Here is a 55,576-nt window from a genome sequence, read left to right on the forward strand (position 1 = left end):
CCGTCCGGCAGAAAGGTTGACAAGGGCCGCTGATGCCCGGGGTCCAGGCCGGATGTGAGGCGGGCGCGAGGACCACGTGGGCCCTCGATCCGGCGCGCCCGCCCGTGGAGTCGGTCAGCCGCCGCAGAGCGCCTGACGGGTGAGCCTGTGCAGTTCCTCGGCCTCCTCGCGGGAGTCGCCGATGGTGGTGAAGCCCAGCTTCCCGTGCTCGGGGATGGCGCCGAGCAGGTGCAGCACGTTCCCCGTACGGCGGCGCCGGTCGAAGCCGAGCCCCAGCCGTTCGACCATCCGCACCACCTGGCCGGGCGTGTAGCCGCGCAGGCAGCCCGCCGAGCAGTTGTCGGTGGCGGTGTAGTACTTCGGCTGGTTCCCGCACATCAGTAACCCCGTGGCGGGGTCGTAGACGGCGTCTGTGGTGAGCAGCGCCGCGCCGAACGGGTGGGTGGTGCCGCCGATGCGCAGGTTCACCTCGCACAGCAGCGCCGCGTAGCCCGCGTCGGTCTTCATCGCGAAGAAGTCCATGCCGAACAGGCCGACCACGCCCCGCTCCGCCAGCAGTTTGGCGATCTTCGTGGCGGAGGCACTGACCTCCTGGCGGTACTCGGACCTGGCGGGGAAGGTGCAGCCCTGGTAGACCGGGCCGTCGAGCACCTGGTCGTGGGTGGCGACCACGTCGTAGTGGCCGCCGGGGGTGATCCTGGCCAGCGCGCTGGGGTAGTAGAGCGGCCGGTGCTCGATGAACTCCTCGACCACGCCGCCCCGCTCGGCGAGCTTGGCGGCGAAGCCCGCCCAGGTCTCGTCCGCGCCGGCGGAGAACTCGGTGCGCGTCCAATCGTCCTTGGGCACGATCGCGTTTCCGAGGCCCGAGTAGCCGTCGTTCAGCTTGACCATGACGCGCTCGCCGGGCAGCGACAGCACGGCGTCCTCGATCTGCGCCATCGTGTACAGGTCGCCGAAACCGCGCGCCATCGGCACGCCCGCCTCCGTGCCGACCTCGCGAGCCCCGCTCTTCGAGCCGTAGTGGGCCAGCGACATGGCCGGTCCGTAGATGGGGACGTTGAGTGACGCGGCGAGCTGCTCCTCCAGATCGCTCATGACGAACGGCACCAGCCACGCGTCGTCCCCGATGACGCTCCGTACCCGGTCGATCACCTCGGGTCGGTCGAGCAGGGTCCTGGTCAGCGGCTGGCTGTCCGGGTCGTTCACCGTGATCAGGTGCAGCCGCCTGGCCGCGTCGTCCGGATCGGGAAGGAAGCTGAAGTAGTAGTCGACGATCTCCTGATCGATCGGCATCGAGGAGAGGTAGACCACCGAGATCCCCGGCGCGCGCAGGGTCAGCAGGAGGAAGAGCAGGCGCTCCTCGTAACACCTTGCTGCCTTGATGCGGCGGAGCTCATCCTGCGGCAGGGAGAGCGAGGGCACGACCACCAGGGTCCCCTCGCTCGGCTCGAAGATGCTCAAGCGTGCATGCTTCCCCCCGAACGGGATATTAGTGATCATATAGCGAGTGAAACACGCATTCTTCTCATTGGCATGCATCGCAGCAGTGTGATCACCAGGACATAAGGTGACAGGATTTGGGACGGCGTCAACGTTTGGCAGTGGCCACAACGGGTGACAATTTACTGATCCGATGTGACTATTTCCGGACCAGGTGAGCCCTCACCCAACGTGACGACCTGCGGTTACGGGCATGCCTCAGCCCAACTTTTGGTGTAGTTGTCCGCGAGAAGGTCGGCAGGGGAGATAAAGTCGATGGCATCGCCATCGGGCTTACGGCCAATCCCGCTCATCGCTCGGGTGTGTGGCATTTGCTTCACCGGGCAGCTTCCCCGACCGGGCGGCTGAATCGCGTGATCGCTGGAGGAAACGGCGTATTGAGCCGTGCGACGGCGCTGTCGCACGTGACGGGACGGTGACTAATGCGGGGACGTGAGCTGCGGGGGGAACTCGACGCGTTCCTGGCGGAGCACGAGCAGGATCTGGTGGCCTTCCGCCGCGACCTGCACATGCACCCAGAGCTCGCCTTCGCCGAGTACCGCACGACCCAGAAGATCGTCGACCGGCTCGCCGCCGCGGGTCTCAACCCGTCCGTGCTGCCGCGAGGCACCGGTCTGATCTGCGAGGTCGGCAGCGGTGACGGGCCCACGATCGCGCTCCGCGCCGACATCGACGCGCTCGCTCTTCCCGACGAGAAGGACGTGTCGTACCGGTCGACCGTCCAGGGCGTCTGCCACGCCTGCGGGCACGACGTCCACACCACGATCCTGCTCGGCACCTCGCTCTTCCTCGCCCGCCAGGCCGCCGAAGGCCTGCTGCCCGGGCGGGTGCGCCTGCTGTTCCAGCCCGCCGAGGAACTGCCGGGCGGCGCGCTCGAAGTCATGGCCCACGGCGGCATCAGCGGTGTCGACCGCATCTTCGGCCTCCACTGCGACCCGCGCGTCGACGTCGGCCAGGTCGGTCTCAAGGCCGGTCCCATCACCTCCGCCTGCGACAAGCTCGCCATCCGCGTCAGCGGCCCTGGCGGCCACACCGCCAGGCCCCACCTGACCGCCGACCTCGTCTTCGCCCTCGCCAAGATCCTCACCGAGCTGCCGGCCGCGCTCTCCCGCAGGGTCGACCCCCGCTCGTCACTCTCGCTGGTGTGGGGCCGCGTCGAGGCGGGCTCCGCCGCCAACGCCATCCCCGACGACGGCATCGCCGAGGGCACCGTCCGCTGCCTCGACGAGTCGGCCTGGCACGCCGCGCCCGACCTGATCAAGGCGCTGCTGGAGTCGGTCGCGGGCGCGTACGGCGTCGAGGCCACCATGGACTACACGCGAGGCGTCCCGCCGGTCGTCAACGACGAGGAGAGCGTCCAGATGCTGGCCGAGGCGGCCGAGCGGGCTCTCGGAACCGGCGCGGTCGTTCCCACGCAGCAGTCGCTGGGCGGTGAGGACTTCGCCTGGTACCTCGAGTCGATCCCCGGCGCGTTCGCCAGGCTCGGCACGCGCTCGCCCGGCGGGCTCGAGTACGACATCCACCAGGGCACCTTCGACGTCGACGAGAGCGCGATCGGGAGCGGGGTGCGCTTCATGGCGGCGACCGCGTTGACCGCCCTGTGGGAGGGACACCGTCCTGGACAGGTGGCCGAGCAGACGGTCGTCGAGCTCATCTGACGGGCTCGGGGCCCGGGTCGCGTGCCGGAGGGCACTGGATGGCCCGTTCGCCGACGTAGAGTTCCCTGCCGACGGTGTCTGCTCCGACGCTGTCCTGCACCGGCGACGGCGGGTGGTCCGCCCGTGCACCGGTACGGCGAGCGGCCGGGAGCCGCTCGCCGTACAGGGAAGGCCGCTCGGCTAGGAGAGGCGGCCGAAGACGACCGGCAGCTCCAGCGACGAGGCCCCGGGTGAGAGCTCCACCTTCGTTCCCGCCGGGTACCGCAGCGTGAAGTCGTAGTCCGTCGACGTCAGCACGAGCCCGATCTTGTGCCCCTTCTTGAACAGGTAGTCCTGCGGCTGGAAGTCCCAGCGGAAGGTGTAGGCCTTGCCTGCGCGGATCGGGTCCGTCCTGTCGGCGCGGTGCCGGTTCCGGACGTCCAGCCATCCCCGCGAGACGATCTTGTATGGTGCCTCGACCGTTCCGTGCCGGTAGATGGACGTGCATCCGGTCTCGCCAGGCACCGCCTCTCCGTAGCAGTACTGCTGCCCGGTGTTCACCAGCCGCCCGTTGGCTCTGGCGTCGGTGCCGTAGTCGACCAGCAGCGCGGTCAGGTACGGCGAGGCCCCGTCCCTGAACGACGCCCGCACCGAGACCTTGGGCGTGCCGGAGATCCTGACGTCGGTCGACAGGGGGCCGGTCAGGTAGGCGAGCCTGTTGGGGTCCGCGGCGGGCGCCGACTCGACGAGTTGCTCCGCGGTGCGGGTGTTCTGGTCGACGTAGGACTCACGGCCTGACAGTGGCCGGGGGAGCAGGCCCAGCCTGGCGGAGGAGCCCAGCCAGAGCCGTACGGGAAGCGCGCCGGGCAGCGGCCAGGCGGCGTGCTGGTTCCACTGCCCAGGCCCGATCTCCACATCGGCCTGCGGCTCACGCATGATGCCCGTGTCGATCCCGTAGAGCCAGTGGTCGAACCACAGGTGGAGCTGTCGCAGCCACTCGACGGTCCTGACGTTGAAGGGGTCGGCGTGCGCGCCCTGGTGCAGCCAGATCTTACGGGGGACGTGCCGTTCGGCCAGCGCCTGCCACCACTGCGCGGCCTGCTTGGTCTTGACGTTCCAGTCGTTGAGCCCGTGGACGAGGAAGACGCTGGCCTTGACCTTGTCGACGTTGACGAGGAAGTCGCGCGCGGCCCAGAAGTCGCTGTAGTCGCCGGTGATGCGGTCCTGGGCGGCGGTGAACTCGTCCATCACGGGCGCGCAGATCTCCTTGCCGGCCCTGGTCAGTACGGCTTTCGCCATGACGTCGGCGTCCTCGCCCTGGTAGCCGCCCGGCGCGAGGACGCCGCCGTTGGCGCGGTAGTAGTCGTACCAGGAGGAGATGGCGGCGATGGGCACGATCGTCTTGAGCCCCTCGACGCCGGTGGCGGCCACCTGGTTGGGCAGCGTGCCGTTGTAGGAGACGCCGATCATGCCGACGTTGCCCGTGGACCACGAGGCGGTGACGGGGTTGCCCGCGGCGTCGAAGCCCTTGGCCCTGCCGTTCAGCCAGTCGATGACGGCCTTGGGGCCCGCGGTCTCCTGGGCGTCGCCCGTGGTGGGGCAGCCGGTGGAGCGGCCGCTGCCGAGGCTCTCGACTCTGGCCACGGCGTAGCCGCGGGGGACGAAGTAGTTGTCGTAGTAGCCGGGGAAGGTCTCGACCGCGGCCTTGGTCTCGGCGGCACGGATGCCGGGGAGCGGGTTGCCGTTCTCGTCGACGTCGACCTTGTGGTTGGGGACACTGCCGTCGATGCCCGCGTAGTAGGGGCTCGACTCCATGATGATCGGGACCTTGAGTCCGGTGTCGGTTTCCTTCGGCCGCAGGAAGTCGGCCGCTACTCTGTCGTTCTGGCCGTCGCGGTCGCTGTCGACGCCCGCGACTTCGACGAAGACGGTCTGCTTGATGGCGTCGGCCCTGGAGTAGATGGGCTGGGTCGGTCCTGTCTCGGATAAGGCGGGGTTCGCGCCCGCCGCCGCGATCAGCACGGCGGCCAGCGGGACCGCGATCGTCCTCCGGATGCGCATGGGGGGTGCTCCAGGTGGTATGTGAAATTTCTAGCCATCCAACGAAATCTCCGGCTTGACGGCAAGATCTTGACTTACGGCAAAGTTGGGTAAAGACCGCTTGGTGGGTCCGATGCCCGCTCATAAGCTGCAGGTCAGGCGCCCCGAACCCGCTCTCAGGTCACAGACGCGCTTGATGTCGATAACGGAGCGGTTGCGGACCTGTGTGCTGGTTTGGAGTGTCATGGCCGAACAACTATCTTCCGTGCAGGGTTGCCGTGCGTTTCTTCGCGCGTGCGATGAAAGTTGGACGGCGGGGAAATGGAAGGAGTCGCCTTGCTCAGCAAGCGATTCGGCAGGATTGCGGTCGGCACCGTCGCTGGTGCCATGCTCATGGCGGCCGCGGCATGTGGTGGGGGCGGCAGCACCGGCGCGACCAGCTCCGCCGCTCCGAGCGCGGGTGCGGCCAGCGAGCCGGCGAAGGCCAGCGGCCTGAAGGTCGGCCTCGCCTTCGACGTCGGCGGTCGCGGTGACAAGTCCTTCAACGACGCCGCGTACGCGGGCCTCGAGCAGGCCCAGAAGGAGCTCGGCGCGGAGATCAAGGAGCTCAGCCCGGCCGCTGACGGCTCCAACCGCGGTGAGCTGCTGCGCCAGCTGGCCGAGGCGGGCTACAACCCGATCATCGGCGTCGGCTTCGCCTACGGCGAGGACATCAAGAAGGCGGCTCAGGAGTACACGGACATCGAGTTCGCGGTCGTCGACTCCGCCTCCAACGCCCCCAACGTGACGGGTCTGCTGTTCGCCGAGGAGCAGGGCTCCTACCTGGCGGGCGTGGCCGCGGCGCTGAAGAGCAAGGCGAACCACGTCGGCTTCGTGGGCGGCGTCGAGAACGACCTGATCAAGAAGTTCGAGGCGGGCTTCGCCGCCGGTGTCAAGGCCACCAAGCCCGACACCAAGCTCGACGTGAAGTACCTCACCCCTGACGGTGACTTCAGCGGCTTCAAGGCCCCGGACAAGGGCAAGATCGCCGCCGAGAAGATGTACCAGGACGGCGCGGACATCGTCTACCACGCCGCCGGCGACTCGGGCACCGGCGTCTTCCAGGCCGCCGCGGCGGCCAAGAAGCTGGCCATCGGCGTCGACTCCGACCAGCGCCAGACCGTCAAGGACACCGCGCTGCAGCCGGTCATCATGACCTCGATGATCAAGCGCGTCGACGTCGGCGTGTTCCAGTTCATCAAGGCGTTCCAGGGCGGCGCCAAGGGCGGCAAGAACGACACCTACGACCTCAAGGTCGATGGCGTGGGTCTGTCCACCACCGGTGGCGAGATCGACGACATCAAGGAGCAGATCGACGCCGCGAAGAAGAAGATCGTGGACGGCGAAATCACCGTTCCGAGCAAGCCGTAATCTGGATAGGAACCCACGAGGCCAAGGCCCGGGCATGCCCCGGGCCTTCGCTCTATCCCGGCTCTCCAGGAGACCGTATGAGCTCGGACACCCTCGCCCCGGCGAAACCCGCCGTCGAGCTGGAGGGCATCACCAAGCGTTTTCCCGGCGTCGTCGCCAACCATGACATCCGCATCACCATCGAGGCGGGCACCGTCCACGCCATCTGTGGTGAGAACGGCGCTGGCAAGTCGACCCTGATGAAGATCCTTTACGGCATGCAGAAGCCGGACGAGGGCCAGATCAGGGTGAACGGCCAGGACGTCAGCTTCCGTACCCCGAGCGACGCGATCTCGGCCGGCATCGGCATGGTCCACCAGCACTTCATGCTGGCCGACAACCTGACGGTCCTGGAGAACATCGTCCTCGGCGCGGAGCCGAAGAAGGGCGGCCGCCTGGACGTGGCCGGCGCCCGCCATCGCATCAGGCAGCTGGCCGAGGCCCACGGCCTGCGCGTCGACCCCGACCGCCTCGTCGAGGACCTCGGCGTCGGCGACCGCCAGCGCGTGGAGATCCTCAAGGTCCTCTACCGCGGCGCGCGCATCCTCATCCTCGACGAGCCCACCGCGGTCCTCGTGCCGCAGGAGGTCGAGGAACTCTTCGACAATCTGCGTGAACTGAAGGCCGACGGTCTCACCGTCATCTTCATCTCGCACAAGCTCGACGAGGTGCTCAGCATCGCCGACGAGATCACCGTGATCCGTCGCGGCACCACCGTCGCGAGCCTGCCGCGCAGCCAGGTCACCAGTGCCCGCCAGCTCGCCGAGCTGATGGTCGGCAGCGAGCTGCCGACCCCCGAGACCCGCGAGTCCACGGTCACCGACACCGTCGAGCTCGCGATCTCCAACCTGACGATGGAGGCCGACGGCTTCCGCCCGCTGCCCAAGGGGATGTCCGTCCAGGAGTTCACGCGCGGCAGCAGGCTGCTGCTCAACGACGTGTCCTTCGAGATCCGCAGGGGCGAGATCGTCGGCATCGCGGGCGTCGAGGGCAACGGCCAGTCCGAGCTCATCGAGGCGATCATGGGCATGCGCGAGGCGCACGGCCAGATCACGCTGGGTGTCGAGGACATCAGCGAGTGGACCACGCTCAAGCGTCGCGAGGCGGGCATCGGCTACATCCCCGAGGACCGCCACCGCCAGGGTCTGCTGCTGGAGGCCACGCTCTGGGAGAACAGGGTCCTCGGTCACCAGACCAGGAAGCCCGCCCGCAAGGGCATCTGGATCGACAGGAAGGCCTCCAAGGCCGACACCGAGCGCATCGTCAAGGAGTACGACGTGCGCACACCCAGCGTCGACACCCTGGCGCTGGCCCTGTCGGGCGGCAACCAGCAGAAGCTGATCGTCGGCAGGGAGATGAGCGGCGAGCCCTCGTTCCTCATCGCCGCGCACCCGACCAGAGGCGTGGACGTCGGCGCCCAGGCCTCCATCTGGGACCACCTGCGCAACGCCAGGGCCGCGGGGCTGGCCGTGCTGCTCATCTCGGCCGACCTCGACGAGCTGATCGGCCTGTCCGACACCCTGTACGTGATCTACCGGGGCAGGCTGGTGGCCAAGCTCGACCCGGCACACGTGACGCCCGAGCAGCTCGGCGGCTACATGACAGGCGCCATCACCGAGGAAGGGTCATGATGCCCGCAGGGCTCAATCGCGTGCTTCTGACGGTGGGCGGCGCCGTCGTCGCCATCGTCCTGGCCATGATGATCTCCAGCGTGGCCATCCTCGCCGCAGGAGCGGACCCGCTGTCCGCGTTCGGCGCGTTCTTCGACTTCGGCGAGACGCCCAACAGCATGGTCAACGGCATCGCGACCGTGATCAACAGGGCTGTCCCGCTGTTCATCGCCGGTCTCGCGGTGGCCGTGGGCTTCCGGATGAACCTCTTCAACATCGGCGTCGAGGGGCAGTACCGCATCGCGGCCATCTGCGCCGCCTACGTGGGCGCGACCTTCTCGGCGCCCGCGCCGATCCAGATCGCCGTCATCATCGTCGTCGCCGCGGCAGTCGGCGGCCTCTACGCGCTGATCCCCGCCCTGATGAAGGTCGGCAGAGGCGTCAACGAGGTCATCTCGACCATCATGCTCAACTACATCGCGATCAACCTGGCCGCCTTCCTGCTGCGCGGGCCCTTCCAGGGGCCCCGGCCGGAGGGCCAGCTGACCGTGCAGACCGCCGACATCCCGCAGTCGGGCTGGTTCCCGAATTTCAACTTCCTGTTCACGATGTTCGGGCTGCCCGCCCCGCGCGGCGCGGGTCTTTGGGGCTTCCTCGGCGTGGCGGTCGTGCTCGGCATCCTGCTGTGGGTGGTGCTCGAGCGCACCCGCTTCGGCTTCGACGTCAAGGCCAGCGGCCTCAACTCCATCGCCGCGCTCGCCTCCGGCGTCAAGCCCAAGAAGATGATCATCTCGGCGATGGTGCTCTCGGGCGCCATCGCGGGGCTCATCGGGCTGCCGGAGATCCTCGGGCGCACCCACAACTACGGCACCAGCTTCACGGCCGGGCTCGGCTTCCTCGGCATCGCCGTCGCGCTGCTCGGCCGTAACAAGCCGGTCGGCATCGCGATCGCGGCCCTGCTGTTCGGCTTCCTCGACAGGGCGCAGGGGCCGCTGCAGTTCGCGGACGTGCCGCCCTCGGTCATCATGATCATGCAGGGCACGATCGTGCTGCTGGTGGTCATCGCCAACGAGGTCACCAGCCGGATGGCGCTCCGCCAGGAGGAACGGCGGGCCGCACGAGAGCTCGCCACGACTAACCGCGTAGAGGTGGCCGCATGAGCGCCGTCGAGGCACGCAAGGTCAGGAAGTACCACCTCACGCTGATCGGCGTCGCGGTGCTCATCCTGCTGCTCTCCCTGGTGAGGGTGATCACCGGCAAGGTCGACATCACCTCGTCCGGCACCTTCCAGGCGGCGCTGGTGCTGGCCGTACCCATCGGACTGGCCGGTCTGGGCGGACTGTGGGCGGAGCGGGCCGGCGTGGTCAACATCGGCCTCGAAGGCATGATGGTGCTCGGCACCTGGTTCGCCGGATGGGCGGGCTACCAGTGGGGCTGGCCCGCCGCCCTCGTCGCCGGGCTCGTGGCGGGCGCGGTCGGCGGCCTGATTCACGCGATCGCCACCGTCGGCTTCGGCGTCGACCACATCATCAGCGGCGTCGCGATCAACCTGCTCGGTCCCGGCATCACCAGGTTCCTGTCCGAGGTCCTGTACTCCGAGGGCACCGCCGCCGCCGAGGCGGGAGCCGGCATCACCACCTCACCCGCGCTGTCCTCCAGCCCGCCCGAGGTGAGCCTGCCGCTGTTCTCCTCGGGGCCCGACCTGCTCGGCACGCTGGAGAACACGCACTGGTTCCTCATCTCCGACATCGCCGGCATCCTGCGCGGGCTCACCCACGACGTGGGCCTCCTGGTCATCGTGGCCGTCGCGCTGATCCCGCTGACCTACTTCGTGCTCTGGCACACGGCGTTCGGCCTCCGGCTGCGCTCGGCGGGTGAGAACCCGTGGGCGGCCGAGTCGCTCGGCGTGAACGTCTACCTCACCAAGTACATCGCCACCGTCACCTCGGGCGCGCTGGCCGGACTCGGCGGCGTGTTCCTGGTCTTCTTCACCACCAAGTACGTCGAGGGCCAGACAGGAGGCCGCGGCTTCATCGGCCTCGCCGCCATGATCTTCGGCAACTGGCGACCCGGCGGGCTCGCGGCGGGCGCGTCGCTGTTCGGCTACGCCGACGGCCTGCAACTGCGCAGCTCGGCCGCCGTGACCGGCTTCTTCCTGTTCGGCGCGATCCTGCTGCTCATCTACGTGGGCAACAGGATCAGGCAGCTGCTGTCGTCGCGGCGTGAGACGCCCGCCGCGGCTGTCGCGGGCGCCAAGGAGTACACCGTCATGGCGTTCGCCGCGGGCGGCGTGGTCGTGCTGATGTGGCTGTGGATGACCGTGGACCGCCTGCCGAACGAGTTCGTCTACATCACCCCGCACGTCCTGACGCTGCTTGTGCTCCTGGTCGCCTCCCAGCACCTGCGGATGCCCAAGGCCGACGGCGTGCGCTACCGCCGCGGGGAGCAGCATTGAGCATCGACTGGGACGCGCTGAGGGACGAGGCCACGCAGGCGATGCAGAACGCCTACGCGCCCTACTCCAAGTTCCCCGTGGGCGCCGCGGCCCTGGTGGACGACGGTCGCGTCGTCACCGGTTGCAACGTGGAGAACGCCTCCTACGGCCTCGGCCTGTGCGCCGAGTGCGGCCTCGTCTCGGCGCTGCACGCGAGCGGCGGCGGCCGGCTGGTCGCCTTCACCTGCGTGGACGGCCACGGCGAGCTGCTCATGCCGTGCGGGCGCTGCCGCCAGCTCCTCTTCGAGTTCGGCGGCGAGGAGTTGCTGGTCGAGACGCCGGACGGCGCCAAGCGGATGGCCGACATCCTGCCGCATGCCTTCGGGCCCGACGACCTGTCCAGGGGGGCGTGATCATGGATGTCATCGACGTCATCGTCACCAAGCGCGGCCGCGGCGCGCTCACGACCGCGCAGATCGACTGGGTGATCGACGCCTACACCCGCGGTGACGTCGCCGACGAGCAGATGTCCGCCCTGGCCATGGCGATCCTGCTCAACGGCATGGACCGGCGCGAGATCGCCGACTGGACCCAGGCGATGATCCGCACCGGCGAACGCATGGACTGGTCGATGCTCGACCGGCCGACCGCGGACAAGCACTCCACCGGAGGCGTCGGCGACAAGATCACCCTGCCGCTCGCGCCGCTCGTGGCGGCGTGCGGCGCCTACGTCCCGCAGCTGTCGGGCCGCGGCCTCGGCCACACCGGCGGCACCCTGGACAAGCTGGAGTCCATTCCGGGCTGGCGGGCGTCGCTGTCCAACGAGGAGATGCTCTCCGTGCTGCGCGAGGCGGGAGCGGTCGTCTGCGCGGCGGGCTCCGGCCTCGCCCCCGCCGACAAGAAGCTGTACGCCCTGCGCGACGTGACGGGGACCGTCGAGTCGATCCCGCTGATCGCCTCGTCGATCATGTCGAAGAAGATCGCCGAGGGGACCGGGTCGCTGGTCCTCGACGTCAAGGTCGGCTCGGGCGCGTTCATGAAGGACGTCGACTCGGCCCGCGAGCTCGCCGCCACCATGGTGTCCCTCGGCGCCGACGCCGGCGTCCGCACGGTCGCGCTGCTCACCGCGATGGACCGGCCGCTGGGGCTGGCCGTGGGCAACGCGCTGGAGGTGGCCGAGTCGGTCGAGGTCCTCGCGGGAGGCGGCCCCTCGGACGTGGTGGAGCTGACCGTACGGCTGGCCACGGAGATGCTGGAGGCGGCCGGCGTGTCGGGCAAGGACCCTGTGCAGGCGTTGAAGGACGGCTCGGCGATGGACGCGTGGCGCCGCATGATCACCGCGCAGGGCGGGGACCCCGACGGGGTGCTGCCCAGGGCGGCGGAGACGATGACCGTGTCGTGTCCCGCCTCCGGCGTGCTGACGCGCCTGGACGCCTACGGGGTCGGGCTGGCCGCCTGGCGTCTGGGGGCGGGCAGGGCGCGCAAGGAGGACCCCGTGTCGTTCGGGGCGGGCATCACCCTGCACGCCAAGCCGGGGGACCTGGTGAGGCAGGGGCAGCCGCTGCTGACCCTGCACACCGACGAGACGGCGCGGTTCTCCCGGGCGCTGGAGGCGCTGGAGGGCGCCTACGAGGTGGGACCCACCTCGAACCAGGACCTGCTCCCGCTGGTGATCGACCGCATCACCGCCTGACCCGCCCGCGGCGGGACGCCCCGCAGGGGCGCGGTCCCTCCGCGCGCGTGGTCGCCCCCCGCGGATGGTCAGGCCTGACGCGTGGTCGCCCCCCCGCGGATGGTCACGCCTGACGCGTGGTCCCGCCTCCGGCGCGCGGGTCCGCAGGGTCAGAGCAGCCGCATCTGGTCGCCGACGTGGACCCGGCCGGGCCGTACGACCTCGGCGTACGCGCCCACGCACGGCCTGGGTCCCATTCCCGGCAGCGGCTCGACCCTGTTGTGCGCGGCGGGCACCTTGAGGGCCGAGGTGTCCCGCGGCAGCGTCCCGTGTTCGAGCGTGGGGATCGCGCACCGCGGCGTCGGCAGGGTCACCCGCAGCACGACCTCGTCGCCGAGGGCCACCTCGCGGCCGAGCCAGCCGTTCTCCACGTACCCTTCGCCTGCCGTACGGATGACGAGGTTGGGCCGGTAGCGGATGGCGTCGGCGGGTGCGCCCGAAGGGCCCGCGGCGCCGACGGCGTCGAGCGTGGAGGTGGCGAGCAGGTGGACGGGCGCGTAGTCGAAGAACGTGCCGGGCGCTCCGCCACCCAGCCTGCCCTGCTCGATGCCCACCTCGGCGGTGACGCCCGACGCCAGCACCTCCTCGGGGACGGCCCGGTCGAGGGTGGCGCCCTCGGGCGGGGTGCCGGTGAGCGTCACCCGCCGCCCGACGGCGAGCGACAGCACCTCGTCGATGTCGGGGTCGTCGGTGTGCACGGTCTTGCCGTTGGGCAGCGTGATGCGCGCGCGGCCGCCGTCCGTGGCGGCCGAGAGGGTGAGCAGGGAACGCCACAGGCGGGGGTTCTTGGGGCTGGCGACCTTGCCCGTCTCGCTGTCGAGCAGGGCCAGGCGCCGGTCCCCCTCGAGGCCGCGCGTGCTCAGGTCCGCATGGGCGACGTCCTCGCCCAGCAGGCCTTTGACGGGGTGTCGCCGCATCCGTTCGACTGTGCCGAGTTCCATGATCACACATCCTCTCGTTCGTCATGACCATAATGGAGCTACGGACATGACTGAAGGGCGAGCCCCAGGGGACTCGCCCTTCTCGTCGGCGTCAGCGGAAGCTGTCGGCGTTCTCCGCGGCCCACTGCGCGAACGTGCGCGGGGCGCGGCCCGTGACGTCGAACACCACGGAGTTGACGATGTTGGCCTCCACGGGCACGTTGCCGAAGACGTCGAGCAGGAAGTCGATCATCTCCTGCGGCGTGCCCTCCGCGGCCATCCGCTCCTTGGCCTGCTCGGGCGTGAGCTCGACGAACGGGATCTCCCTGCCGAGCGCCTCCCCGATGAGGCGGACCTTGTCGCGCGTGGTCAGCCGCTCGGGTCCGGTGAGGCCGTAGATCTTGCCGCCGTGCCCGTCCTCCACCAGCGCGGTGGCCGCGACGGCCGCGATGTCGGCCTCGTGCACCAGGGCCGTGGTCGCGTCGCCGAACGGCTCGTGCACCGCGCCCTCGGTGCGTACGGCGTCGGCCCACTTCAGCGAGTTGGACATGAACTCCGTGGGGCGGATGTACGTCCACGGCAGGCCGCCTGCCCTGAGCGCGGGCTCGAGCGTGCTCTCGTCCCAGCCGCCGAGGACGGTCACCCTGCGCACACCCGCCTTGCGGGCCAGGTCGACGATCTCCTGACCGTTCGGCAGCGGCGCGTAGTCGTCCCCGCCGAAGTTGATCAGGTGGACCGCCGTCACGCCGTCGAACGCCGCCTGCAGGGTGTCGGTGACGCTCAGATCGCCCGCCACGACCTCCACGCCCTCGGGGAAGGAGGCCCTGCCCGGGTCGCGGGTCAGGGCGCGCACGGAGTGGCCCGCCTCGGCGAGCTGGCTGACGATGTGGCGGCCGACGGTGCCGGTGGCTCCGGTCACGAGGATGGTCATCGTGTGCTCCCTCAATGCTGGACTGCGGTGTCAGGAGCAACATTAGGAACCATTGCGGAAGGATTGATTCCGCAATGGTTCGCGAATCAGGCCGGGGCGAAGACGTCGGTCAGGACCGCCCGGTGGGTGGGCAGCGCGGCCGCGTGCCGGGCGCGCCCCTCGTCGGTGATGCAGACGTACACCCCTCGCCGGTCCATGTCGCAGGTGCCGCGGCTGACGAGCCCGGCCTTCTCCAGGCGGGCGACGACCCGTGAGAGGGCGCTCTGGCTCAGGTGCACCTCGTCGGCGAGCTCCTGCACGCGGAACTTCCTGCAGTCGTTGGAGACGATGCGATCGAGCACCTCGAACTCGCTGGCGCCCAGATCGTGCTTCTCGCCGAGCGCGCGCTCCAGCGCGCACAGGGTTTTCGCGTGTTTGGCCAGCACGTCGTGCCAGGCCCTGACCACGGCCTCCTCGTCCATGACGCGGAGAATACCATCAGGTAAACATCCATGCAACCGCATTAAATTCGGTTGCATTAAATGCAGATGCATGTAGTCTCTGTCTCCATGTCCTCCACTTCTGCTCGTACTGCTGGATGGGGCGCGCTCGCCGTGCTCTGCGCTGTGATCTTCCTTGACGCACTTGACGTGTCGATGGTCGGCGTCGCGCTGCCGGCCATCCAAGCCGATCTCGGGCTCTCTCCTTCTTCTCTGCAGTGGGTGGTCAGCGGCTACGTGCTGGGATACGGCGGTCTTCTTCTGCTCGGGGGCAGGACCGCCGACCTGCTCGGGCGGCGCAGGGTGTTCCTGGCCGCTCTGGGCGTCTTCGCGGTGGCCTCCTTGCTCGGTGGCATCGTCGACGACGGAACGCTGTTGATCGCCGCCCGCTTCATCAAGGGCATGAGCGCGGCGTTCACCGCCCCGGCCGCGTTGTCGATCATCACGACCACCTTTCCCGAGGGGCCGGAGCGCAACAGGGCGCTGAGCGTCTTCACCGCCTCCGGGGCCAGCGGCTTCTCGCTCGGCCTCGTGCTGTCCGGTCTGCTCACCGAGCTCGACTGGCGTGCGACCTTCCTCATGCCGGTGCCGGTCGCGGTCATCGCGCTGGTCGCCGCGGTCAAGGTGCTGCCCAAGGGGAACGAGGACCGGGCCGAGGGCGGCTACGACCTGATCGGCGCGTTCCTGATCACCGCGTCGATGCTGCTGCTGGTGTTCACGGTCGTCCAGGCGCCCGAGGCGGGCTGGCTGTCGGTGCGCACGCTGGGCTCGCTCGTCGTGTCGTTCGCCCTGCTGGGCCTGTTCGTCTTCGCCGAGCTGAGGGTCAAGCACCCGCTGGTACGGCTCGGCCTGCTCCGCTCGGCCCCGATCGTCAGGGCCAACCTGGGCCTGGTCATCCTGTTCGGCTCCTACGTGGGCTTCCAGTTCGTGGCCATGCAGTACTTCCAGAACCTGCTGCACTGGTCGGCCATGCAGACCGCACTCGCGTTCCTGCCCGCCGGCGTGCTCGTCGCGGTGACCTCCACCAAGATGGGCGACTTCGCCGACAGGTTCGGCACGGCCAAGCTCATCGTCATCGGTTCCGCCGCGCTGGCCGGCGGATACGCCATCTTCCTCGGGATCGACGAGAGCCCGAGCCTGGGCGGCCTGGTGATCCCCGGCATGGTGCTGCTGGGCATCGCGTTCGCGCTGTCCTTCCCCTCGCTCAACATCCAGGCCACCAACGGCGTGGACGACGACGAGCAGGGCCTCGCCTCCGGCCTGCTGAACACCTCGGGCCAGGTCGGCGGCGCGATCGTGCTGGCCGTGGTCACCGCGGTGCTGACCTCGGGCTCGCAGTCCGGCATCACCATCGACTCGCTCAAGACCTCGATCACCGTGCCGCTGATCCTGGCGGTGGTCGGCCTGCTGATCTCGGCCACGGGGCTGAGCTTCCGCAAGGCTCCCGCGGTCGAGGCCGAAGAGGCCAAGGTCTACGAGACCGTCTGATCTTCACCACCGGAACGGCCCCCCTCGCGCAAGGGGGGCCGTTCCGTCATGTCATGAGGAGTCGTGCCTGCCGCCACAGGTCGTCCAGGACCGCGGGGTCGTTGGAGATCTTGGCGAACAGCACCATGCCCTCCAGTTGGGCCACCAGCGCCCTGGCCGTGGAACGCTCGGCGCCGGGCCTGAGGGCGCCGTGGACCAGGTCGACCTGCTCGTCGAAGATCTGTTCCAGCCTGGTCCTGACCACCTCGTCCTGGTTGCTCAGCTCCAGCGCCAGGTTCGCCAGCAGGCAGCCGTTGACGGCGCCGCCGCTGTCCTTGGAGAGCCGCTGGGCCTCGGCCTGGTCGCGGAAGAGCCGTTCGAGCCCCTCTCCGTCGAGAGTGCTCACCCAGTCGGCCCGCTGCCTGCGCCAGTGCCCGTCGATGACCTCGAGCGTGAGCGCCTGCTTCGACTCGAAGAAGTGGTAGAAGCTGCCCTTCCTGACGTCGGCCTTCGCGCAGATCTCCGCGACGCCGATGCTGCCGTAGCCCCGGCTGTGGATCAGCTCGCAGGCCGCGTCGAGAAGGCGCTCGCGGGCGTTGCTCTGTCGTCCCATGGGGACAGCATACTTGAAAAATAGTTGACCGGTCGTCTACTCTGCTCGCATGATCAAGGTTGCTATCGCGTATCACAGCGGCTCGGGCCACACGGCCCGTCAGGCCCGCGCCGTGGCGGCGGGCGTCGAGTCCGTGCCGGGCGCCACGGCCGACCTCAGGGAGGTGGCCACCATGGACGACGGCCTGTGGCGCGCGCTCGCCGAGGCCGACGCCATCGTCTTCGGCTCGCCCACCTACATGGGAAGCCAGTCGGCCGCCTTCCAGGCCTTCGCCGAGGCGAGCTCCAAGGTGTGGGCCGAGATGGGCTGGCGGGACAAGGTCGGCGCGGCCTTCACCAACTCCGCCGGCGTCAACGGCGACAAGCTCCACACCCTGACCTCGATGGCCCTGCTGGCCGCCCAGCACGGCATGCACTGGGTGACGCTGGGCCTGCCGCCGGGCTGGCTCTACAGCTCGGGCGGCTCGCACGACGACCTCAACCGCCTCGGCGCGTTCATCGGCGCCATGGCGCAGTCGCCGTCCGACCTGGGGCCGGAAGCCGCCCCTTCGGAGTCCGACCTGCGCACGGCCGAGCACCTCGGCCGCAGGGTGGCGACCACGGCCGTCCAGCTCGCCCACGGCCGGCGCGCCCTGGCGGTGGCCTGAGCATGGGACGGCTGGAAGACCTGCTCGGCCTCGAGCACCCCATCGTCCAGGGTCCCTTCGGCGGAGGGCTGTCGTCGGTGGCGCTGGCCGCCGCCGTCTCCGACGCGGGCGGCCTCGGCTCCTACGGCGCGCACATCCTGCCTCCGGACCGGATCACCGCCCTGGTCGCCGAACTGAAGACGGCGACACGCCGGTCCTTCGCCGTCAACCTCTGGGTCCCGCACCCCGAGGAGGAGGGCGCGGCCGCGACCGAGGCCGACGTGGAGCGGCTGCGGCCCTTCTACGACGCGCTCGGCCTGAACCCTCCCTCCCTGTCGCCGCCTCTCGACTTCGCCGACCAGGCCGCCGCCCTGCTCGCCGCCGATCCTCCCGCGATCAGCTTCGTGATGGGCGTCCCGCCCGCCGACGTGCTCGCGGAGGCCAGACGGAGGGGCATCGTGACGATCGGCACCGCCACGACCGTCGACGAGGCGATCGCGCTGGACGAGGCGGGGCTCGACGCGATCGTCGCCTCCGGCAGCGACGCGGGCGGGCACAGGGGCGCGTTCCTGCGGCCGGTGCGCGAGTCGCTGGTGGGCACCTTCTCCCTCGTCCCGCAGGTCGCCGACAGGGTGTCCGCGCCGGTCATCGCCGCGGGCGGCATCGCCGACAGGCGCGGCGTCGTGGCGGCGCTGGCGCTCGGGGCCGACGCCGTCCAGGTCGGCACCGGCTTCCTGGTCACGGAGGAGTCGGCGGTGGGGGAGGCGCACCTGCGGGCGCTGCTCGGAGAGGAGGCCAGGGTGACGGTCCTGACCAGGCTCTTCTCCGGCCGTACCGCGCGGGCCATCCCCAACAGGTTCCTCAGGGAGATGGCCGGGTTCGAGGACGCCGTGCCGCCCTACCCCGTGCAGAACCAGCTCATGCTGCCGATCCGCAGGACGGGCGACCCCGGCCACGTCAACCTGTGGTCGGGGCAGGCCGCGCCGCTCGTCAGGCGGCGGAAGGCGGCGGAATACCTGGCCGGTCTGGCCGGGCATACGGGGGACTGACCCAGGGAACCTAGGGGGTATGCGGTATTCGCGCGTTGGCGTCCTCGTGGCCGGGCTGGCCGTACTGGCCGGGTGCGGCACCGGCGCGCCCACGACCACCTCGGTCGCGCCCGGCACGGCGCCCTCCGCGTCCACCGCCCCCGTCGGCGGGACGCCATCACCGGCCGCGCCCGCGAGCGCCGCCGTGCCGACGAGCACCAAGGACGTCGAGGTGGAGGGCGACCCCGGTGAGGCCGTCCTGGTCAAGACGGTCAGGTTCGCCGACCACGGCTCCTTCGACAGGGTCGTCATCGACCTCGACGGCGACGTCTCCAGCTACAGCGTCAGATGGGTCGACGAGCTGCTCCAGGACGGCTCGGGCGAGCCGATCGAGGTGAAGGGCGGCGCCTACCTGCAGGCCACGCTCAAGCCGGCCAACGCGCACACCGACGACGGCTCGCCCACGTGGACCGGCGGGCCGATCTTCCAGGCGGCGCTCGGCAACGTGCAGAACGTCGTCAAGACGGGCGACTTCGAGGGCGTGGTCGGCGTCGGCCTGGTGCTCGACCACCGTGCCCCGTTCTCGGTGACGGAGCTGACCGGGCCCGACCGCCTGGTCATAGACGTGGCACACTGACAGACGTGGTGAGAAAGATCGAAGGGGCGACCCGTATCCCCGTTCCGGGCGGCAAGGTCATCGACGAGCACATCGGCCGCGTCAACAGCGGCGATGAGGCCGTCTCCATCGCGCACATGACGGCGCCGCCGGGATGGGAGGAGCCCGCGCAGACACCGGAGTTCACCGAGTACACGGTCGTGCTGCGAGGGACCGTCGTGATCGAGCACGCCGAGGGCGTCACCGAGGTGTCGGCGGGCCAGTCGTTCGTGTCCGAGCCCGGCGAGAAGATCCGCTACAGCGTGGGTCCCGACGGGGCCGAGTACGTCGCGGTCTGCCTGCCCGCGTTCTCGCCCGACACGGCCAACCGCGACGAGTAGGACCCCGGCCACCAGCTCCTCCTGCCCAGCAGCACCAGCGCCGCGGGCAGGATCAGCACCCGCACCACGACCGCGTCCAGCAGGACGGCGACGGCCAGGCCGAGACCGATCTGCCTCATCTCGGCCAGGTGAAGGAAGACGAAGCTGGCGAACACCGTCACCATCACCACCGCCGCGCTCGTCACGACGCTCGCCGAGCGGGCGACCCCGTCGATCACCGCGGTCCTGTGCCCCAGGCCCCGCTCGACCGCCTCCTTGATCCTGCTGACGACGAACACCTGGTAGTCCATCGACAGCCCGAACAGGATGACCAGCAGGAACAGCGGCACCCGCGAGCCGACCGTGTGGAAGACCAGCGTGAGCACGCCCATGGCGGCGGTCGCCGACAGGACGTTGAGCACGACCCCGACCGCCCCGATGACCACCGAGCGGAACACCGCCACCGTCATCGCGAACGTCACCAGCAGCAGCGCACCGCCGACCAGCGGCAGCTTGGCGTTCTGGTGGGCGAGGTAGTCGGCGTCGCGGGCGACGTCCCCCGACACGTACGCCTCGACGCCCTCGACGGCGCCGAGAGTCGCGGGCAGGTGGACGGTCCTCAGGCGGTCGAGCGAGCGTCCCGCCTCCGCCGAGCTGAGCCGGTACGGCGAGGCCACGTCGAGCACCGCGACCGTTTCGTCCGCCGACAGGCGGAGCGCGGGGTCGCCGGTGTACAGGGGGTCGTGCCGCGTCCGCCGTACGAGCTCGCGCAGGGCGGCCGTCATCTCCGCGCGCCGGCCGGATGTCGCCCTGGCCACGACCTGGTGGCGGATGCGCAGCTCGGGGAAGGCCGCCGTCAGCCTGTCGTAGGACTGCAGGGCCGGGATCTCGCGCGAGTGGCTGTCCTTGTTGAGCACCCGCTGCTCCATCCCGAGCAGCGGCAGGGACAGCACGACCATGACCAGTACGGAGGCGGCCAGCGTGATCCCTGGGCGCCTGGCGGCGGGCGTGAGCAGGGCGTCCCACAACCGGCCCGCACGCGCCTGCTTCGGCCGCGCACTGGTTCGCCGTCCGATGAGCACCAGCAAGGCGGGCAGCGCGGTCAGAGAGCTGATCACGGAGGCGAGGACGACCACGATCGTGCCGGTGGCCAGCGAGGAGAAGACCACGTCGGTGGCGAGGTAGAGGGTCGCGGTGGAGACGATCACCGCCAGGCCGGAGACGACGATCATCCTTCCCGAGGTGGCGGCGGCCAGCTCGACCAGCGCCTCGGGGCTGAGCCTGCCGCCGGCCCTCGCCCGCTCCTCGCGCTCGCGTTTGAGGTAGAAGAGCGTGTAGTCGACGCCGACGGCCATGCCGATCAGCAGGATGACGTTGGTGCCCACGCCCGCGTCCGGCGAGAGGTGCGAGGCCAGCATCGACAGGCCGACGGCGGCGGCGATCGACGAGAGCGCCAGCAGGAGCGGCACGCCCGCCATGATCACCGAGCCGAACACCACCAGCAGCGTGACCAGGGTCACGGGGAAGGTGATCGCCTCCGACAGCGCCAGGTCCTGGCCGCGCTGCCGGTCCACGCCCTTGCCGATGGAGGCCGTGCCGGTCTGCTCCACGCGTAGCGCGGGATGGGCCCGCTGGACCGCGTCCGTCTGGGCGGTGAGGGCGGCGACCTTGGCCTTGCCGTCCAGCTCGGCGCCCTTCATGGTGACCGACACCAGGAGTGCGGAGCCGTCGGCCGACCTCACGGGGGAGGCGACGCCGTGGACCTCGGGCAGCGCCTTCATCCTGGCGGTGAGCTCGCGGGCCGCCGTGTCCGACTCCTCGGCGAGGCCAGAGATCATCACCCGCTCGACGGGTCTGTTCCGCAGCTCGCCTGCCTCGGCGATCGCCTCCGCGCGACCCGCCTCGCCGACGCGGTAGTCGGCGCTCGTGGCGTTCCTCGTGCCGACGGCCGAACCCACGGCCAGGCAGAGTGCCACGAACAGTAGCCAGCAGCCGATCGCCCGCCACGGATGCGTGGCGCTCCACATCGCCGCCCTCACGGTCGGCGGTTTGCGTTCGAGCAGCATGAGCTGCTCTCCTTTCCTTGGAGGTTCGTGCGCGTTGAAGACACGCCGTTGCGGCGTGGGTCGCGCGACTTCCTGAACCGGGGCGGCGAGTTGCCGCTCGCCGCCCCGGGTTGGTGATGCCCGTCAGTCGACGGTGTGTGCTGCGCGTCAGTCGACGCTGCGCAGAAGCTGTTCCACCGCGGCGACCCGGGAGGTCAGCTCCGTCAGCCTGGCGTTGGTCTGGTCGGCCAGTTCGCGGTAGCGCTCTTCGGCGGCGGTCTCGGCGCGCTGCCGTACGAGCCTGAAGTAGAACTCCATGCAGCCCAGGGCGACCACGCCGAGGGTCACCATGACCATGCCGGGGATGATGATGTCCTTCAAGCGGTCGGTCCTCCCTGCTCATCGGATTGCAGCACGTCGAGGATCGTCCCCGCCGTCAGGTGGATGTCGAAGGGGAGCAGCGCGTAGAGCTTCATCGCCTTTCCGTCGGGCGACAGCTCCAGGTCGCCCGCGACCAGGCCGGCCTTCTCCATGCGTTCGAGGTGCATGTAGAGCAGTGGGCGCGAGATGCCGAGGCGCCTGGCCAGCTCACTGACGTGCACTCGGCCCCCGGCCAACTCGGCCACGATCCTCAGTCGCAGCGGGTGGCCGACGGCCGCCAGCACCGCGAGCAGCTCTTCGCTGGTCAGCGGCTCCTCCTTTCACCTGTAATAAAAGCCTTACATGTGGAAGGGTGTTCGTCAAATGTGGGATCGGTGGCGATAGGATGACGAAATGAGCCAGCGACCCAGTCATGACGACATCCGCAGGGCGCCCAAGGTGCTGCTCCACGACCATCTCGACGGTGGTCTGCGGGCGGAGACGATCGTCGACCTGGCCCGCGAGTCGGGCTACGACCGGCTGCCCACCACCGACCCTGACAACCTCAGGCAGTGGTTCGAGGAAGCCTCCGACTCCGGATCGCTGGTGCGCTACCTGGAGACCTTCGACCACACGGTCGGCGTCATGCAGACCCGCGAGGCCCTGGTCAGGGTGGCCGCCGAGTGCGCCGAGGACCTGGCGGCCGACGGCGTCGTCTACGCCGAGATCCGCTACGCGCCCGAGCAGCACACCACGACGGGGCTCAGCCTCGACCAGGTCGTCGAGGCCGTGCTCGAAGGCTTCGGCCGGGTCCCCGGCATCAAGGTCGGCACGCTGCTGACCGCGATGCGGCACCAGGCGCGCTCCATGGAGATCGCCGAGCTCGCCGTCCGCTATCGCGACGTCGGCGTGGTCGGCTTCGACATCGCGGGCGCCGAGGCCGGGTATCCGCCCACCAGGCACCTCGACGCGTTCGAGTACCTGCAGCGGGAGAACGCGCACTTCACCATCCACGCCGGCGAGGCCTTCGGCCTGCCGTCGATCTGGCAGGCCATCCAGTGGTGCGGCGCCGACCGGCTCGGCCACGGCGTGCGGATCATCGACGACATCTCGGTCGCCGAGGACGGCACGGCCAAGCTCGGCCGCCTGGCCGCCTACGTGCGTGACAAGCGCATCCCGCTGGAGATGTGCCCGACCTCCAACCTGCAGACGGGGGCCGCCGCCTCGATCGCCGAGCACCCCATCGGGCTGCTGCGCCGCCTCCACTTCAGGGTGACCGTCAACACCGACAACAGGCTGATGAGCTCGACCTCCGTCTCGCAGGAGTTCGCCAAACTGGTCGAGGCCTTCGACTACGACTGGGACGACCTGCAGTGGTTCACGGTCAACGCCATGAAGTCGGCGTTCATCCCGTTCGACGAGCGGCTCTCGCTCATCAACGGCGTCATCAAACCCGGATTCGCGCAGCTCAAGTGGCAGGCATGAAGCAGACCTACCGCTCGGCGACCGCCTTCGTCCTCGGCTGGATCTGGGTGGCGTTCGTGGCGTTCAACGCCTTCGACCTGACGATCCGCTACAGCGGCAAGTCGTCGCTGGTGGCGGGGGCCGTCCTCGGCGTGCTGACCGCGCTCGTCTACGTCACGGCACTGCGGCCCGCCACCGTCGTCGCGGAGGACGGGCTGCGGGTGCGCAACCCGCTGCGCACGACGTTCCTGCCGTGGTCGGCCATCGACGACGTCCAGGTCTCCCACACCATCAACGTCACGTACGGCGACAAGGTGCTGCGGGCGTGGACACCGCAGGCCTCGGCGAGGGAGCGGGCCAAAGCCAGCCGTCGCGGTGCCCCGCGCGAGCAGCGCGGGCGCTACAGGACCGAACCCGTCCTGTCCAAGGGGGAGCGGGCCGCCCAGGAGGCCATGGCGGGCAAGACGCACGCCGACTGGGTGGCCGAGCAGATCACCGAACGCGTCGAGACCGCCAAGCGCCGCGACGCGCTCGCGGGCCAGGTCAGGGCCGTCTGGGCGCCCGACGCGCTCGCGGCCGGCGTGGTCGCCGTCGCCCTGGTCGTGCTCGCCGTCCTGCTCTGACCTCCCGCGCGGAGGGCGTCGGTTGACCCTGACACCGTGTCAGGTCCTAGACCTGGAGGAGTCATGTTCAGCATCGGAGACTTCGCCAGGCTCGGCCTCGTGTCGGTGCGCATGTTGCGCCACTACGACGCCATCGGCCTGCTACGCCCCGCCCACGTCGACCCTGCCACCGGCTACCGCTCCTATCAGGCGGGGCAGCTGGCACGGCTCAACCGCGTCGTCGCGCTCAAGGATCTCGGCTTCACCCTGGAACAGGTGGGCTCGATCCTCGACGAGAAGGTCAGCGCCGAAGAGCTGCACGGCATGGTACGGCTGCGCCGCGCCCAGCTGGCGGCGCAGATCAGCGCCGACGTGGCCAGGCTGCGCGGAGTGGAGGCGAGGCTCCGGACGATCGAGAGGGAAGGCTTCATGAGCGCCGACGACGTCGTGATCAAGAAGGTCGCGCCGGTCAGGGTGGCCCAGCTCAGCGCCAGGGCCGTCAGCTACGAGACAGAGGACATCGGCCCCGTCATCCAGCCGCTCTACCGCCAGATGTGCGAGCGGCTGGAGGCGGCGGGCGTGCCCATGCAGGGTCCGGGCATCGCCTACTACCTGCCGGAGGACGACGGCTCCGTGATGGTGCACGCGACGTTCCCCGTCAATCTCGACTCGGGCGAGGGCCACGACTTCGAGGTCGTGGACCTGCCCGGCATCGAGACGGCGGCCACCATCATCCACCGGGGGCCGATGGAGAACGTCGGTCCCACGTTCCAGACGCTCGCCCACTGGATCGAGGAGAACGGCTACCAGGCGCTCGGTCTGGCCCGCGAGGTCTCCCTGCACTGCCCGCCCGACCTGGACGAGTGGGTGCACGAGCTCCAGATGGAGATCGCCAAGGTCTGACCGGTCACAACCCCAGGACCGAGCGCAGGTCCGCCTTGAGCGCGTCGAGGTCCTCGCCCGCGGTGGCGCGGGCCTCGGCGACCTCGCCGGTCACGGGGATCACGACCTCCAGGTAGCACTTGAGCTTCGGCTCGGTTCCCGAGGGACGCACGACGACACGCGCGCCGCCGGCCAGGCGGTAGCGCAGGCCGTCGGTCGGCGGCAGCCCGCCCGCGCCTTCCGACAGGTCGTCCCAGGACTCCACGGCCATGCCGCCCAACGACTCTGGCGGCCTCGCCCGCAGCCTCGCCATGGCGTCGGCGATGAGCGACAGGTCCGCGACGCGGAAGGACAGCTGCGAGGTGGCGTGCAGGCCGTACCGCCTGGCCTGCTCGTCGAGCAGGTCGAGGAGCGTGCGCCCTGCGGCCTTCGCCTCGGCGGCGATGCCGGCGACGGTGAGCGCGGCGCCGATCCCGTCCTTGTCGTGGACGGGCAGCCCGTGCTCGCCGCCGACGCTGTAGCCGAGCGCCTCCTCGTAGCCGTAGACCAGGCCCTCGCCCGCCCGCATGATCCACTTGAATCCGGTGAGCGTCTCCGTGTAGCGCACACCACGCGCCTGAGCGATCTTGCCGAGCAGCGTCGAGGACACGATCGTGGTGGCCACCAGCCGGTCGCCGCGCGTGTGAGTGATCACGTGCTCGCCGAGCAGCGCGCCCACCTCGTCGCCCGTCAGCATCCTGTACGCGCCGCCGCCCAGCGGCACGCCTACCGCGCACCGGTCGGCGTCGGGGTCGTTGGCCAGCACCAGGTCCGCTCCGACCTTCGTGGCGAGCGCCAGCGCGAGATCCATCGCGCCCGGCTCCTCCGGGTTGGGGAAGGCCACCGTGGGGAAGTCGGGATCGGGCCGGCGCTGTTCCTCGACCGTCGCGGGCTCCTCGAAGCCCGCTCCGCGGAAGGCGCTGACGAGCGTGCCGTGGCCGACGCCGTGCAACGGGGTGTAGGCGACGCGCAGGTCACGGGCCTGCCCCAGGGGCAGCTCGGTGACGGCGGCCAGGTAGGCCTCGACGATGGCGCCGTCGAGCACGTCGCCCTCGCCCAGCGGCAGGGCGTCGACGGGCCCCACCGCGTCGATCGCGGCCGAGATCCAGCCGTCCACCGGCGGCACGATCTGCGAGCCGTCGCCCCAGTAGACCTTGTAGCCGTTGTCGCGGGGCGGGTTGTGGCTCGCCGTGACCGTGACGCCCGCGTCCGCGCCGAGATGCCGTACGGCGAAGGCCAGGACGGGCGTGGGCAGCGGCTCGGGCAGCAGCGAGGCCCGCAGGCCCGCGCCCGCCAGCACGGCCGCGGTGTCCCTGGCGAACACGTCGGACTTGTGACGGGCGTCGTAGCCGATGACCACGTGCTTGCCGGGGCCGAGAACGGCGGCCAGGCCGGCGGCGGCGCGCATCACGGTGACGCGGTTCATCCGGTTCGGGCCCGCGCCGAGCTCGCCGCGCAGGCCGGCCGTACCGAACTCCAGCTTGGCTCCGAAGCGGTCGGCGAGCGCCTCGGGGTCGTCGAGGAGGCCCACCAGCTCCGCTCTGGTATCAGGATCGGGGTCCTGGGCCAGCCATGCCAGCGCCGCTTCCCGCGCGCTCACAGCTTGTCGACCACTTTGGCCAGCAGCGCGCCCATCCGCGTCGCGGTGGCCCGGCCGACCTCGAGGACCTCCTCGTGGTTGAGCGGGTCGCCGACCAGGCCCGCGCCCGGGTTGGTGACCAGCGAGATGCCGAGCACCTCCGCACCGCCCTCGCGGGCGGCGATCGCCTCCAGGACCGTGGACATGCCCACCATGTCGCCGCCGAGCGTGCGCAGCATCCTGATCTCGGCGGGCGTCTCGTAGGTCGGCCCGCGGAAGGCGACGTAGACGCCCTCGGCCAGCGAGGAGTCGACCTCGCGTGCCAGGGCGCGCAGCCGCTTGGAGTAGACCTCGGTCAGGTCGATGAAGGTGGCGCCGGTCAGCGGGTTGGCGCCGGTCAGGTTGATGTGGTCGCTGATCAGGACGGGCTCGCCGACGGCCTGCGTCTCGGGGCGCAGACCGCCGGCCGCGTTGGTCAGCACCACCGTGCGCACGCCCGCCGCGATCGCCGTCCGCACGCCGTGGACGACCGGCTCGACGCCGAGGCCCTCGTACAGGTGGGTGCGGCCGAGGAAGATCAGCGCGTGGCGCCCCGAAGGGGTGCGCACCACGCGGATCCTCCCCGCGTGACCGGCGACCGCGGGTGGGTTGAAGCCCGGCAGATCGGTCACAGGTAGTTCGACGAGCGTCTCGCCGATCGCGTCCGCGGCGGGCACCCAGCCCGATCCCATCACGAGCGCCACGTCGAAGACGTCGAGCCCGGTGGCCTTCCTCAGGGCGGCAGCGGCCTCCTGGGCGTGAACATAGGTCATCTCAGTAGTTTAGGAGGAGCCGGTCAAGCACCCGCACTCCGAACTGCAGCGACTCAACCGGGACACGCTCATCCACACCGTGGAACATCCCCGCGAAGTCCATGTCCTTGGGCAAACGCAGCGGAACGAATCCGAACCCTCGCACACCGAGGTCAGCGAAGAACGTCTTGTTGTCGGTGCCGCCCGACATGCAGTACGGCACCGCGCGCGCCGTCGGGTCCTCCGCCTTCAGAGCCGCGATCATCGACTCGACCAGAGCCCCGTCGAACGTCGTCTCCAGCGCGATGTCGTGCTGCACGAACTCGCGCCGCACGTTCGGCCCCAGCAGCTCGTCGACGGTCTTGAAGAAGTCCTCCTCGTAGCCGGGCAGGAACCGGCCGTCCACGACCGCGCTCGCCTGGCCGGGGATGACGTTGGCCTTGTACCCGGCCTCGAGCATCGTCGGGTTGGTCGTGTGGTGCAGCGTCGCGCCGACGAAACGGACCAGCGGGCCCAGCTTCTCCAGCACGGGTCCCGGGTTCTCGGGGTCGAACGGCAGGCCGAACGCCTCGGACACCTCCGTCAGGAAGCGCCGCACGGTCGGGGTGAGCGTGATCGGCCACTGGTGGCCGCCGAGCCGCGCCACCGCCTTGGCCACCTCGGTCACCGCGTTGCTGTCGTTGAGCATCGAGCCGTGGCCTGCCGTACCGTCGGCGATCAGCCTCATCCAGGACAGGCCCTTCTGCGCCGTCTCGATGAGGTAGAGGCGCAGCGACGGGTCCACCTCCAGCGAGTAGCCGCCCACCTCGCTGATCGACTCGGTGACGCCGTCGAACAGGTCGCGGTGGTTGGCGGTGAGGTACTTGGCGCCGTAGACGCCGCCCGCCTCCTCGTCGGCCACCCACGCGAAGACGATGTCGCGCCTCGGCCGCCTGCCCTCGCGGACCATCTGGCGCAGGACGGCGAGCATCATCGCGTCCATGTCCTTCATGTCGACCGCGCCCCGGCCCCAGATGTAGCCGTCGCGGATCTCTCCGGCGAACGGGTCGACGCTCCAGTCGGCGGCGTTGGCGGGCACCACATCCAGGTGGCCGTGGACCAGTAGGGCAGGGAGCGAGGGGTCGGTGCCCTCGATCCTGGTCACCACGTTGCCCCTGCCGGGAGCGCTCTCGCTGTAGTGCGCCTCGATGCCGACCTCGGCCAGGCGCGCCATGACGACCTCGGCGGCGGCGCGCTCGCCCGGGCCGCTCTCGTCGCCGTAGTTGCTGCTGTCCACGCGGATCAGCTCGGCGGTCAGCTCGGCGACTTCCAGTTCGGCGGGGGTCATGAGTACTCCAGGCTCTTTCGGAGGAATCCACGCTTGTAGGCACGGGTGATGAGGGTGACGTTGACGTCGGTGACGTCGTCGAGCGGGCCGACGACCTCTGTCAGGAACCGGTAGAGGTCGGCCTCGTGAGCGACCGCCACCTGGACGAGCATGGTGTAGGTGCCCGAGGTGGCCGCGCAGTAGCGCACCCCGGGATCCTTGGTGAGTCTCTCACCGACCTGGTCGAGGCCGTGCGGGCGGACGCGCAGCCACAGCTGCGCCTCGACGTCCAGGCCGAGCAGCGAGGGCTCCACCTCCGCGCGCAGCATGAGCAGCCGTCGCTCCAGCAGCGAGGCCACCCTGCGCCTGGCGGTCGGCACCGAGATGCCCAGCTGGTCGGCGATCGCGGTGAACCCGATCCTTCCGTCGGCGACCAGGAGCTCGGCCACCTCGCTCTCCAGCGGGGACAGGCCGTCGTGGTCGGGCAGCTCCACGGGCGTCGCCGCGGGGCGCAGGAGCCCGACCTCCTCGTCGGTGAGGTACGGCGCGTGCCACTCGGCCACCGTGCGGAAGGTGTGCAGAACGACCTGGGTCTGGGTGCCCGCGACGCCGTCGATGCCGTGCACCTCGACGTTGAGGATCTCGTGGAGCGCGGCTCTGGTGGGGGCGACCAGCTCGGCGCCGATGTCGGCGGCGCCCGTCACGGAGTAGACCGAGCGGGTGTCGGCCCTGACGGCCAGCGCGTCGGCCACCGCGGCGGCGGTGCCCGGCCGTACCTGGACGTGCAGGTGGACGGGACGGCCGTGGCCCGAGCGCAGGTCGTCGTAGATGGCGGTGACCTGGACGGCGCCGTCGGAGATCAGCCGCTGGAGCCTCCGGGCGACCGTGCGCTCGTGCTCGCCGACGGCCCTGCCGATCTCGCCCCATGACGCGCGAGGGCTCACCTGCAGAGCGGCGACCAGGCGCCGGTCGAGAACGTCCACCGCGGGCTGTCTCCATGTCGGGTTTGTAAATATGCAGCGAGATATTTGACTGTTTCGGTCGTCCGGATGCACAGTAAGCCATCCCCGCATGCGAAGCAAAGGAGCCCCGGTGGCAACCCCCTCCCTTGAGCATTCGCCACTCGGCATCCCCCGAAGCCGCGGCCGCCAGCTCCTGGCGGCCAACGTCGGCAACGTGGTCGAGTGGTACGACTGGTACGCCTACAGCTTCCTGGCCGTCTACTTCTCCGAGCAGGTCTTCCCCAAGAACGACAACCCTCTCGTCCCGGTGCTGAGCGCGTTCGCGATCTTCGCCGTGGGCTTCTTCATGCGACCGCTCGGCGGCCTGCTGGTCGGCTCCTTCGCCGACCGGTTCGGCCGCAAGGCCGCCATGACGTTCACGATCGTGCTCATGGGCGGCGGCTCGCTCCTGCTGGCCGTCACCCCGACCTACGCGGCCGCGGGCGTGCTCGCGCCGATCGTCCTGACCCTCGCCAGGCTCATCCAGGGCCTGTCGGTCGGCGGTGAGTTCGCCGCCGCGACCACCTTCCTGGTGGAGTCCGCCCCTCCAGGACGCAGGGGCCTGTTCTCGAGCTTCCAGTACGTCAGCACGACCATCGGCCAGCTCCTCGCTTCGGGCCTGGCCGCCCTGCTGGCGACCGTGCTGGTCAAGGAGGACATGGACAGCTACGGCTGGCGCATCCCGTTCGTCATCGGCGCGGTGATCAGCCTGGTCGGCCTGTGGATCCGCAAGGGCGCCGACGAGACCTCCGCTGTGGCGCAGGAGATCCAGGAGGGCAGGTCCGAGCGGCCCAAGCTCTTCGAGTTCCTGACCCGCTACCCGACCAAGGCCGCCCTGATCGTCGGCATCACCGTGGCGGGAACCGTCGCCTACTACACGTGGACGACCTTCCTGCCCACCTACGCGCAGCAGAACGTCGGCTTCGACAAGGCCATGTCGCTGCAGGTCGGCACGATCTCGCTGCTCTTCTTCATGGTGCTGCAGCCGCTGCTCGGCATGCTGTCGGACAAGGTCGGCCGCAGGCCGCTGCTCATCGCCTTCGGCCTGGCCTTCACGCTGCTGCCGGTGCCGCTGCTCGGCGCGCTGTCGAACTCCTTCGCCAGCCTGCTGGCCATCCAGCTCGTCGGCATGGTGTTCCTCGGCTGCTTCACCTCGATCTCGGCCGCGGTGAACTCCGAGCTGTTCCCGACCCGCGTGCGGGCCTCGGGCGCGGGCTTCCCCTACTCGCTGACCGTCGCCATCTTCGGCGGCACGGCGCCGCTGATCGGCACCTGGCTGAAGGACAACGGCAACTCGGGGCTCTTCCCCTGGTACATGTCGGCGCTGGCACTGGTCTCCACCCTGGTCTACGTCTTCGCGCTGAAGGAGACCAAGGACCAGCCGCTGTCCTAGCCGCCCAGGGACGTGCAGGGCCTGCCGCGCAGCGCCTTCACGTAGTCGTCGGGGGCGCCTGCCCGCTCCGCCGCGTCGGCCAGGATGCCGAGGTAGCGCGCGGAGGGCAGGCCGCCCTCGTAGCTGTCGAGCACGTAGAACCAGGCGACGACCTCGCCGTCGAGCGTCTGCACGCGCAGCCGCACCTTGTGGTAGAGGCCGCGGGTGGCGCCCTCCCATTGGTCGAGGGAGTTCTCGTCCCACTCGGGGACGTCGTAGAGCACGACGAAGACCTGCTCGTCAGGGTCCTCGACGATCGTGGAGAGCGCGCCCTCCCAGCCCATGTCCTCCCCGCCGAACGTCAGGCGCCAGCCCTGCAACCAGCCGACGGCGCGCATCGGCGAGTGAGGGGCACGCATGGCCATCTGCTTGGAGTCCATGTTGGAGCCATAGGCGGCGTAGACAGGCACAGCCACCAAGGGTAGCCCCGTTCGTCGGCGCGTCGCGATATGCGGGACAATGGGACACGTGACAAGGATCGTGATCATCGGTGGCGGCCCAGGCGGCTACGAAGCGGCCCTGGTGGCCGCGCAACTCGGCGCGCAGGTCACGATGGTCGAGGAGGACGGCCCCGGCGGCGCCTGCGTGCTGACCGACTGCGTGCCGTCCAAGACCATGATCGCGACCTCGGTCCGCAAGCAGGCGTTGCACGACGCGCCGTCCCTCGGCATCCACTACACCGGCGGGGCCGACGGCGACGTGGGGGTGGCCGAGGTCGACCTGCCGCTGGTCAACAAACGGGTCAAGGAGCTGGCACAGGCGCAGTCCGCCGACATCGGCGCGCGGGTCGCGGCCGAGGGCGTCGAGATCATCAAGGCGCGCGGGCGGCTCGTCGATCCGCAGGTCGTGCGGGCGGGTGACCGTACGATCAGGGCCGATGTGGTGATCGTGGCGACCGGTGCCACCCCGCGCATCCTGCAGGGCGCCGAGCCCGACGGGGAGCGCATCCTCACCTGGCGGCAGCTCTACGACCTCGACGAACTGCCCGAGCACCTCATCGTCGTCGGCTCCGGTGTCACGGGGGCCGAGTTCGCCGGCGCCTACCGCTCGCTCGGCTCCGAGGTCACGCTGGTCTCCTCGCGCGACCGCATGATGCCCAACGAGGACGCCGACGCCGCCGAGGTGCTCGAAGAGGTCTACCGGCGGCGCGGCATGAACGTCATGGGCCGTTCCCGCGCCTCCTCCGTCAAGCGCACGGCCGACGGGGTCGTGGTCACGCTGGAGGACGGCCGTACCGCCGAGGGCTCCCACGCGCTGATGACGGTCGGCATGGTCCCCAACACCTCGGGCCTCGGCCTCGAGGAGGCGGGGGTGACGCTCGACAAGGGCGGATTCGTCCAGGTCGACAAGGTGTCGCGCACCTCCGCTCCCGGTGTCTACGCCGCAGGCGACTGCACAGGCGTGCTCATGCTGGCCTCCGTGGCGGCCATGCAGGGTCGCATCGCGGTCTGGCACGCGCTCGGCGAGGCCGTGCAACCGCTGCGACTGGCGACCGTCGCCTCCAACATCTTCACCGACCCCGAGATCGCCTCCGTCGGCGTGTCGCAGAAGCAGATCGAGGCGGGCGAGATCGAGGCCAACGTGGTCAAGCTGCCGCTCTCGACCAACGCCAGGGCGAAGATGCAGGGCTTCAACGACGGCTTCGTCAAGCTCTTCTGCCGCCCGCACACCGGCATCGTGCTGGGCGGCGTCGTGGTGGCGCCCAGGGCCTCCGAACTGATCCTCGCGGTGTCGGTCGCCGTGCAGCAGCGGCTCACCGTCGACCAGCTCGCCCACACCTTCGCGGTCTACCCCTCGCTGTCCGGGTCGATCACCGAGGCGGCGCGCAGGCTGATGCAGCCGACCGCCGCCATCGGGATCTGACGACGCGCTCCCGCGGCCGTCAGGCGCGGTGGACGCGTGGCCTGCGGGCCGCGCTCGCCCACAGGGTGAGGGTGACGACCAGGCCGAGCGAGCCGACGATCACCAGCACGAGCCCGACGGAGACGCCGCGGCCCGTCGCGGGCGGCTGCGAGCCGATCTCCAGGCTGACCACGCGGTCCTCGCCGGCGCTCGGCGAAGGGGCGGCCGTGGAGAGGCCCTTCACGCCGTCGGGCACGGTCTTCGGCGTGCCGATCGCGCCCGTCAGGTCGAGGTCGTCGGCGAAGGTGAAGTCCGCGTCCTGGACCTTGGCCCCGTGCAGGTCGGCCCCGTCGAGCTCCGCTGAGCTCAGCCGCGCCTCACGCAGGTCGGCGTCGCGGAAGACGGCGTTGGGCGCCTGGATCGTGCCCATGTCGGCCTCGTGCAGCTTGGCCCTCGTGAAGTCCGCCCTGCGGGCGTTGGCCTGACCCATCCTGGCGTCGTCGAGATCCGCGCCGACGAGCTTGGCCAGCGTGAGGTTCGACTGGATGAGGACGGCCCTGGTGAGCCGCGCGCCGCTGAGATTCGCCCTTGGGAACTGCACCTGGCCGGCGTCCGCGTCCACGAGGATCGCTCCGCGCAGGTCGGCGTAGTCGGCGTGCATCTGCCCCAGGTCGGCCTCGCTCAGGTTCGCCTCCCTGAAGTCGGCGTACTTCGCGGTGACCTGGGTGAAGTTGGCCTGCCGTAAGGACGCCTTGCGCAGGATCGCCCCTGTCATGTCCTTCTGGGTGAGGTCGACGCTGTTGAGCTTCGCGCCCGTGAGGTCGGCGCAGCGCAGCGAGGAGGGGAGCGGGCGGCCCTTGGTGAAGTCCACCCCGCGCAGGTTCACCCGGTCGGCGGGACGGCATGGGCCCGCCTGCGCGAGCACAGGGGTCGTGGGCAGCCCCACGGCCACGGGCGGCGCCACGAGAGCGGCGAGAAGCGCGAGGGGGATCAGACGGCGCAACAGGGCCTCCTAGACACTGGCCCCGAGGTCTGCCAGGCGGATCAATTTGCCCCTACTTTACAAACTCGTCCCGCTATGGCGCGCGCCGCCGGCTCTTCTCTTCACGTGGACGCGCGGTCGTCGCCCCGCATCCTGCGGTGGACACGCCAGGGCCCCCGGTGAACGCTCACCGGGGGCCCTGGCGGTCAGATCAGGAGGCGGAGCCTGCTACCAGTCACCGCCGCCGAAGTCGCCGCCGCCGAAGTCGCCGCCGCCGAAGTCACTCCAGCCGCCGCCGCCTCCGCCGAAGTCGCCGCCGCCACCGAAGTCACCTCCGCCGCCGGCGTCGGAGTAGCCCTCGGCGTAACCGGCGCCGTAGCCGCCCATGCCCCAGCCGCCGCCGAGCATGCTGCCCATCATGGTGCCGACGAACATCATGGTCATGATGTCGCCGAAGCCGCCGTAGTAGCCGTAGGCGTAGGGCTGGTAGGCCGGACCCGCGTCGTAGTACGGACGGTACTGGCCGTTGACCATGACCTGGCGGGTCTGCGGGTCGTAGCCGCTCTCCACCGCCATGGCGTCGGCCGCGCAGGCCGGAACCTCGCGCGGCGCGCCGCCGGGCGGGGCCCAGCGCACGTCACGCACCGAAGGGCCGTGCTGCGGGTTGAAGAAGCAGGGCGCCCGCCGCTCGGGGATCGGCTGGTTGTTGACCCTGGCCTTCACCACGGCCAGCGCGTAGCGGCCGTCCTCGAGCGTCGTGGTGACGTCGCGGACCTGCTCGGCCTGCGAGACCGAGGCCAGCTGCGTCTTGGCCTTCTCGTAGGAGTCGAGGGCGGTCTGCCACTCGGTGATGTTCTGGCCGCCGGATCCGGCGAGCTTGACGTCGGTGTCGAGCGCGGTGATCTCCTCACCGAACTTGGTGACGTCCTCCTCGACGGTCGTCTTGACCGCGGCGAGCTCGGCCGCCTGCCGCGCGGCGAGCTTCTTCTTCTTGTTCTTCGAGTAGAGGAAGTAGCCGCCGCCGCCGACGAGCGCCAGCACGCCGATGCCGACCAGCGCGCCCGTGCCGGAGCCGCCCGAGCCCGCGGCGCTGCCGGAGTCGAGAGCGGACCGCTTGTTCTGGGCGGCGAGGTTGACACGCTCGACGAAGTCGCTCATGCCGGTGACGACGTCGTCGTTGTTGCTGGTGGACAGGTTGGCGAGCTGGCCGGCCAGCCCCTTCTTACCGAAGTTGGCGGCCGCGAGCAGTGAGTTGCCGTCGAGTACCGCGACGGCGTACTTGCCCGTCTTGCCCGCGCTCTTCAGCCCGTTGCCGAGAGCGGGGAGGTAGGTCGCGGGGTCGGTGACGGTGCCGTCGGGGAACGCCGCCACGTAGACGGGCGTCTTGGCGTCCTGCAGCGCGGAGCGGATCTCCGACTGCTGGTCCGACGTCAACGAGGAGCCAGGGCCGACGAAGAGCCGGTCCTTCTGGTCCTTCCAGTAGGAAACCACCGTGGCGGCGTCGGGTGGCGCCGCGGCGTGCGCGGCGGGCGAAAGCGCGAACACAGCGAACAGACCGGCGATCAGAGCCGCGATCGCGGCCGTCGTCCGGCGCAGCGGATGGGTCATGGGCAGCAAGCCTCCTTCGTCCTTGAGGACGAATGAGCAGTCGGCAAAGTTCCCTCTCCTGCGAAACCTACCCGCTAAGCGTCCTTGATCTCGCAGATGGTCGCTCCCGAGGTGACGGTCTGTCCCACGGTGGCGGCCAAACCGGTGATGGTACCGGCCTTGTGCGCGGTGAGCGGCTGCTCCATCTTCATCGCCTCGAGGACGACGACCGTGTCACCTTCGGTCACCGTGTCGCCGTCAGCCGCCACGATCTTGACGATCGTCCCCTGCATGGGGCTGACCAGGGCGTCGCCGCTCGTGGCGGCCTTCTTGGCGCCGCCCGACGCCCTGCGCGAGGGCTTGGCCGCGGCGGGCGCGCGGCCCGCGGAGGCGAACCCCGCGGGCAGGACGACCTCCAGCCGCTTGCCGCCGACCTCCACGGTCACCGTCTCCCTGACGGCGGGCTCGGCGGAGTCCACGGCGCCGGAGTACGGCGGGATGCCGCCCGACCACTCGGTCTCGATCCAGCGGGTGTGGACGGCGAAGGGCTCGGCGGTGAAGGCGGGATCGCTCACCACCGCGCGGTGGAACGGCAGCACGGTCGGCATGCCGTCGATCTCGAACTCGGCCAGGGCCCTGCGCGAGCGCTCGATGGCCTCGGTACGGGTGCGTCCGGTGACGACGAGCTTGGCGACGAGCGAGTCGAAGGTCTGCGGGACGGTCATCCCGGCCTCGTAGCCCGCGTCCAGCCGCACGCCTGGGCCCGAAGGGGAGCGCATGGAGGTCAGGGTGCCGGGAGCGGGCAGGAAGTTCCTGCCCGGGTCCTCGGCGTTGATCCGGAACTCGATCGAGTGGCCGCGCAGCGTCGGGTCGTCGTAGCCGATGGCCTCGCCGTCGGCGATGCGGAACATCTCGCGCACCAGGTCGACGCCCGCGACCTCCTCGGTCACCGGGTGCTCGACCTGGAGACGGGTGTTGACCTCGAGGAAGGAGATCGTGCCGTCCTGGCCCACGAGGAACTCGCAGGTGCCGGCGCCGACGTAGCCCGCCTCACGGAGGATCGCCTTGGAGCTGGTGTAGAGCAGGTCGACCTGCTCCTGGGAGAGGAAGGGCGCGGGCGCCTCCTCCACGAGCTTCTGGTGGCGGCGCTGGAGCGAGCAGTCGCGGGTGCTGACCACGACGACGTTGCCGTGGGTGTCGGCCAGGCACTGGGTCTCGACGTGGCGGGGACGGTCGAGGTAGCGCTCGACGAAGCACTCGCCGCGGCCGAACGCCGTGACGGCCTCGCGGACCGCCGAGTCGTACAGGTCGGGGATCTCCTCGACGGACCTGGCGACCTTGAGCCCGCGGCCGCCGCCGCCGTACGCGGCCTTGATCGCGATGGGCAGCCCGTGCTCGCGCGCGAACGCGACGACCTCCTCGACCCCCGAGACGGGATCCTTGGTCCCCGCGACCAGGGGCGCACCCACCTTCTGCGCGATGTGCCTGGCCTGCACCTTGTCCCCGAGCGCCGCGATGGCGGCGGGCGGCGGGCCGATCCAGGTCAGGCCCGCGTCGATGACGGCCTGGGCGAAGTCGGCGTTCTCGGCGAGGAAGCCGTAGCCGGGGTGGACGGCGTCGGCGCCCGTCCCGGCGGCGACGCGCAGCAGCTTGGCGATGTCGAGGTAGGTCTCGGCGGGCGACTGGCCGCCCAGCGCGTGGGCCTCGTCGGCGACCTTGACGTGGAGCGCGTCGAGGTCCTGCTCGGCGTAGACGGCGACGCTGGCCAGACCGGCGTCCTTGCACGCCCTGGCGATCCGGACGGCGATCTCGCCACGGTTGGCGATCAGAACTTTCCGCACCGACGTCATTCCTTTCTCCACCGGCTTGCAAAGGAGTCTAGGGGCGGTCACCTTCCCAGGTACGCTCCGCCGTTCACGTGGAGGACCTGCCCGGTGAAATGGCCGGCGCCCGCCGAGGCGAGGAACAGGACGGTTTCCGCGATGTCGTCGGGCGTGCCGGCGCGGCCGTTGCGGGTGCTGTCCACCCGGTGCTTGACGCCTTCGGGGGTCAGTCGGCCGCGGAAGAACTCGGTGTCGAGGATCAGGCCCGGCGCCACCACGTTCGCGGTGCCCCTGGAGCCGAGTTCGGCGGCCAGGTCGGCGGTCCACGACTCGAGGGCGGCCTTGGCCGCGCCGTACGAGCCTGAGCCGGTGCCGCGGGCCGCGATCGAGCCGATCGAGATGATCCTGCCGCCCTTGACCAGGCGGGGGAGCAGCGCGGTGGTGACGAGGACCGCCGACAGGAGGTTGGCGTTGAGATTCGCCCACCAGGCCTCCGCCAGGTCCATCAGGTCGTCCTCGCGCTTCTGCCTGTCGAGGTTGGTGTTGCCGCCGGCGTTGTTGACCAGGACGTCGACGGTCCTGGGCAGGTGGGCGAGCGCCTCCTGCACGGCGACGGGGCTGGCGGCGTTGAAGGCGACGAAGGAGGCGCCCAGCTTCTCCGCAGCCTCTCTCAGGACGTGCTCGCGGCGGCCGGTGATCGTGACCTTGTCACCCTGCGCGGCGAACGCCGCCGCGACGGCGTAGCCGATGCCGGTCCCACCGCCGGTGACCACGACCTCGCGCATGCTTGCCCCCTTTGATCCGAACAATCCTCTGGAGGACCATAGCCGCTCGGCATAACCGGGGGCGACGGCGGGGCTGGCTGCCTATGGTGAGGGCGCCCGTCGGTCGACCCTGGAGGAGCGCATGACGCACAACTTGCTCGGTGGCAACCCTGCGGAGATGCAGCAGATGGCCACCCAGTTCACCCAGCAGGCCGAGGCGGTCCGCAGCACCATGGCGGCGCTCGACCGCGAGGCGGCCAAGGTCGGCACCGCGTGGACGGGGCCTGGAGCCGAGCGGTTCGGCGGGGCGTGGCAGAACTACCGGGCCGCCTTCCAGCGGATGTCGGAGGAACTGCAGGAGGCGGCTCGGGTGATCAACACCTACCGCGGCAACATCGAGTCGGCCACCCGCTGACCCGGCCCACGTCCACGGCCCGGGCCCGGATGGGCGCCGGGCCAGGGTGACGCCGGTGGGGCGGCCGTTGCGGGCGGGAACGGCTATAGCTCGGCAAAAGGGTCAAGCTAGGCTCTTGCTTCATGGTCGGAAGGGTCCTGCTCGCCGTCAGCCTGGCGATGACGCTCACGCTCGTGCCGGTCGCCGCCGAGGCCGCCCCCCTCAAGTGCGATTCCCCGCCCGAAGCAGGTCTGAGCGAGATCTCCCTGCCCTGGGCGCAGGCCCGCCTCGACGCGAAAAGGGTGTGGCCGCTCACCCGAGGAGAAGGCGTCACCGTCGCGGTGATCGACAGCGGCGTCGACTCGAAGCACCCGCTGATCCCGCTCCGCAAGGAGATCGACTTCACCTCCACGGGCAACGGCGACTGCATGGGACACGGCACCGCGGTGGCGGGCATCATCGCGGGCAGATACCGGACCGACTTCCCCTTCTACGGCGTCGCCCCCGCCGTCAGGCTCGTGTCGCTGAAGCAGACGAACAAGAAGCAGGGTGACGTCGCCCTCCTTGTGAAGGCCATCAACGCGGCGGCCGACATGAACGTCGATGTGATCAACATCTCCACCCAGACCACGGACCAGCCCGATCTGAGGGCGGCCGTCAGCTACGCCCTGTCCAAGGACATCGTGATCGTCGCGGCCGCGGGCAACTCCGACCCCAGGGACAAGGAGAAGATGGAGTACCCCGCCGCCTACGAGGGTGTCCTCTCGGTGGGTTCGGTGGGACCGGGAGGCCAGCGGTCGGAGTTCTCCAACACCAAGTCCAACGTCGCCGTCATGGCGCCTGGCCAGGGCATCATCAGCACGTGGCCAGGCGGGCTGTTCATGGACGAGATGGAAGGGACGAGCTTCGCCGCGCCGTACGTGGCGGGGGTGGCCGCGCTGGTGCGCTCCCGCTTCCCCAGGCTCAACCAGGAACAGGTACGGCGACGCATCGAGGTGACCGCCGACGGCGCGCTCGGCAACGGCACCGGAGCGGGCGTCGTCAACCCGTTGCTGGCGGTGACCTCCGTGCTGCCGACCGAGCAGGTGGAACTGGCCCCTCCGCTGCCGCCGCCGCTGGCGGAGAGCGCCATCGCCAAGACGCCGCCCGTCGACTGGCGGACGATCACCGTCGCGGTGATCGTGGCGGTGTCGGCGCTGGCCCTGGCGGGCGTGGTTCTGACCACGCGACTGGTCGCGCCGTTGGGAAAGCGCAGGGGATGGCGGCCAGGGCGCCCTCATTGATTACGACTTGACGGTTAACTGTCAGATTACATCCCGAAACTCTCGTTACGCGTGGGGCAGATTTGGTTCAATGTGCTCCGATCATGATTTGTCATGGAAAGGTGGGTCATGGACGCCTTGTCGCCAGGAGACCCTGAGCGCTTCGGGGACCACGCCATCGTCGGACGCCTTGGCGTGGGCCCGCGCGGCGTGGTCTACCTGGGGCGCGACTCCGATGATGGAGAACTGCGCGCCATCAAACCGCTGACGGATGAGTCCGCGGATGACAGCGAGACCCTGGACCGGCTGCGCAGCGTCAAGCGCGTCTCCAGCTCCTATGTGGCCCGCGTGTTCGACGTGGGCGTCGAGGACGGCACGCCGTACGTCGTGCGCGAGCACGTCGAGGGCCGCAGCCTCGCCGAGACCGTCGAGGCCGACGGTCCGCTCACCGACGACGCGCTCGAGCGCGTCGCCGTCGGTGTGCTCACCGCGCTCACCTCCGCGCATCTGGCGGGGGTGACCCACAGGGGCCTCACCCCGCACAACGTGATCCTCGGCGCGGACGGCCCGAGGGTGACCGACGCGGCGATCGGCGAGCCAGCCGGCGAGCTCGGCTACCGCTCGCCCGAACAGCTGAAGGAACTGCGGTACGGCCCGCCCTCCGACGTCTTCTCCTGGGCGGCGACCGTGGTGTACGCCGCCACCGGGCGCGCTCCCTTCGAGCACGAGACGCAGGCCGTACTCGATGAGAAGCCCGACGTCGGCCCGTTGCCCCAGCCGTTGCGCAGGGTCGTGGTGGCGGCGCTGTCGAAGGAGGTCTCGAAGCGGCCGACCACCTACACCGCGCTGCTGCAGCTCCTCGGCGACAAGAACGCCGACAAGCTGGTCGCCGGCGCGCCCGCGGTGATCGTGCCCGACCCCTCGCCGCCGCTGGAGGGCACGCTCAGGCTGCCGATGTACCGGACGCCCGAGCCCGATCCCGTCGAGACGGCGCCCGTGCCGGCCGTGCCCCAGGCCTGGGGTCCGCCGCCGGTCGAGGCGCCGGAGGAGCCGCCGCACGGCCCGCACCCGGTCGTCTCGGTTCCGGCGCAGGCGCCGCCGCCCGCCCGCAGGCCGTTCCCCGTGGGTCTGGTCGCGGCGATGGCCGCGGTCGTGACGATCTCCGCGGTCGGGCTGTGGGGCGCCAACCAGTACGCGGGCACCACGACGCTGAACACGGTCGCGGCCGAGGGCAGGCAGCCCGCCGACGGCGTGCCCAGCCCCAAGGGTGAGGCCTCCGCCACCGACACGGGCAACGGGATCGCGCAGCCGCAGCCCCAGCCGCTGGGTACGCAGCAGGGCCAGGCCAAGGTGGCGGTGCCGTGGGCCAAGACGCCGGGGCCCGAGTCGACCGACGTCATGCCGTTCGAGCTGCCGACCGACGACCCGAACAGCCCGCTGCCCGAGCCCGAGCTGACCTCGGTCACCTCGCCTACGCCTGTGCCTGTGCCGACCCAGAACATCGCGGTGCCGCCCACGACGGTCGCGCCCGTGCCCTCGCAGCAGCCCACCGTCACGGTGACGGCCGAGCCCACGCACAAGCCGGACCCGAAGCCCAGCAAGACGAAGGAGGGCGAGCCCGAGGCCCCGCCGCAGGAGAAGCACACGCAGCGGCCGACGCCGACGCGGACCGAGGAGGAGCGGCCGACGCAGGAGCCGGAGGCCACTCCCACGCCGACCCGCACGCAGGAGCAGCCGAGCATCGCGCCCTCGACGAGCAGGCCGCCGGAGCCCAAGCCGACCGAGACCAGGACGGTCGACCCCACGCCGACCAAGCCGGCGGACCCCAAGCCTTCGCCGACCCCGACGCAGAGCAAGCCGACCCCTCCGGCCGAGCCGAAGCCGTCGCCGACCCCGACGAAGACCACCGAGCCGCCCGCCGAGAAGACCAACCCCTACACGCCGGGCCAGGCCTGTGGCGGCGGGTTCTACGTCCAGCGGCAGGCGTCCTTCTCCGGAGGCACGACCTACCAGCTGTACAACACCAGCACCGGTTACAACTGCGTGGTCACGATGAAGACCGCCAACATCGGCCAGCTGACCCATGTGGGCGCGACCCTCGAGGTCCAGGGCAAGGCGCCCGTGACCGACAGCGGCGACTACAAGTACTACGCGGTCATCAAGGCGTATGGAAAGGGCAGCTGCGTCAGGTTCTCCGGCAGCACGAGCCAGGGCAACACGAGCTCTGGGTTCGACAACTGCGGATGAACAGCCCGATACGCGGAAGTAACCACATATAGATATATGTGAAATGAAATGGGCGGATCATGGCCGAAAGGCATGATCCGCCCGATTCATTTTCCGCGGGAGACGTTTGTGAGCGAGCAGCCATCTCTGGACCTCGACTTATCCCACCTCCACACTGTCGCGGCCGCGGCCTTCCGTGACATCGGCGACGACCTCCGTACGGCCCTGGCGCAGGCCGTCAGAGAGCTGGAGGAGCTCGGCCACTTCCCGACCGAGGAGGAGTCGGACAGGAAGTTCGTCGAGTGGTACGCGCCCAAACGGGTGGAGATGATCGATCTGCTCGGGCAGTTCGCGCAGGTCTACGATGACCTCGGCCAGAAGCTGTCCATCATGCGGGACAACGTGGCGGTGGCCGACTGGGCCAGTGCGGACGATCTGACGATCAAGGACATTCCCGTCTACAAGCGGCCGGATGCCGACGACCTCGCGCCGAAGGGTCTGTTGCCATGATCGCCGCCGCCTTCCCCGTCAACCGCCTGATGATGACGTTCATGGCCGGTTCCGCCGGCACCCTGGTGGGGCTCCGGGTGTGGGCGGGAGTGGTCGCCCCCGAAGCCTCGCCGGAGAAGCTGCGCAGCGCGGCGCAAACCTTCACCAGGCTCGCCGACGTGATCGACGGCGGCGACGAGCCGAAGAACGGGCTCGCCTACCGGGCCGACCAGACCTACTCCTCGGTGGTCAAGAACAACGCGGGCGCGGGGATCGACTCGTTCTCCGCCGTCTACAACGACAACATCAGGCCGCTGCCCGCCGCGTTCGTGGCCGACCTGCGGGTCGTCGCCGTCGTGTGCACGGCCTACGCCAAGCTCGTGGACGACGTGCGCCGCCGTTTCGCCGAGGTCGAGAACGAACTGCTGCAGCTGGTGTGGATGGTCATGTTCCAGCCGATGACCACATGGCTGTACGCCGTGGCCACCGTCAGGATCGTCAAGCTGATCAGGACCGCCCGGCTGCTCAAGGCCCTCTTCGGGACCAACGCCGCCAAGATCTTCAGCGCGGGGTTCCCCAAGTACGCGTTGACCACGCTGGTCTACGCGACGGTGGACGGCATCGCGTACGCGAGCGGCTCGCTCGGCATCAAGGCCATGGTGAACGCCGCCCACGGCCAGCCGATCGGCTCGGCGAAGGAGAACGGCGCCGAGTTCCTACGGATCTGGACCGGCAACACCGGCTACGTCCTGGGTTACGACGCCGCCAAGTTCCCGCTTCGGAACCTGCCGACCAGCCGGGCGACCGAGCTGTTCGCCAGGCTCGCGGGCTCGGGCTTCGGCTACACGCCCGCCTACAACCTGTCCGACGGTGTGGACGGCCCGGTCGCCACCACGCCGGAGGAGTGGATGGGCAAGCTCGAGGGACACGGCCTGCGCGCGCTGATCTTCCCGCCGGGGTGGCTGCCCGGCCGCTAGTACGGCCGGTAGCCGCCGCCGCGTTCCAGGGAGGCGATGCCGGGGTGGTGGCCGAGGTCACCGTAACGTTTGTAGGTGTAGAGCACGCCGGCGATGATGTTGTCGACGGGCTCGAGGATCTGCTTGTGCCCCGGCAGGCTGTGGGTGTTGAAGGTGGGCGGGATCGTCTGCATGAGACCCTGCGACGGCACGCCGTTCCTGGCGTTGATGTCCCAGTTGTTGATCGCGCTCGGGTTGCCGCCCGACTCGTGATGGATGATCGTCCAGATCCGCTCGATGTCCTTGGGATCGTCGGGGTCGAGGTCGCTCACGTCGATGCCGCGGGAGCGCATGATCCCGGCCATCTCGGGCGACCTGATGATCCTCAGCGCTTCCTTGATCCACTCGACCACCTGCGCGCGGGGCGCGGGCACGTCACCCGCTGAGGAGACGCCGCCTCCGCCGTATCCGCCCCCTCCACCGCCTGCTCCCGCGCCTCCCGCGCCGCTCGGATTCGTCCCCGCCAGGTCGGTGGTCCTGCTGAGATCGGTCGGCAGCCACTGCATCTTGGTGCGGTCGTCATCGGGGACGAAGTCGCGCAGGAGGGGGTCGTTGATGCTCTTGAACGTGACCGTCCGCAACTTCAGCGCGTCGGCGATGGCCGTCTTGGCGTCACTGAGGGCGGTGTTCGCCTTGCCTGCCCAGCTTTCGGCGTCCGAGACGGCCTTGTCGCCCATCTCCTTCAGGCCCTTGTCGACTCCGTCAGGGTCGTCGGGGTTCAGCTTGTTCCAGTCGATCCGGTACTGGTTCGCCCGCGTGATGAGGTCCTCTCGGATCCACCTGACCTTGCCCTCGGCGGTTTCCAGGTCCTTGGCAAGCGTGTCCGCCGCGTTCGCGCATCCCGCCAGCGCGTCGTGGAGGCCGTCGCCCGCCTTGCCGTAGCCCTGCATGTAGCTCTGGAAGTCGTTGGCCGAGTCGCCGTGCCAGGTCCTGCCGACCTCGATGACGGCCTTGCCCAGCTTGCCCGTCTCGTCCAGTACCTCGCCGGCGATCGCCCTCCACTGCTTGGCCATCGTCCGGATGGCCGCGGGATCGCAGGTCACCTTGGCGACCAGCGCGTCGAGCCTGTCGACGCCCGGCGTCGCGTTCTCGGTCATGGCCTGTCCGCCGCGCGGATGTTCGTCTCCACCTTGTCGAGCGCGCGCTCGACGCCTCCGAGCTTGTTCCTGGCCTCCTCGAGATCGTCCTTGACGACCTCGGTCCAGATCTTGTCGATGTCGGCCGCCAGGCTGTGGGAGTTGTCGAGCTTGCCGAACGCGGTGGAGTCGGTCAGCTTGCCCGGCAGGGCCGGCAGCTTGTCGGCGGCCATCATGTCGCCGGGCACGAGCGCCTTGCTCGCGTTCTTCGCCGCCCTCCCGCACTCGTTCAGTGCTTGGAAATGGACATCGAGACCAGCCACCGGTCGCGCCTCCCGGAGATGCTCAAAAAGGACAAGATCGAGCATAGCGGCCAGCTGGTGACGTCGACATGAGCTCGGAGAAGCCGCCGCCCGAGCCCGTCCCCGTCGAGCGCCTGGTCGAGAAGCCGGCCAGGCGCTCGGCGGGGACAGCGGCGCACGCCCCGCCCGATCGCGATCACGGCAGGTAGGCGGTCTGCGACAGCCGCGCTCCCGACCTCCTGTCGACGAAGTAGCCGCGGCCGACCGGCAGGGGCTGTGGGCGGATGTTGCCGAAGACGTAACCTTCGTCCTTGTTGCCCGACATGACCAGCGCGGGACTGGCCATGTCCTTGAGCTTGGTGATGATCGGATCGAACATCGCCCTGCCGATGCCGCCCATCTGCCGCGACATGATCAGGTGCAGGCCGATGTCGCGAGCCTGCGGGAGCAGGTCGGCCAAGGGCTGCAGCGGGTTGTTCGAGGTGGCGACCAGGTCGTAGTCGTCGACCACGATGTAGAGGTCCGACCCCTGCCACCAGCTGCGCGAACGCAGCTGCTCGGGCGTCAGGTCGGCGGGAGGCAGGCGCTTCAGCAGCGCCTGCCTGGCGTCGTTGATCAGGTCGGCGGCGGCGGTGCTCGACGCCGCGTAGCCGATCCTGTGCTCGGTGGCCGCCGAGTCGAGCAGCGACCTTCGGTAGTCGATCACGATCATCATCGCCTCGCGCGGCGTCTGCCTGGCCACCACGCTCTCGGCGATGAGCCGCAGCAGGTTCGACTTGCCGCTCTCCGTGTCGCCGACGACGATGAAGTGTGGGTCGGCCTCCAGGTCGAGAAGCACGGGCGAGAGCGTGGCCTCGTCGATGCCGATCGGGATGACCTTCCGCCCGGTCTCGTCGGGGCCGGGAAGCAGCTCGGCGGGCAGCACGGAGGGCAGCAGCCGTACTCCGGGCGCCGGAGGGCCCTGCCAGGCGTCCCTGACGGTCTGCACCAGCGCGCGCAGGCCCACGGAGACGTCCTCGGCGTTCTGCACGCCGTCGATCCTGGGCAGCGCGGACAGGAAGTGCATGCCCTCCTTGGTGAGCCCGCGTCCTGGGGTCCCCTCGGGCACGGCCAGCGCCGACTTGCGGTTGATCTCCGACTCGTAGGCGTCACCCAGCTTGAGCTCGATCCTGGTGCCGAACAGGTCGCGGATGCCTGGCCTGAACTCCGACCACTTGTTGGTGGCCGCCACGATGTGGATGCCGTAGCCGAGGCCGCGCCCGGCCAGGTCGGTGATCGTCGGCTCCAGCGAGTCGAACTCCTGCCGGATGGTCAGCCAGCCGTCCACGACGAGGAACACGTCGCCCCAGCCGTCGCCCTCGATCTCGCCGTCGGCCATCATCCTGCGGTAGGAGGCGATCGAGTCGACGCCGAGCTCGCCGAACATGCGCTCGCGCTGCTGGAGCAGGGAGGCGATCTCGGCGACCGTACGGCGGACCCTGTCGGTGTCAAGGCGGCTGGCCACGCCGCCGACGTGCGGGAGCCCGTCGAGGCCCGCGAGCGCGCCGCCACCGAAGTCGAGGCAGTAGAACTGCACCTCGCGCGGCGTATGGGTGAGCGCCATGCTGGTGATCATCGCGCGGAGCACCGTGCTCTTGCCGCTCTGCGTGCCGCCGGCCACGCCGACGTGTCCCGACGCGCCCGACAGGTCCAGCCAGAACGGGTCGCGCCGCTGCTCGAAGGGTTTGTCGATGATGCCGATGACGGCGTGGAGCCTGCCGCGTCCCGCCCAGCCGGTCGTCGTCAGGCCGAGCTCGGGAGTGACCGACAGCGGCGGCAGGAGCTGCGCCAGCGTCGGCGGCTGGCCGAGCGGCGGCAGCCAGATGCGGTGGGCGGCGGGGCCGCGGTCGCGCAGCCGGTCCACCATGATGTCGAGCAGGCTGGTCTGCGACGTCTTGTCCTCGGTCGGCTCCAGCTCCTTCGCCGGCTTCTCCACCACGGGGATGGGCGCGAAGGCGGGGCCGTACTCCACGACCTCGCGGACGGGGCCGCCGGCCGAGGAGGCGGCGGCTTGGTAGGGGTCGGCCTGGTAGGGGCCCGAGACGTAGGCGGCCTTGAAGCGCGTCATGCCGGTGGTGTCGAACTTGAGGTAGCCGTTGCCGGGAGCGGAAGGCAGCTCGTAGGCGTCGGCGACGCCCAGCACGACCCGGCTCTCCATGGCGGAGAAGGTGCGCAGGCCGATCCGGTAGGACAGGTGGGTGTCCAGGCCGCGCAGCCGTCCCTCCTCCAGCCGCTGAGAGGCCAGCAGCAGGTGGACGCCGAGCGAACGGCCCAGCCTTCCGATCATCACGAACAGGTCGATGAACTCGGGCTTGGCCGACAGCAGCTCGCTGAACTCGTCGAGGACGACGAAGAGCGTCGGCATCGGCGCCAGCTCCGCGCCCTGCTCCCGCGCCCGCTCGTAGTCGCGCAGCGAGGCGTAGTTGCCCGCCGAGCGCAGCAGCTCCTGCCGCCGGACCATCTCGCCGTGCAGCGCGTCGTGCATGCGGTCGACGAGCGGGAGCTCGTCCTCGAGGTTGGTGATGACCGCGGAGACGTGGGAGAGCGACTCGAGACCGAGGAAGGTCGCGCCACCCTTGAAGTCGACCAGGACGAAGTTGAGGATCTCCGAGGAGTGCGTGACGGCCAGGCCGAGCACCAGCGTGCGCAGCAGCTCGCTCTTGCCGGAACCCGTGGCGCCGATGACCAGGCCGTGCGGGCCCATGCCGCCCTGCGCCGACTCCTTGATGTCGAGCTCGACCATGCGGCCGTCGGCGCCGAGGCCGATCGGCACGCGCAGCCTGTTGCGGCCCGCGCGGGGCCGCCACGTCTGCGCGGTGTCCAGACTGGAAGGGTCGCCGACGCCGAGCAGGTCGGTGAGCGTGGTGTTGATCGAGAGCACGTCCTGCGCCTCGCCGCCCGAGGCGCCCGACGACAGCCTGAGGGGCGCCAGCTGCCTGGCCAGGCCCTCGCTCATCAGATAGTCGAGCGAGTCGGGCTCGCCGAGGCGGGTGTTCGTCGCCTTGCCTGCGTGGTCCAGCTTGATCATGTGGAAGGCGTCGCGCTGGATGTCCAGCCGCAGCATCGCCTTCTCCTCCACCATCCCCGCGGTGTCCGAGAGGTCGATCACGGTCACGCCCTGGATGGCGTCCATGCCGAGCTGGGAGTCGTGCGGGACGTACCCGCCGTCCACGATCACCACGTGGTACGGCAGCGCGTCCGCGGGCGCGCCCGGCTTGAACCTGGCCCGCTCCTTCAGCTCGCCGCCGACCAGCCGGTCGAGCTCGCTGAGGTTCTCGGCCATCAGGCGCACCTGGCCCGCCAGGTCGGTCTGCTCGGGGTGCAGCGCGTGGGGGAGCCACTTGACCCAGTCCCACTGCGGCATGGACTCCTTGCCCGCGCAGATCAGGATCCGGAGGTCGTCGGGCGAGTGGAAGACGACCATCTGGGAGATCATCGCCCTGACCAGGTCGCGGACCGCCTGGCGGTCGCCCGACAGCTTGATGCGGGCGAACGAGCCGAGAGCCACCGAGACGGGCAGTTCGGAGACCGTCGCGTGCGCCCTGACGAACCTGCGCAGCGCGCCGGCGGTCAGCGCGTCGAGGTCCTCGACGGGCTTGGAGTCCGGCGGGATGAGCTGGATGGCGAGCTTCTGCACGCCGGTGCCGAGCCGTACGGTGCCGAAGTCGGGGTCCCTGGGCCTGCGTTCCCACAGGCGCGGGCCCATCGCGATCCACCAGAGCGAGTCAGGGGCGGGGCCGCTCCACTCCAGGGCCTCGCGCTGCTGCTTGGCCGCCCTGCGGGCCTTCCTGCGCACCTGCGACAGGTAGCGGAAGTAGTCGCGGCGCAGCCCGTTGAGCCGGTGCTTGCGCTCGCCGGACTGCCTGCCCATCTGGCCGATGGTCATGCCCATCATGGAGAAGGCGAACAGGCCGCTGGCGACGTACATGAGCGGGTTGGAATTGCCTCCCGACGTGAACATCAGTCCCATCGCCGCGCCGCCGGCGACCATCGGCAGATAGGTCAGGATCATCATGAAGCCCTGACCCTGGACTTCGGGGATTTCCGGCGGCGATTCGAGCAGAACCTCGCCACGCGGTGGCTTGGGGCTGGCGCGGCGTTCGGGCCGTCGCACAATCACGATGCTCACACAGCAATTTCTTACCATCAATGCGGGTCGTTCCGCTTGCCCGATATGTTTCATTCTGTGAAGTCGCTTGCTCATGGACCATCCCCTCAAGGCCCGATGCAGCAGGGCGCTCTCGCGCAGATCCCCGCTCCCATGCCGGCCTTGTGCCACGTCACAATCGTGGGACCGCGCAAGAGAGCCGATCTGGCGCTGCCCGCGGACATTCCGCTGCCGCACGTCCTGCCCGGTCTGCTCCGCGCGATGGACGAGGTGGGCGGAGAGTCCGCGTCGGCCTCGGGCTGGATGCTGCAACGCCTCGGCGGCGCCCCGCTCGACATCGGTCACAGCCTCGGCGCGCTCGGCGTGCTCGACGGCGAGGTGCTCTACCTGCGGCCGCGCGAGGCGGTGCTGCCGCCCGCGCTGTACGACGACGTGGCCGACCTGGTGGCGGGCGGCATCAAGGAGGGCTCGGGCAAGTGGACGCCCGACCACACCCGCACCGCGGGCACCGCCGCCGCGTGCGGACTGCTCACCATGGGCGCGTTCGCGCTGTTCCTGGCAGGGCCGCCGTGGACGATCAGGGCGATCGTGGCGGGCGTGCTGGCGCTGCTGCTGCTGGTGACGGGCGTGGTCATGTCGAGGGCCATCGGCGACTCCTCGGTGGGCGCGCCGATCGGGTGGGCCGCGCTGCCGTACGGGTTCCTGGCGGGCCTGCTCGCGCCAGGAGGCGCGGGCTTCGCCGCGCCCAACCTGCTCGCCGCCTTCGCCTGTACGGCGCTCGTGGCGGCCTTCGGCGGCACGCTGACCTCCGACGGCCTGCCGGGATTCCTCGGTACGGCCATCGCCTCGGTGACCGGGGCGGCGGGAGCGGCGGTCGTCATGATCTGGGGCACCTCGCCGGCGGGCGTGGCGGCGGTCGCGGTCACCGTGCTGCTGGCCTTCACCCCGCTGTTCCCGACCCTGGCCTTCAGGCTGGCCAAGCTGCCGCTGCCCTCCATGCCGACGAGCGCGGAAGAGCTGCGCACCGACAACCAGCGGCTCGACGCCGCGCAGGTCAAGGAGCGCACCGTCAAGGCCCAGTCCTACGTGACGAGCCTGATCGCCGGGGTGAGCCTGGTGGCGGCGGGCGCGCTCTTCCTCCTGGTCATGGAGGGCGGCTGGGCCGCCAGGATCATGGTCGTGGTCCTCGCGCTGACCCTGGTCATGCGCGCCAGGGTCTTCCACGGGCTCGGCCAGCGGATCTGGCTGCTCGTGGTCGGCCTGGGCGGGCTGGCGGCCCTGGGGCTGTCTCTGAGCGCCGGAATGGGCGACATCGCGGCCGTCGCCGTCGGCGTGGGCCTGCTGTGGGTGGCGCTGATCGCGGCCGGCCTCGGGATGTGGCTGCCCACGGGCAAGCCCTCGCCGTTCTGGGGCCGCGCGGGTGACATCGTGGACCTCATGCTGATCGCGGCGCTGTTCCCGCTCGCGCTCGGCGTCCTCGACGTCTACTCCTGGGTGCGCGGCCTCTCAGGCTGACCTGGTCACCAGTCGTCGTTCCTGCTCAGCCGGTCGATCGTGTGGCCGCGGTCGACCGGCAGCCACTTCCGGATGCCGGTATCGGGAAGTCGCGGCGCCGGTGGCGCCGGTCCCGGTGATCGTCCACGGCAGGGCGTCAGGAACGGCGCTCGATGGATCGCTGGGCCGCCCGCAGATCCTCCATCAGCTCGTCCTTGGACGCGGCAGCGGCATCCTCAGCGGCGACGACGGCGGTCAGGATCGCGTCGGCGAGTTCCACAGCGTCCAGCCTTCTTCTGCTCACCGGGCTGATGTCCAGGCTGAGCAGGCTGCCGAGCGCGTCGGTGGTCGCCACGATGCGGCCCTCGTCCGCGCTGGCGGTGAACTCGCCGGCACTCCACCGGTCCACCATGTCGTCGGCGCGGTCCGCCAGCGTCACCAGGTCGTCGAGCCTCGCCTGGGCCGCTTCCATCTCCTCCACTGCTCATCCCTCCCGCAGCACGTTCTGGATGTAGGGGTCCAGGGGGTCACTGTCGTCCGCGGAGGTCTGGGCGCCGGCCACGTCTCGCATGAGCTCGGCCACGCGCTCACCGATGGCGAGCCTGGCCGCGCCGATCGCCTCCTGGACGGCCTCGGCGAGGTCGACGTGGTCGAGGCCGCGCAGCTTCTGGGTGTCGATGGACAGGGTGAGCAGGCGGCCTGTGCCCGTTACCGCGGCGCGCACCGTCTGTGTGGGGTCGGTGCCTTCGAGCCTCTGCTCGGCAAGGTCGCCCATGGCCGCGGTCAGAGAACCGACCCAGCCGTTCAGCTCTCGCATCAGGCCGTCGAGGTCGCCGACCCTGCCCTGGGCGAAGGCCTCGGCGTCTTTCACGCGTTCTCCTTGCCCGCGGGGATCCAGTTGTCGGCGACGTGGGCGGCGTCTCCGATGCTGGGGGAGATGTTGAGGTCGCGAGGTCCCATCGCGGGGTTGCCTGACCGGTAGAAGGCGCCCCTGAGGTCGTTGAGCTTCAGCTCCAGCTTGTTGAGGTCGCCCTCGTAGGAGTAGTAGACGTCCGCGAACTGCTTGATGAGGTTGCCGGCCGCGCTCATGAAGACGCCGACCTGAGTCATCAGGGCGACCCTGCCGACGGGGTGCAGGCTCATGCCGGCGAGGGTGCGAAGGATGGGGGCCGATGTGGCGTACAGCCCGAAGACCGACAGGTCGTATTCGAGCACCTCCTTGTACTGCGCGTGCATGGTGCCGCTCATCTCGCCGGAGATCTTGCCGAGCTGGCTGTAGAGGCCGTTGACGTTGAACCGGATGTACTGCTGGAGCATCTCGACCGCGTGCCCCTTCCAGTTCGGTGAGATGTCGTCGAAGTAGGAGCGCCACAGGTCGGACCTGTTGCCCTCCAGGAGGCCGGCCATCTCCTTCCACTGTTCGCGGCGGCCGTAGAACAGGAACGGGTTGCCCAGGTTGAGCGTGGCCGCCACGTCCAGCGCGATCGCCGCTATCCCGAGCCCTGACATGGCCATCGAGGCCCTGGTGGTCTGCCGCAGCGGGTTCATGCTGCTGATCAGCCGGCGGTAGAAGCCGGGGTCGGTGCGCGGGGTGGGGGCGGGCGTGACCGTGACGGTCCGCGCCACGTTGCCGCTGCTGTTGGTGATGTGAAGCTGCTGCGGGGAGGTCGGCGCCGTCTGGCCGGGGAGAATGAACTTCGACGGCTCGATCGGTGGAGTCGACATCGCTTCCGTCACTTCTTCCCGAGGGTTCCGGCCCGGTCGGCGGCCGTGTAGACGTCGGCCGCCTGGAACAGCTTGCCGCTGTCGGTGCGGAGCACTCCGCCGAGGATGCCGGCGCTGTCGCGCCAGGTGTTGGAGATGTTGTTGAACCGGCCGACGAACGGCAGGCCGACGATGGGGATGCCGGCGAGCGGGACCAGGTTCCAGCCCTCGAAGACGGGGGTGTGCTCCTTGAGCGTGTGGACGCCGGTGGCCGAGCTGTCCATGGTGCCGGCGAACTTCCGTACGAAGCCGGCGTGTGTGTCGTACCCGTTGGCGGGGTTGCCAGGGCTGCTGGGGCCCTTGGGGGCGGTGGGGCGTGAGGGGCTGGTGACGTTCTGGTTGGCCTGGGGGGAGCGCAAAGCGGGGGGGAGGCAGACGGGAGGCGGACAGTGCGGCTTGTGCGGACAAGGGCTGACCGCTGTGGGGGAGGCAGACGCGGACGGCGAAGTAGTGGGCGGGGCGGTAGTGGGTGGGGCAGACGTGGGCGGTGCAGAAGTCGGCGGGGCAGACGTGGGCGGCGCAGTAGTGGGCGGGGCGGTAGTGGGCGGGGCGGTAGTGGGTGGGGCAGACGTGGGCGGCGCGGTAGTGGGTGGGGCAGACGTGGGCGGTGCGGAAGTCGGTGGAGCAGACGTGGGCGGCGCAGTAGTGGGTGGTGCGGTAGTGGGTGAGGCAGACGTAGGTGGTGCGGAAGTAGGTGGCGCAGAAGTGGCAGAAGGAAAAACGTCAGACATGCGGCCTTTTTACCATTGTGACTTTTGTATGACACCCCGGAATGATCTTTGGACGCTGAACGTCAAGAAGGAATTAACGAAGGCTTAACCTCGGCCTCTGACGAGCACGAACCTCTGCTCGCGGGGCACCGTTCAGCGGGCGACGGCAGCCTCGCTGTTTCTCTTCTATTGCTGCGGAGCTCTCGCCCTGCTTGAGTGCGCCGGGTGGCCGGCCATGAGTCAGCGGTGGCCGTGCGGGCGCGCGGACAATTGTCGTGAGTTATGGATTCGTTGATGGCAGGAGGCGTCGCCGGCACGGCCGCGCCCCCTTCCGTCGGGAGGGCGGCGGATGGGCCTGCCGGCCGCCCGTGATTGCGGAGTAAACCGACAACCGCTACGTTGCTGGACGTTTGCCCCTCCAGGATGGAGTAGCCGGTGCAGGACTTCGGGGACTTCGCGAACCTCGACATTGACAAGCTCCTCAAGAACGCGGAGGAGCAGTTCTCCCGCGTCGAGGAGCTCCAGAAGGTCATGAGCGAGCTCGTCGGCAAGGCGCAGGACGAGGACGGACTGGTCAGCGCGGAGTACACCAACGCTGGTCTGACCATGCTCGAGCTCCACCCGAAAGCGATGCGGCTGAGCTCGGGGGAGCTGGCGGAGAAGGTCAAGATTGTCGTGCAGGAGGCGACCGCCGACCTGCAGCGGCAGGTGAACGAGACCATGGGGGAGATGTTCGGGGAGGACGAGAACCCCATGAAGCTCATCAGCAACCCCGACGCCGCGCTGGAGCAGGTCAAGAACGCCGAGGCGGCCTACAACAGGACCTTCGAGGACGTGATGGGCGAACTCGACAAGATCCGCCGCCGCCTCGACCTCTAGGCCTGCGCCGTCTTCGGCTGTTGCAGCTTCTTCTCCCAGCCGCTCTCCGGCTGGGAGAAGTCGGGCTTGCCGCCCTCGAGGTTGGTGACCTTGCTGTCCAGGTTGGCCTTCTGCATGAGAAGCCATCCCTCGCCCATTGAGAGGATCGCCCCGGCGGCGCCCACCATCACCATCTTCTTGGTGAGCGCGCTGTTGACCACACGCAGCACGGCGTTGGAGGTGGCCAGCATCCCGATCCGGCTGGCCAGTGTGCCGAGCCCGGGCGCCGCCGCCGCCACAGAGGCCGCGTAGGCGGCGATCAGCATCGTGGTTCCGGCCGTGGCCGACAGGATGGCTCCGCCTGTGGACACCCTGGCGGTCGCTCGGCACACGTCCCGTGCGCACTCCTTGATCCGGATGTCCGTGTCGACGTCGGCCATGAGGTCCTTGGCGTTGGCGCGGAACTCTTTCTGATCGTCGGCGGTCCATTCCTTGGGCATTTCGGCGGTCTTCTGGGCCGTCTCCAACCCGGTGCGCGCCGTCCGCAGGTGCTGGATCGACTCCTCCCACGTGTTGGCGAGCGCGTGTTGCCCCTCGACGCTCGACGCCTGCGCGCCCATGGCCAGAGGGATGGCGAAGGCGGCGTTGCTCGGCGCGAGGTAGGCGGCCAGCGTGCTGGCCCCGATTCCCTCCAGATACATGGCGAGCCATACGTCCATGAGGTCAGCCTCCCTTGTACTTGCTGTTGTCGTCGGCGTCCTTCCAGTTGAGCGACGACTTCTGCAGCGCCGTATCCCACCGGCCGACCAGCGAGACGCCCCCGTTCAGATATTCGACGGCCGCCATGCGGGCCCGATCGTGCCCATGCGCCAACGGGATGCCCGCCACCCCGAAGACCATGAGGCTGGCCCTGGTGCCCCCGGCCTTCTCCGACGCCTGCCGCAGGGCGGGAGCGACCTCGTTGATCACAATGGAGGCCACGTTCTTGATGGTCTCCTTGTTGATGTGCTTGTCCGCGTTGTCGTTCTTGCCGTTGCCCTTGCCGTCGTCCTTGCCGTCGTTCTTGCCGTCGGTCTTGTTCGGGTCGCCGTTGCCGCCTCCGCTCGGCCCTCCACCGCCACCGCTGGGACCGCCGCCGCCACCGCTGGGACCTCCGCCGCCACCGCCCGGGATGCTGGGGGTGTCCGGGGTCGGGATGTCGCCCGCCCCATCACCTTCACCGGGCTTCTCCTCGCCGGGCTTGTCGTCCCCGGGCTTGTCGTCACCGGGTTTGTCGTCACCGGGCTTGTCTTCTCCCGGTTTGTCCTCGCCGGGCTTGTCGTCGCCGGGTTTGTCTTCTCCCGGCTTGTCGTCACCGGGCTTGTCGTCACCGGGCTTGTCCTCGCCGGGCTTGTCGCCGCCGGGGTTCGACGGGTCCCCGCTCCCGTCCTGACCTGGCACCTCGCCCGGATTCTGGTCCGAGCCGTCGCCGCCTGAGCCGCCCTGGTCCGAGCCGTTCTGGCCGCCGTCGCCCGAGCCGCCATCACCGGAGCCGTCGCCCCCGTCGCCATTCTGGTCGCCGTTGCCTTCGCCGCCGGTGTTCGGGTCGTCGATGTCCTTCAGCCCGCCCTCGAGGTCGGCCATGTCGGCGTCGCCACTGCCCTCGACGTACTCCGCGACCTGCCCCTCCTCGCCGTCCGCGGCCGCGTCGGAGGACGGGTCTGCGCCCACGTCACTGCCGGACGAGTCCCAGTCGGGGTCGCCTTCCGCCGCCTCGGGCTCGACGAAGCCGGGCTCGGTGTCGACGGGCTCATCGGACTCGGCGGGAGCGACGGAGACCAACTCCGTGTCGCCGGCGCCTGTCGCCTGAGAATCGGCCGGTACGGCGGGCCCCGTGACGGACGCGTCGCTCGTGTCGCC

General features: G+C 69.9%; 52 protein-coding genes (2 of these 52 running past the window's edge). 25 read left to right on the forward strand and 27 right to left on the reverse strand.

From position 1 onward, the window contains the following. On the forward strand, positions 1-20 hold the final stretch of the coding sequence (locus ACFSKW_RS08520; RefSeq protein WP_379570914.1) for an SCO4848 family membrane protein. The gene continues 190 nt to the left of window position 1, outside the view; only the last 20 of its 210 coding nucleotides appear in the window; its start codon lies off the left edge, out of view; the stop codon is at positions 18-20. Positions 21-114: 94 nt separating this feature from the next. Here ACFSKW_RS08520 and ACFSKW_RS08525 read toward each other — a convergent pair whose 3' ends face one another. Continuing rightward, positions 115-1,461 (reverse strand): peptide ligase PGM1-related protein, encoded by a 1,347-nt coding sequence (locus tag ACFSKW_RS08525; protein ID WP_379570916.1) that lies wholly within the window; start codon positions 1,459-1,461, stop codon positions 115-117. 461 nt (positions 1,462-1,922) lie between these two features. Between ACFSKW_RS08525 and ACFSKW_RS08530 the strand changes: the two genes are divergently transcribed. Then, a complete protein-coding gene (locus ACFSKW_RS08530; RefSeq protein WP_379570918.1) occupies positions 1,923-3,158 on the forward strand; it encodes a M20 family metallopeptidase in 1,236 nt (411 codons plus the stop codon). A 180-nt stretch (positions 3,159-3,338) separates the two neighbouring features. On the opposite strand, the gene ACFSKW_RS08535 is transcribed toward ACFSKW_RS08530, so the two are convergent. Continuing rightward, a complete protein-coding gene (locus ACFSKW_RS08535; protein WP_379570920.1) occupies positions 3,339-5,198 on the reverse strand; it encodes a Xaa-Pro dipeptidyl-peptidase in 1,860 nt (619 codons plus the stop codon). Positions 5,199-5,513: 315 nt separating this feature from the next. Between ACFSKW_RS08535 and ACFSKW_RS08540 the strand changes: the two genes are divergently transcribed. From ACFSKW_RS08540 to ACFSKW_RS08565, 6 genes are all read left to right on the forward strand, one after another. Then, entirely contained in the window at positions 5,514-6,587 is a 1,074-nt protein-coding gene (locus ACFSKW_RS08540) for a BMP family lipoprotein (RefSeq protein ID WP_379570922.1), read from the forward strand. Between the two features lie 77 nt (positions 6,588-6,664). Further along, positions 6,665-8,257: an ABC transporter ATP-binding protein gene (locus ACFSKW_RS08545; RefSeq protein ID WP_379570924.1), complete on the forward strand. Its 1,593-nt coding sequence runs from the start codon at positions 6,665-6,667 to the stop codon at positions 8,255-8,257. Continuing rightward, complete coding sequence (locus ACFSKW_RS08550; protein ID WP_379570926.1) at positions 8,254-9,396, forward strand: ABC transporter permease; 1,143 nt, start codon at positions 8,254-8,256, stop codon at positions 9,394-9,396. Before ACFSKW_RS08545 ends, ACFSKW_RS08550 begins: the two co-directional genes overlap by 4 nt. Continuing rightward, entirely contained in the window at positions 9,393-10,691 is a 1,299-nt protein-coding gene (locus ACFSKW_RS08555; protein WP_379570928.1) for an ABC transporter permease, read from the forward strand. Before ACFSKW_RS08550 ends, ACFSKW_RS08555 begins: the two co-directional genes overlap by 4 nt. Beyond that, on the forward strand, positions 10,688-11,083 hold the full coding sequence (locus ACFSKW_RS08560) for a cytidine deaminase (RefSeq protein WP_379570930.1): 396 nt from the start codon (positions 10,688-10,690) through the stop codon (positions 11,081-11,083). Before ACFSKW_RS08555 ends, ACFSKW_RS08560 begins: the two co-directional genes overlap by 4 nt. A 2-nt stretch (positions 11,084-11,085) precedes the next feature. After that, positions 11,086-12,363, forward strand: coding sequence for a thymidine phosphorylase (locus ACFSKW_RS08565; RefSeq protein ID WP_379570932.1), 1,278 nt, complete (start codon positions 11,086-11,088; stop codon positions 12,361-12,363). 149 nt (positions 12,364-12,512) lie between these two features. Here ACFSKW_RS08565 and ACFSKW_RS08570 read toward each other — a convergent pair whose 3' ends face one another. The 3 genes from ACFSKW_RS08570 to ACFSKW_RS08580 all read right to left on the reverse strand — a co-directional run bounded on the left by ACFSKW_RS08570 (position 12,513) and on the right by ACFSKW_RS08580 (position 14,714). Next, complete coding sequence (locus ACFSKW_RS08570) at positions 12,513-13,343, reverse strand: MOSC domain-containing protein (protein WP_379570934.1); 831 nt, start codon at positions 13,341-13,343, stop codon at positions 12,513-12,515. A gap of 91 nt (positions 13,344-13,434) precedes the next feature. Then, positions 13,435-14,253 (reverse strand): NAD(P)H-binding protein, encoded by an 819-nt coding sequence (locus tag ACFSKW_RS08575; RefSeq protein ID WP_379570936.1) that lies wholly within the window; start codon positions 14,251-14,253, stop codon positions 13,435-13,437. A gap of 86 nt (positions 14,254-14,339) precedes the next feature. After that, positions 14,340-14,714, reverse strand: coding sequence for a MarR family transcriptional regulator (locus ACFSKW_RS08580; RefSeq protein ID WP_379570938.1), 375 nt, complete (start codon positions 14,712-14,714; stop codon positions 14,340-14,342). An 87-nt stretch (positions 14,715-14,801) separates the two neighbouring features. Here ACFSKW_RS08580 and ACFSKW_RS08585 point away from each other — a divergent pair, with 87 nt between their 5' ends. After that, positions 14,802-16,220 (forward strand): MFS transporter, encoded by a 1,419-nt coding sequence (locus ACFSKW_RS08585; RefSeq protein WP_379570940.1) that lies wholly within the window; start codon positions 14,802-14,804, stop codon positions 16,218-16,220. 46 nt (positions 16,221-16,266) lie between these two features. Here ACFSKW_RS08585 and ACFSKW_RS08590 read toward each other — a convergent pair whose 3' ends face one another. Beyond that, on the reverse strand, positions 16,267-16,812 hold the full coding sequence (locus tag ACFSKW_RS08590) for a TetR/AcrR family transcriptional regulator (protein WP_379570942.1): 546 nt from the start codon (positions 16,810-16,812) through the stop codon (positions 16,267-16,269). Positions 16,813-16,861: 49 nt separating this feature from the next. Between ACFSKW_RS08590 and ACFSKW_RS08595 the strand changes: the two genes are divergently transcribed. Genes ACFSKW_RS08595 through ACFSKW_RS08610 form a run of 4 tightly spaced genes read left to right on the forward strand, consistent with a single transcriptional unit; the run spans position 16,862 to position 19,461 of the window. After that, entirely contained in the window at positions 16,862-17,458 is a 597-nt protein-coding gene (locus ACFSKW_RS08595) for a flavodoxin family protein (protein WP_379570944.1), read from the forward strand. 2 nt (positions 17,459-17,460) lie between these two features. Continuing rightward, positions 17,461-18,486, forward strand: a complete 1,026-nt coding sequence (locus tag ACFSKW_RS08600; RefSeq protein WP_379570946.1) for an NAD(P)H-dependent flavin oxidoreductase — start codon at positions 17,461-17,463, stop codon at positions 18,484-18,486. Between the two features lie 19 nt (positions 18,487-18,505). After that, positions 18,506-19,102, forward strand: a complete 597-nt coding sequence (locus ACFSKW_RS08605; protein ID WP_379570948.1) for an AMIN-like domain-containing (lipo)protein — start codon at positions 18,506-18,508, stop codon at positions 19,100-19,102. A gap of 5 nt (positions 19,103-19,107) precedes the next feature. Continuing rightward, positions 19,108-19,461, forward strand: coding sequence for a cupin domain-containing protein (locus tag ACFSKW_RS08610; RefSeq protein WP_379570950.1), 354 nt, complete (start codon positions 19,108-19,110; stop codon positions 19,459-19,461). Here the strand turns inward: ACFSKW_RS08610 and ACFSKW_RS08615 are convergent. The 3 genes from ACFSKW_RS08615 to ACFSKW_RS08625 form a co-directional block, all read right to left on the reverse strand. Next, positions 19,377-21,506, reverse strand: coding sequence for an MMPL family transporter (locus ACFSKW_RS08615; RefSeq protein WP_379570952.1), 2,130 nt, complete (start codon positions 21,504-21,506; stop codon positions 19,377-19,379). The genes ACFSKW_RS08610 and ACFSKW_RS08615 overlap by 85 nt on opposite strands. 147 nt (positions 21,507-21,653) lie before the next feature. Next, positions 21,654-21,866, reverse strand: a complete 213-nt coding sequence (locus ACFSKW_RS08620) for a hypothetical protein (protein WP_379570954.1) — start codon at positions 21,864-21,866, stop codon at positions 21,654-21,656. Then, positions 21,863-22,150, reverse strand: coding sequence for an ArsR/SmtB family transcription factor (locus ACFSKW_RS08625; RefSeq protein WP_379570956.1), 288 nt, complete (start codon positions 22,148-22,150; stop codon positions 21,863-21,865). Before ACFSKW_RS08625 ends, ACFSKW_RS08620 begins: the two co-directional genes overlap by 4 nt. Positions 22,151-22,259: 109 nt before the next feature. Between ACFSKW_RS08625 and ACFSKW_RS08630 the strand changes: the two genes are divergently transcribed. The 3 genes from ACFSKW_RS08630 to ACFSKW_RS08640 all read left to right on the forward strand — a co-directional run bounded on the left by ACFSKW_RS08630 (position 22,260) and on the right by ACFSKW_RS08640 (position 24,814). Further along, positions 22,260-23,330 (forward strand): adenosine deaminase, encoded by a 1,071-nt coding sequence (locus ACFSKW_RS08630; RefSeq protein ID WP_379570958.1) that lies wholly within the window; start codon positions 22,260-22,262, stop codon positions 23,328-23,330. After that, positions 23,327-23,932: a PH domain-containing protein gene (locus ACFSKW_RS08635; protein ID WP_379570960.1), complete on the forward strand. Its 606-nt coding sequence runs from the start codon at positions 23,327-23,329 to the stop codon at positions 23,930-23,932. The genes ACFSKW_RS08630 and ACFSKW_RS08635 overlap by 4 nt, the downstream gene beginning before the upstream one ends. A gap of 63 nt (positions 23,933-23,995) precedes the next feature. Beyond that, positions 23,996-24,814 carry a MerR family transcriptional regulator gene (locus ACFSKW_RS08640; RefSeq protein WP_379570961.1) on the forward strand — a complete coding sequence of 273 codons (819 nt, stop codon included), beginning with the start codon at positions 23,996-23,998 and terminating at the stop codon, positions 24,812-24,814. Between the two features lie 4 nt (positions 24,815-24,818). Here ACFSKW_RS08640 and ACFSKW_RS08645 read toward each other — a convergent pair whose 3' ends face one another. The 4 genes from ACFSKW_RS08645 to ACFSKW_RS08660 are packed head-to-tail and all read right to left on the reverse strand — an operon-like array spanning position 24,819 to position 29,491. Beyond that, positions 24,819-26,432 carry a phospho-sugar mutase gene (locus tag ACFSKW_RS08645; RefSeq protein ID WP_379570963.1) on the reverse strand — a complete coding sequence of 538 codons (1,614 nt, stop codon included), beginning with the start codon at positions 26,430-26,432 and terminating at the stop codon, positions 24,819-24,821. Further along, complete coding sequence (locus tag ACFSKW_RS08650) at positions 26,429-27,223, reverse strand: purine-nucleoside phosphorylase (protein ID WP_379570965.1); 795 nt, start codon at positions 27,221-27,223, stop codon at positions 26,429-26,431. Before ACFSKW_RS08650 ends, ACFSKW_RS08645 begins: the two co-directional genes overlap by 4 nt. Position 27,224: 1 nt before the next feature. Beyond that, entirely contained in the window at positions 27,225-28,529 is a 1,305-nt protein-coding gene (locus ACFSKW_RS08655) for a M20/M25/M40 family metallo-hydrolase (RefSeq protein WP_379570967.1), read from the reverse strand. Further along, a complete protein-coding gene (locus ACFSKW_RS08660; RefSeq protein WP_379570969.1) occupies positions 28,526-29,491 on the reverse strand; it encodes an Lrp/AsnC family transcriptional regulator in 966 nt (321 codons plus the stop codon). The genes ACFSKW_RS08655 and ACFSKW_RS08660 overlap by 4 nt, the downstream gene beginning before the upstream one ends. 109 nt (positions 29,492-29,600) lie before the next feature. Between ACFSKW_RS08660 and ACFSKW_RS08665 the strand changes: the two genes are divergently transcribed. Beyond that, positions 29,601-30,902 (forward strand): MFS transporter, encoded by a 1,302-nt coding sequence (locus tag ACFSKW_RS08665; RefSeq protein WP_379570971.1) that lies wholly within the window; start codon positions 29,601-29,603, stop codon positions 30,900-30,902. On the opposite strand, the gene ACFSKW_RS08670 is transcribed toward ACFSKW_RS08665, so the two are convergent. Further along, positions 30,899-31,351 (reverse strand): gamma-glutamylcyclotransferase family protein, encoded by a 453-nt coding sequence (locus ACFSKW_RS08670; RefSeq protein ID WP_379570973.1) that lies wholly within the window; start codon positions 31,349-31,351, stop codon positions 30,899-30,901. The genes ACFSKW_RS08665 and ACFSKW_RS08670 overlap by 4 nt on opposite strands. 58 nt (positions 31,352-31,409) lie before the next feature. Between ACFSKW_RS08670 and ACFSKW_RS08675 the strand changes: the two genes are divergently transcribed. Continuing rightward, entirely contained in the window at positions 31,410-32,804 is a 1,395-nt protein-coding gene (locus ACFSKW_RS08675) for an NAD(P)H-quinone dehydrogenase (RefSeq protein WP_379570975.1), read from the forward strand. 19 nt (positions 32,805-32,823) lie between these two features. Here the strand turns inward: ACFSKW_RS08675 and ACFSKW_RS08680 are convergent, their stop codons facing one another. From ACFSKW_RS08680 to ACFSKW_RS08695, 4 genes are all read right to left on the reverse strand, one after another. Beyond that, positions 32,824-33,786 (reverse strand): pentapeptide repeat-containing protein, encoded by a 963-nt coding sequence (locus ACFSKW_RS08680; RefSeq protein ID WP_379570977.1) that lies wholly within the window; start codon positions 33,784-33,786, stop codon positions 32,824-32,826. A gap of 207 nt (positions 33,787-33,993) precedes the next feature. Next, complete coding sequence (locus ACFSKW_RS08685) at positions 33,994-35,373, reverse strand: hypothetical protein (protein WP_379570979.1); 1,380 nt, start codon at positions 35,371-35,373, stop codon at positions 33,994-33,996. Positions 35,374-35,447: 74 nt separating this feature from the next. Beyond that, complete coding sequence (locus tag ACFSKW_RS08690; protein ID WP_379570981.1) at positions 35,448-37,193, reverse strand: acetyl/propionyl/methylcrotonyl-CoA carboxylase subunit alpha; 1,746 nt, start codon at positions 37,191-37,193, stop codon at positions 35,448-35,450. Positions 37,194-37,240: 47 nt separating this feature from the next. Continuing rightward, a complete protein-coding gene (locus ACFSKW_RS08695; RefSeq protein WP_379570983.1) occupies positions 37,241-37,960 on the reverse strand; it encodes an SDR family oxidoreductase in 720 nt (239 codons plus the stop codon). A gap of 121 nt (positions 37,961-38,081) precedes the next feature. Here ACFSKW_RS08695 and ACFSKW_RS08700 point away from each other — a divergent pair, with 121 nt between their 5' ends. The 5 genes from ACFSKW_RS08700 to ACFSKW_RS08720 all read left to right on the forward strand — a co-directional run bounded on the left by ACFSKW_RS08700 (position 38,082) and on the right by ACFSKW_RS08720 (position 43,287). Then, positions 38,082-38,354, forward strand: a complete 273-nt coding sequence (locus ACFSKW_RS08700; protein WP_358136615.1) for a WXG100 family type VII secretion target — start codon at positions 38,082-38,084, stop codon at positions 38,352-38,354. A gap of 122 nt (positions 38,355-38,476) precedes the next feature. Further along, positions 38,477-39,616: a type VII secretion-associated serine protease mycosin gene (mycP, locus tag ACFSKW_RS08705; RefSeq protein WP_379570985.1), complete on the forward strand. Its 1,140-nt coding sequence runs from the start codon at positions 38,477-38,479 to the stop codon at positions 39,614-39,616. A gap of 108 nt (positions 39,617-39,724) precedes the next feature. Further along, positions 39,725-41,842 carry a serine/threonine protein kinase gene (locus ACFSKW_RS08710; protein ID WP_379570987.1) on the forward strand — a complete coding sequence of 706 codons (2,118 nt, stop codon included), beginning with the start codon at positions 39,725-39,727 and terminating at the stop codon, positions 41,840-41,842. A 108-nt stretch (positions 41,843-41,950) separates the two neighbouring features. Then, positions 41,951-42,331, forward strand: a complete 381-nt coding sequence (locus ACFSKW_RS08715) for a hypothetical protein (protein WP_379570989.1) — start codon at positions 41,951-41,953, stop codon at positions 42,329-42,331. Next, positions 42,328-43,287 carry a hypothetical protein gene (locus ACFSKW_RS08720; RefSeq protein WP_379570991.1) on the forward strand — a complete coding sequence of 320 codons (960 nt, stop codon included), beginning with the start codon at positions 42,328-42,330 and terminating at the stop codon, positions 43,285-43,287. The genes ACFSKW_RS08715 and ACFSKW_RS08720 overlap by 4 nt, the downstream gene beginning before the upstream one ends. Here ACFSKW_RS08720 and ACFSKW_RS08725 read toward each other — a convergent pair. From ACFSKW_RS08725 to eccCa, 3 genes are all read right to left on the reverse strand, one after another. Next, positions 43,284-44,423 carry a transglycosylase SLT domain-containing protein gene (locus tag ACFSKW_RS08725; protein WP_379570993.1) on the reverse strand — a complete coding sequence of 380 codons (1,140 nt, stop codon included), beginning with the start codon at positions 44,421-44,423 and terminating at the stop codon, positions 43,284-43,286. The genes ACFSKW_RS08720 and ACFSKW_RS08725 overlap by 4 nt on opposite strands. Then, on the reverse strand, positions 44,420-44,725 hold the full coding sequence (locus tag ACFSKW_RS08730; RefSeq protein ID WP_379570995.1) for a hypothetical protein: 306 nt from the start codon (positions 44,723-44,725) through the stop codon (positions 44,420-44,422). Before ACFSKW_RS08730 ends, ACFSKW_RS08725 begins: the two co-directional genes overlap by 4 nt. 175 nt (positions 44,726-44,900) lie before the next feature. Further along, on the reverse strand, positions 44,901-48,872 hold the full coding sequence (gene eccCa / locus ACFSKW_RS08735) for a type VII secretion protein EccCa (RefSeq protein ID WP_379570997.1): 3,972 nt from the start codon (positions 48,870-48,872) through the stop codon (positions 44,901-44,903). Positions 48,873-49,004: 132 nt separating this feature from the next. Between eccCa and eccD the strand changes: the two genes are divergently transcribed. Then, a complete protein-coding gene (gene eccD, locus ACFSKW_RS08740; RefSeq protein WP_379570999.1) occupies positions 49,005-50,366 on the forward strand; it encodes a type VII secretion integral membrane protein EccD in 1,362 nt (453 codons plus the stop codon). Between the two features lie 136 nt (positions 50,367-50,502). On the opposite strand, the gene ACFSKW_RS08745 is transcribed toward eccD, so the two are convergent. The 4 genes from ACFSKW_RS08745 to ACFSKW_RS08760 are packed head-to-tail and all read right to left on the reverse strand — an operon-like array spanning position 50,503 to position 52,468. Next, complete coding sequence (locus ACFSKW_RS08745) at positions 50,503-50,817, reverse strand: YbaB/EbfC family nucleoid-associated protein (RefSeq protein ID WP_379571517.1); 315 nt, start codon at positions 50,815-50,817, stop codon at positions 50,503-50,505. A 12-nt stretch (positions 50,818-50,829) separates the two neighbouring features. Next, complete coding sequence (locus tag ACFSKW_RS08750; RefSeq protein WP_379571001.1) at positions 50,830-51,216, reverse strand: YbaB/EbfC family nucleoid-associated protein; 387 nt, start codon at positions 51,214-51,216, stop codon at positions 50,830-50,832. Beyond that, positions 51,213-52,070, reverse strand: a complete 858-nt coding sequence (locus ACFSKW_RS08755) for a hypothetical protein (RefSeq protein ID WP_379571003.1) — start codon at positions 52,068-52,070, stop codon at positions 51,213-51,215. Before ACFSKW_RS08755 ends, ACFSKW_RS08750 begins: the two co-directional genes overlap by 4 nt. Before the next feature lie 8 nt (positions 52,071-52,078). Continuing rightward, positions 52,079-52,468 (reverse strand): hypothetical protein, encoded by a 390-nt coding sequence (locus ACFSKW_RS08760; RefSeq protein ID WP_379571005.1) that lies wholly within the window; start codon positions 52,466-52,468, stop codon positions 52,079-52,081. Positions 52,469-53,254: 786 nt separating this feature from the next. On the opposite strand from ACFSKW_RS08760, the gene ACFSKW_RS08765 reads away from it, so the two are divergent. Next, positions 53,255-53,698, forward strand: coding sequence for a YbaB/EbfC family nucleoid-associated protein (locus ACFSKW_RS08765; protein WP_379571007.1), 444 nt, complete (start codon positions 53,255-53,257; stop codon positions 53,696-53,698). Here the strand turns inward: ACFSKW_RS08765 and ACFSKW_RS08770 are convergent. Beyond that, the gene (locus ACFSKW_RS08770) at positions 53,695-54,396 is read right to left on the reverse strand and encodes a hypothetical protein (RefSeq protein WP_379571009.1); all 702 of its coding nucleotides are present in this window, start codon (positions 54,394-54,396) and stop codon (positions 53,695-53,697) included. The two genes, ACFSKW_RS08765 and ACFSKW_RS08770, sit on opposite strands and share 4 nt — an antisense overlap. Before the next feature lie 4 nt (positions 54,397-54,400). Continuing rightward, positions 54,401-55,576, reverse strand: the 3' portion of a protein-coding gene (locus tag ACFSKW_RS08775; RefSeq protein WP_379571011.1) for a hypothetical protein. 153 nt of this gene lie beyond the right edge of the window; only the last 1,176 of its 1,329 coding nucleotides appear in the window; its start codon lies off the right edge, out of view; the stop codon is at positions 54,401-54,403.

Source organism: Nonomuraea mangrovi, assembly GCF_042681425.1.
Taxonomy (GTDB): Bacteria; Actinomycetota; Actinomycetes; order Streptosporangiales; family Streptosporangiaceae; genus Nonomuraea; species Nonomuraea mangrovi.

What these genes read in the sequence shown, in the direction of transcription:
- ACFSKW_RS08530 (WP_379570918.1), top strand. Translation starts at nt 1,923, where the DNA reads ATGCGGGGACGTGAGCTGCGGGGGGAACTCGACGCGTTCCTGGCGGAG.
- ACFSKW_RS08535 (WP_379570920.1), bottom strand. Translation starts at nt 5,198, where the DNA reads ATGCGCATCCGGAGGACGATCGCGGTCCCGCTGGCCGCCGTGCTGATC.
- ACFSKW_RS08545 (WP_379570924.1), top strand. Translation starts at nt 6,665, where the DNA reads ATGAGCTCGGACACCCTCGCCCCGGCGAAACCCGCCGTCGAGCTGGAG.
- ACFSKW_RS08550 (WP_379570926.1), top strand. Translation starts at nt 8,254, where the DNA reads ATGATGCCCGCAGGGCTCAATCGCGTGCTTCTGACGGTGGGCGGCGCC.
- ACFSKW_RS08555 (WP_379570928.1), top strand. Translation starts at nt 9,393, where the DNA reads ATGAGCGCCGTCGAGGCACGCAAGGTCAGGAAGTACCACCTCACGCTG.
- ACFSKW_RS08565 (WP_379570932.1), top strand. Translation starts at nt 11,086, where the DNA reads ATGGATGTCATCGACGTCATCGTCACCAAGCGCGGCCGCGGCGCGCTC.
- ACFSKW_RS08570 (WP_379570934.1), bottom strand. Translation starts at nt 13,343, where the DNA reads ATGGAACTCGGCACAGTCGAACGGATGCGGCGACACCCCGTCAAAGGC.
- ACFSKW_RS08575 (WP_379570936.1), bottom strand. Translation starts at nt 14,253, where the DNA reads ATGACCATCCTCGTGACCGGAGCCACCGGCACCGTCGGCCGCCACATC.
- ACFSKW_RS08580 (WP_379570938.1), bottom strand. Translation starts at nt 14,714, where the DNA reads ATGGACGAGGAGGCCGTGGTCAGGGCCTGGCACGACGTGCTGGCCAAA.
- ACFSKW_RS08585 (WP_379570940.1), top strand. Translation starts at nt 14,802, where the DNA reads ATGTCCTCCACTTCTGCTCGTACTGCTGGATGGGGCGCGCTCGCCGTG.
- ACFSKW_RS08590 (WP_379570942.1), bottom strand. Translation starts at nt 16,812, where the DNA reads ATGGGACGACAGAGCAACGCCCGCGAGCGCCTTCTCGACGCGGCCTGC.
- ACFSKW_RS08595 (WP_379570944.1), top strand. Translation starts at nt 16,862, where the DNA reads ATGATCAAGGTTGCTATCGCGTATCACAGCGGCTCGGGCCACACGGCC.
- ACFSKW_RS08600 (WP_379570946.1), top strand. Translation starts at nt 17,461, where the DNA reads ATGGGACGGCTGGAAGACCTGCTCGGCCTCGAGCACCCCATCGTCCAG.
- ACFSKW_RS08605 (WP_379570948.1), top strand. Translation starts at nt 18,506, where the DNA reads ATGCGGTATTCGCGCGTTGGCGTCCTCGTGGCCGGGCTGGCCGTACTG.
- ACFSKW_RS08615 (WP_379570952.1), bottom strand. Translation starts at nt 21,506, where the DNA reads ATGCTGCTCGAACGCAAACCGCCGACCGTGAGGGCGGCGATGTGGAGC.
- ACFSKW_RS08630 (WP_379570958.1), top strand. Translation starts at nt 22,260, where the DNA reads ATGAGCCAGCGACCCAGTCATGACGACATCCGCAGGGCGCCCAAGGTG.
- ACFSKW_RS08635 (WP_379570960.1), top strand. Translation starts at nt 23,327, where the DNA reads ATGAAGCAGACCTACCGCTCGGCGACCGCCTTCGTCCTCGGCTGGATC.
- ACFSKW_RS08640 (WP_379570961.1), top strand. Translation starts at nt 23,996, where the DNA reads ATGTTCAGCATCGGAGACTTCGCCAGGCTCGGCCTCGTGTCGGTGCGC.
- ACFSKW_RS08650 (WP_379570965.1), bottom strand. Translation starts at nt 27,223, where the DNA reads ATGACCTATGTTCACGCCCAGGAGGCCGCTGCCGCCCTGAGGAAGGCC.
- ACFSKW_RS08655 (WP_379570967.1), bottom strand. Translation starts at nt 28,529, where the DNA reads ATGACCCCCGCCGAACTGGAAGTCGCCGAGCTGACCGCCGAGCTGATC.
- ACFSKW_RS08685 (WP_379570979.1), bottom strand. Translation starts at nt 35,373, where the DNA reads ATGACCCATCCGCTGCGCCGGACGACGGCCGCGATCGCGGCTCTGATC.
- ACFSKW_RS08695 (WP_379570983.1), bottom strand. Translation starts at nt 37,960, where the DNA reads ATGCGCGAGGTCGTGGTCACCGGCGGTGGGACCGGCATCGGCTACGCC.
- ACFSKW_RS08700 (WP_358136615.1), top strand. Translation starts at nt 38,082, where the DNA reads ATGACGCACAACTTGCTCGGTGGCAACCCTGCGGAGATGCAGCAGATG.
- mycP (WP_379570985.1), top strand. Translation starts at nt 38,477, where the DNA reads ATGGTCGGAAGGGTCCTGCTCGCCGTCAGCCTGGCGATGACGCTCACG.
- ACFSKW_RS08710 (WP_379570987.1), top strand. Translation starts at nt 39,725, where the DNA reads ATGGACGCCTTGTCGCCAGGAGACCCTGAGCGCTTCGGGGACCACGCC.
- ACFSKW_RS08720 (WP_379570991.1), top strand. Translation starts at nt 42,328, where the DNA reads ATGATCGCCGCCGCCTTCCCCGTCAACCGCCTGATGATGACGTTCATG.
- ACFSKW_RS08725 (WP_379570993.1), bottom strand. Translation starts at nt 44,423, where the DNA reads ATGACCGAGAACGCGACGCCGGGCGTCGACAGGCTCGACGCGCTGGTC.
- eccD (WP_379570999.1), top strand. Translation starts at nt 49,005, where the DNA reads ATGCCGGCCTTGTGCCACGTCACAATCGTGGGACCGCGCAAGAGAGCC.
- ACFSKW_RS08745 (WP_379571517.1), bottom strand. Translation starts at nt 50,817, where the DNA reads ATGGAAGCGGCCCAGGCGAGGCTCGACGACCTGGTGACGCTGGCGGAC.
- ACFSKW_RS08755 (WP_379571003.1), bottom strand. Translation starts at nt 52,070, where the DNA reads ATGTCGACTCCACCGATCGAGCCGTCGAAGTTCATTCTCCCCGGCCAG.
- ACFSKW_RS08770 (WP_379571009.1), bottom strand. Translation starts at nt 54,396, where the DNA reads ATGGACGTATGGCTCGCCATGTATCTGGAGGGAATCGGGGCCAGCACG.